General features: G+C 53.6%; 44 protein-coding genes and 3 pseudogenes. 16 read left to right on the plus strand and 31 right to left on the minus strand.

Annotated features, from left to right (window positions below; translation table 11 throughout):
- Window positions 1–4: 4 nt before the first annotated feature.
- On the minus strand, window positions 5–790 hold the full coding sequence (locus BEN30_RS07905) for a helix-turn-helix transcriptional regulator (protein ID WP_069957808.1): 786 nt from the start codon (window positions 788–790) through the stop codon (window positions 5–7).
- A gap of 46 nt (window positions 791–836) precedes the next feature.
- Between BEN30_RS07905 and BEN30_RS07910 the strand changes: the two genes are divergently transcribed.
- On the plus strand, window positions 837–2,018 hold the full coding sequence (locus BEN30_RS07910; protein WP_069957809.1) for an MFS transporter: 1,182 nt from the start codon (window positions 837–839) through the stop codon (window positions 2,016–2,018).
- Between the two features lie 56 nt (window positions 2,019–2,074).
- Here the strand turns inward: BEN30_RS07910 and BEN30_RS07915 are convergent, their stop codons facing one another.
- The 4 genes from BEN30_RS07915 to BEN30_RS07930 all read right to left on the minus strand — a co-directional run bounded on the left by BEN30_RS07915 (window position 2,075) and on the right by BEN30_RS07930 (window position 4,696).
- Window positions 2,075–2,812, minus strand: coding sequence for a LuxR family transcriptional regulator (locus BEN30_RS07915; protein ID WP_069957810.1), 738 nt, complete (start codon window positions 2,810–2,812; stop codon window positions 2,075–2,077).
- A gap of 155 nt (window positions 2,813–2,967) precedes the next feature.
- On the minus strand, window positions 2,968–3,348 hold the full coding sequence (locus tag BEN30_RS07920; protein WP_139134919.1) for a hypothetical protein: 381 nt from the start codon (window positions 3,346–3,348) through the stop codon (window positions 2,968–2,970).
- Between the two features lie 234 nt (window positions 3,349–3,582).
- Entirely contained in the window at window positions 3,583–4,008 is a 426-nt protein-coding gene (locus tag BEN30_RS07925) for a PaaI family thioesterase (protein ID WP_069957847.1), read from the minus strand.
- 61 nt (window positions 4,009–4,069) lie between these two features.
- Window positions 4,070–4,696: a CPBP family intramembrane glutamic endopeptidase gene (locus BEN30_RS07930; protein ID WP_084005237.1), complete on the minus strand. Its 627-nt coding sequence runs from the start codon at window positions 4,694–4,696 to the stop codon at window positions 4,070–4,072.
- A gap of 259 nt (window positions 4,697–4,955) precedes the next feature.
- Between BEN30_RS07930 and BEN30_RS07935 the strand changes: the two genes are divergently transcribed.
- Window positions 4,956–7,001 carry a 4Fe-4S dicluster domain-containing protein gene (locus BEN30_RS07935; RefSeq protein WP_069957813.1) on the plus strand — a complete coding sequence of 682 codons (2,046 nt, stop codon included), beginning with the start codon at window positions 4,956–4,958 and terminating at the stop codon, window positions 6,999–7,001.
- 23 nt (window positions 7,002–7,024) lie between these two features.
- Here the strand turns inward: BEN30_RS07935 and mobB (BEN30_RS07940) are convergent, their stop codons facing one another.
- The 11 genes from mobB (BEN30_RS07940) to fdhD all read right to left on the minus strand — a co-directional run bounded on the left by mobB (BEN30_RS07940) (window position 7,025) and on the right by fdhD (window position 17,515).
- Entirely contained in the window at window positions 7,025–7,561 is a 537-nt protein-coding gene (gene mobB, locus BEN30_RS07940; protein ID WP_069957814.1) for a molybdopterin-guanine dinucleotide biosynthesis protein B, read from the minus strand.
- A 30-nt stretch (window positions 7,562–7,591) separates the two neighbouring features.
- Window positions 7,592–8,845 (minus strand): (Fe-S)-binding protein, encoded by a 1,254-nt coding sequence (locus tag BEN30_RS07945; protein ID WP_069957815.1) that lies wholly within the window; start codon window positions 8,843–8,845, stop codon window positions 7,592–7,594.
- Window positions 8,842–9,486 (minus strand): respiratory nitrate reductase subunit gamma, encoded by a 645-nt coding sequence (locus BEN30_RS07950; RefSeq protein WP_069957816.1) that lies wholly within the window; start codon window positions 9,484–9,486, stop codon window positions 8,842–8,844. Before BEN30_RS07950 ends, BEN30_RS07945 begins: the two co-directional genes overlap by 4 nt.
- Window positions 9,487–9,532: 46 nt before the next feature.
- Complete coding sequence (locus BEN30_RS07955; RefSeq protein WP_069957817.1) at window positions 9,533–10,600, minus strand: formate dehydrogenase subunit gamma; 1,068 nt, start codon at window positions 10,598–10,600, stop codon at window positions 9,533–9,535.
- A gap of 95 nt (window positions 10,601–10,695) precedes the next feature.
- Window positions 10,696–11,289, minus strand: a complete 594-nt coding sequence (gene fdh3B, locus BEN30_RS07960) for a formate dehydrogenase FDH3 subunit beta (RefSeq protein ID WP_069957818.1) — start codon at window positions 11,287–11,289, stop codon at window positions 10,696–10,698.
- Between the two features lie 19 nt (window positions 11,290–11,308).
- On the minus strand, window positions 11,309–14,176 hold the full coding sequence (locus BEN30_RS07965; protein ID WP_069957819.1) for a formate dehydrogenase subunit alpha: 2,868 nt from the start codon (window positions 14,174–14,176) through the stop codon (window positions 11,309–11,311).
- A 15-nt stretch (window positions 14,177–14,191) separates the two neighbouring features.
- Complete coding sequence (locus BEN30_RS07970) at window positions 14,192–14,392, minus strand: twin-arginine translocation signal domain-containing protein (RefSeq protein WP_069957820.1); 201 nt, start codon at window positions 14,390–14,392, stop codon at window positions 14,192–14,194.
- Between the two features lie 53 nt (window positions 14,393–14,445).
- Window positions 14,446–15,024 carry a TorD/DmsD family molecular chaperone gene (locus BEN30_RS07975; RefSeq protein ID WP_170826995.1) on the minus strand — a complete coding sequence of 193 codons (579 nt, stop codon included), beginning with the start codon at window positions 15,022–15,024 and terminating at the stop codon, window positions 14,446–14,448.
- Window positions 15,025–15,384: 360 nt separating this feature from the next.
- Window positions 15,385–16,029: a DUF3306 domain-containing protein gene (locus BEN30_RS07980; protein ID WP_170826996.1), complete on the minus strand. Its 645-nt coding sequence runs from the start codon at window positions 16,027–16,029 to the stop codon at window positions 15,385–15,387.
- 4 nt (window positions 16,030–16,033) lie between these two features.
- The gene (locus BEN30_RS07985) at window positions 16,034–16,567 is read right to left on the minus strand and encodes a DUF3305 domain-containing protein (protein WP_084005243.1); all 534 of its coding nucleotides are present in this window, start codon (window positions 16,565–16,567) and stop codon (window positions 16,034–16,036) included.
- Window positions 16,568–16,633: 66 nt separating this feature from the next.
- A complete protein-coding gene (gene fdhD / locus BEN30_RS07990; protein ID WP_069957823.1) occupies window positions 16,634–17,515 on the minus strand; it encodes a formate dehydrogenase accessory sulfurtransferase FdhD in 882 nt (293 codons plus the stop codon).
- A 207-nt stretch (window positions 17,516–17,722) separates the two neighbouring features.
- Between fdhD and BEN30_RS07995 the strand changes: the two genes are divergently transcribed.
- The 5 genes from BEN30_RS07995 (at window position 17,723) to BEN30_RS08020 (ending at window position 26,699) form a co-directional block, all read left to right on the plus strand.
- On the plus strand, window positions 17,723–18,034 hold the full coding sequence (locus BEN30_RS07995; RefSeq protein ID WP_170826997.1) for a DUF3144 domain-containing protein: 312 nt from the start codon (window positions 17,723–17,725) through the stop codon (window positions 18,032–18,034).
- Window positions 18,035–18,353: 319 nt separating this feature from the next.
- Window positions 18,354–20,495 (plus strand): methyl-accepting chemotaxis protein, encoded by a 2,142-nt coding sequence (locus BEN30_RS08005; RefSeq protein ID WP_069957826.1) that lies wholly within the window; start codon window positions 18,354–18,356, stop codon window positions 20,493–20,495.
- Window positions 20,496–21,177: 682 nt separating this feature from the next.
- Window positions 21,178–22,128, plus strand: a complete 951-nt coding sequence (locus tag BEN30_RS08010; RefSeq protein ID WP_170826998.1) for an efflux RND transporter periplasmic adaptor subunit — start codon at window positions 21,178–21,180, stop codon at window positions 22,126–22,128.
- A gap of 15 nt (window positions 22,129–22,143) precedes the next feature.
- Window positions 22,144–25,266: an efflux RND transporter permease subunit gene (locus BEN30_RS08015; protein WP_069957828.1), complete on the plus strand. Its 3,123-nt coding sequence runs from the start codon at window positions 22,144–22,146 to the stop codon at window positions 25,264–25,266.
- On the plus strand, window positions 25,263–26,699 hold the full coding sequence (locus BEN30_RS08020; protein ID WP_084005245.1) for an efflux transporter outer membrane subunit: 1,437 nt from the start codon (window positions 25,263–25,265) through the stop codon (window positions 26,697–26,699). The genes BEN30_RS08015 and BEN30_RS08020 overlap by 4 nt, the downstream gene beginning before the upstream one ends.
- Before the next feature lie 37 nt (window positions 26,700–26,736).
- Here the strand turns inward: BEN30_RS08020 and BEN30_RS08025 are convergent, their stop codons facing one another.
- The 8 genes from BEN30_RS08025 to mtoX all read right to left on the minus strand — a co-directional run bounded on the left by BEN30_RS08025 (window position 26,737) and on the right by mtoX (window position 34,970).
- Entirely contained in the window at window positions 26,737–27,447 is a 711-nt protein-coding gene (locus tag BEN30_RS08025) for a cupin domain-containing protein (RefSeq protein WP_069957850.1), read from the minus strand.
- Between the two features lie 34 nt (window positions 27,448–27,481).
- Window positions 27,482–28,000, minus strand: a complete 519-nt coding sequence (mobB, locus tag BEN30_RS08030) for a molybdopterin-guanine dinucleotide biosynthesis protein B (RefSeq protein WP_069957829.1) — start codon at window positions 27,998–28,000, stop codon at window positions 27,482–27,484.
- A gap of 34 nt (window positions 28,001–28,034) precedes the next feature.
- Complete coding sequence (gene fghA / locus BEN30_RS08035) at window positions 28,035–28,889, minus strand: S-formylglutathione hydrolase (protein ID WP_069957830.1); 855 nt, start codon at window positions 28,887–28,889, stop codon at window positions 28,035–28,037.
- Window positions 28,890–29,018: 129 nt separating this feature from the next.
- On the minus strand, window positions 29,019–30,125 hold the full coding sequence (locus BEN30_RS08040) for an S-(hydroxymethyl)glutathione dehydrogenase/class III alcohol dehydrogenase (protein WP_069957831.1): 1,107 nt from the start codon (window positions 30,123–30,125) through the stop codon (window positions 29,019–29,021).
- A gap of 257 nt (window positions 30,126–30,382) precedes the next feature.
- A complete protein-coding gene (locus tag BEN30_RS08045) occupies window positions 30,383–31,300 on the minus strand; it encodes a LysR family transcriptional regulator (protein WP_170826999.1) in 918 nt (305 codons plus the stop codon).
- A 27-nt stretch (window positions 31,301–31,327) separates the two neighbouring features.
- On the minus strand, window positions 31,328–32,491 hold the full coding sequence (locus BEN30_RS08050) for a cytochrome-c peroxidase (RefSeq protein WP_069957833.1): 1,164 nt from the start codon (window positions 32,489–32,491) through the stop codon (window positions 31,328–31,330).
- Between the two features lie 53 nt (window positions 32,492–32,544).
- A complete protein-coding gene (locus tag BEN30_RS08055; protein ID WP_084005249.1) occupies window positions 32,545–33,528 on the minus strand; it encodes an SCO family protein in 984 nt (327 codons plus the stop codon).
- 32 nt (window positions 33,529–33,560) lie between these two features.
- Window positions 33,561–34,970, minus strand: a complete 1,410-nt coding sequence (mtoX, locus tag BEN30_RS08060) for a methanethiol oxidase (RefSeq protein WP_084005251.1) — start codon at window positions 34,968–34,970, stop codon at window positions 33,561–33,563.
- Between the two features lie 286 nt (window positions 34,971–35,256).
- On the opposite strand from mtoX, the gene BEN30_RS08065 reads away from it, so the two are divergent.
- The gene (locus BEN30_RS08065; RefSeq protein ID WP_139134922.1) at window positions 35,257–36,939 is read left to right on the plus strand and encodes an NADH-ubiquinone oxidoreductase-F iron-sulfur binding region domain-containing protein; all 1,683 of its coding nucleotides are present in this window, start codon (window positions 35,257–35,259) and stop codon (window positions 36,937–36,939) included.
- Window positions 36,936–39,662 (plus strand): formate dehydrogenase subunit alpha, encoded by a 2,727-nt coding sequence (gene fdhF / locus BEN30_RS08070; RefSeq protein WP_069957836.1) that lies wholly within the window; start codon window positions 36,936–36,938, stop codon window positions 39,660–39,662. Before BEN30_RS08065 ends, fdhF begins: the two co-directional genes overlap by 4 nt.
- Window positions 39,663–39,749: 87 nt before the next feature.
- Here fdhF and gfa read toward each other — a convergent pair whose 3' ends face one another.
- Entirely contained in the window at window positions 39,750–40,307 is a 558-nt protein-coding gene (gene gfa, locus BEN30_RS08075) for an S-(hydroxymethyl)glutathione synthase (protein WP_069957837.1), read from the minus strand.
- Between the two features lie 769 nt (window positions 40,308–41,076).
- On the opposite strand from gfa, the gene BEN30_RS18610 reads away from it, so the two are divergent.
- Window positions 41,077–48,828: a beta strand repeat-containing protein gene (locus tag BEN30_RS18610; protein WP_069957838.1), complete on the plus strand. Its 7,752-nt coding sequence runs from the start codon at window positions 41,077–41,079 to the stop codon at window positions 48,826–48,828.
- Between the two features lie 148 nt (window positions 48,829–48,976).
- Here BEN30_RS18610 and BEN30_RS18970 read toward each other — a convergent pair whose 3' ends face one another.
- From BEN30_RS18970 to BEN30_RS19310, 4 genes and pseudogenes are all read right to left on the minus strand, one after another.
- The gene (locus BEN30_RS18970) at window positions 48,977–49,099 is read right to left on the minus strand and encodes an arsenate reductase/protein-tyrosine-phosphatase family protein (RefSeq protein ID WP_084005253.1); all 123 of its coding nucleotides are present in this window, start codon (window positions 49,097–49,099) and stop codon (window positions 48,977–48,979) included.
- A complete protein-coding gene (arsB, locus tag BEN30_RS08085; RefSeq protein WP_139134923.1) occupies window positions 49,096–50,142 on the minus strand; it encodes an ACR3 family arsenite efflux transporter in 1,047 nt (348 codons plus the stop codon). Before arsB ends, BEN30_RS18970 begins: the two co-directional genes overlap by 4 nt.
- A gap of 172 nt (window positions 50,143–50,314) precedes the next feature.
- Window positions 50,315–50,659, minus strand: a pseudogene (locus tag BEN30_RS08090) (integrase core domain-containing protein); the annotation flags it as partial.
- A complete protein-coding gene (locus BEN30_RS19310) occupies window positions 50,542–50,889 on the minus strand; it encodes a helix-turn-helix domain-containing protein (protein ID WP_084005257.1) in 348 nt (115 codons plus the stop codon). The gene BEN30_RS19310 and the pseudogene BEN30_RS08090, both read right to left, overlap by 118 nt.
- Here BEN30_RS19310 and BEN30_RS08095 point away from each other — a divergent pair.
- The 3 genes from BEN30_RS08095 (at window position 50,831) to BEN30_RS08105 (ending at window position 51,863) form a co-directional block, all read left to right on the plus strand.
- Complete coding sequence (locus tag BEN30_RS08095; RefSeq protein ID WP_170826994.1) at window positions 50,831–51,133, plus strand: hypothetical protein; 303 nt, start codon at window positions 50,831–50,833, stop codon at window positions 51,131–51,133. The genes BEN30_RS19310 and BEN30_RS08095 overlap by 59 nt on opposite strands.
- Window positions 51,126–51,359, plus strand: a complete 234-nt coding sequence (locus BEN30_RS08100) for a hypothetical protein (protein WP_069957842.1) — start codon at window positions 51,126–51,128, stop codon at window positions 51,357–51,359. The genes BEN30_RS08095 and BEN30_RS08100 overlap by 8 nt, the downstream gene beginning before the upstream one ends.
- Window positions 51,360–51,431: 72 nt before the next feature.
- Complete coding sequence (locus tag BEN30_RS08105) at window positions 51,432–51,863, plus strand: hypothetical protein (protein WP_069957843.1); 432 nt, start codon at window positions 51,432–51,434, stop codon at window positions 51,861–51,863.
- A 1,047-nt stretch (window positions 51,864–52,910) separates the two neighbouring features.
- Here BEN30_RS08105 and BEN30_RS08110 read toward each other — a convergent pair.
- Window positions 52,911–53,486 (minus strand): biliverdin-producing heme oxygenase, encoded by a 576-nt coding sequence (locus BEN30_RS08110; RefSeq protein ID WP_069957844.1) that lies wholly within the window; start codon window positions 53,484–53,486, stop codon window positions 52,911–52,913.
- Between the two features lie 76 nt (window positions 53,487–53,562).
- On the opposite strand from BEN30_RS08110, the gene BEN30_RS08115 reads away from it, so the two are divergent.
- Together BEN30_RS08115 and BEN30_RS08120 are read left to right on the plus strand one after the other, a co-directional pair.
- The gene (locus BEN30_RS08115) at window positions 53,563–55,869 is read left to right on the plus strand and encodes an ATP-binding protein (RefSeq protein WP_069957845.1); all 2,307 of its coding nucleotides are present in this window, start codon (window positions 53,563–53,565) and stop codon (window positions 55,867–55,869) included.
- 60 nt (window positions 55,870–55,929) lie between these two features.
- Window positions 55,930–56,067, plus strand: a pseudogene (locus tag BEN30_RS08120) (transposase); the annotation flags it as partial.
- Window positions 56,068–56,107: 40 nt separating this feature from the next.
- On the opposite strand, the pseudogene BEN30_RS17915 reads toward BEN30_RS08120, so the two are convergent.
- Window positions 56,108–56,323 (minus strand): annotated as a pseudogene (locus BEN30_RS17915) (IS30 family transposase); the annotation flags it as partial.
- Between the two features lie 175 nt (window positions 56,324–56,498).
- On the opposite strand from BEN30_RS17915, the gene tnpA reads away from it, so the two are divergent.
- Window positions 56,499–56,870 (plus strand): IS66-like element accessory protein TnpA, encoded by a 372-nt coding sequence (gene tnpA, locus BEN30_RS08125; RefSeq protein WP_069957846.1) that lies wholly within the window; start codon window positions 56,499–56,501, stop codon window positions 56,868–56,870.
- Window positions 56,871–56,928: the final 58 nt, after the last annotated feature.

Raw genomic sequence — 56,928 nt, forward strand, 5'->3', positions numbered from 1 at the left:
CAAATTACAGTCGCAAAATATGCAAACGAATTGCCTCAGCGACCGCTTGTGTGCGCGTGGTTGAAGCCAGCTTCGCCGTGGCGCGGGCGATGTGCTGGTCTACGGCCTTGTCACTCATACCGAGTTTGTCGGCGATCTGCTTTGTTTTTAGGCCTTTTGCCGTCAGGCTCAGCGCCTGTTTTTCTTTCTCCGTCAACAAAAGCGCATTTTTTGCTAAGGGGCGAGATTGTGTGACGGCGTGGAAAACCTGCGCAATCAACCGCAAATAGTCTCGTCGTTCGTCTAAAACGGCACTGAATTCGTCATCGTCCATACGGGTGGACAGACCAAGCCCCCCCCAGTCATTGATATCCGGTCCAGCCCGCAAAGGGAAACTTATGCCATTTTTTATACCTGAACGCTGGGCAAACTCATCAATGGCTTTTTGCTCCGGGGTTAAGTTTTCTCTTGTTTCCGGGGAAAAGAATATTTGATCCTCAGTCGAGGAGATGCAATGCAATGTGTCTATATCGTTTTGCGAACCGCCCAGCTTTTCGTATTCATCCTGCCATTCCTTCGAGTAGTTGGAGAAGTATGTGATTTCCAATTCCTCACTGTCGTTGCGTCTCCTCCCGAACCCATACATGGCCCAGTCGAAGCCGTGACGGCCCACCTCCTCAAGCAGCGCCATCCAACAATCATCAATGCACGACTGTGCTTGAAGGAGCTCAAAAAAGGCCGAGGCTTCCTGAAGAAGGTTGCTACCTTTTGTCGCATCTCCGCTAATTTTCTGTAAAATGCTGGTGTGCACGCTATACTATGTCCTGCCATAATGTGAGCAAGCTGAGGGGGAATGCATGAATAACCGAAATTTAGTGGGAATAACAGCCGCTTTTTCCCTCCTGTTCGTCTATGCCCAGACACTTCAGCAATATATTACAGTCGTGTTTGCTGGCCGTGGCGACGTGAACGACGGATATATTGGTTTAATTTTGATTTATGTTTTTTTCTTCTTAGGGAGTTTTGTTGCTCCGGTCATACTTATACGCATGGGTGCAAAACGAAGTTTCCTACTCATCATGCCACCCTATCTCTTGACCAGAATTTCCTTTATCTACGGGAACATTGCCTTATTTTTTACGGCGTGTGTTCTCTTAGGGTGCGCAGCCTCGTTGCTATGGAACGCTCATTTCGTATATATGGGACGCATCAGTGAGGAGCACTTAAGAGGCAGAAATTCCGGATTTTTTTGGGGTATTTTTTCCGCAACAACGGGTATTGGCTTGGTCGCCTCAGGTCCGCTTCTCACGATTTTGCCGCAAAGCATTGTGTTCCTGATTTATCTGTTTGTCGGCGCACTGGCTTATGTTCCGTTTTGGAAACTTGACGGCAAGCGAGATAACACCCCGAACCGTGAAGGATGGAAAAATCAACTTCCTATATTTAAAAGCCCCACAGCCATTCGGATGACGGGGTGCATATTTACGGCTTATCTGATTTATGGACTGGTTATCGCCTACGTTCCCCTTGAGATCGCCGAAATATCCGGAACACATATGGTCGGCATCCTTTCATCACCCTTCTTTGTCATCCCGGCCCTGACCTCTTTCTATTTTGGTAAAATGGCAGATCGGCTTGGTCGATTTCCGACGATGTCACTAGGGCTTGCCCTCTCCGTTATAGGATTGGGTATTCTCTATTATGCCCATAACACGTTTCTTCTTTTTTGCGGAATTGCTGTGTCTACTTTCGGTTTCTCGGCGCTTTACCCGATGACGACAATCTTACCTGCCGATATCACCCCAAAAGGAATGCTTGAAAGAATGAGCGGGACATTTAACGCCGTTGGCTCATTTGGAATTCTTTGCGGCATCATCATGCCCTTTCTTGTTTCCGGTAAAGCAGCCTATCTGGTCGGCCTGGGCATGACGTTGGCCATTGCAGCCCTAACCTTGTCTCTTGGAAGGGGGGGCTTGGATCACGTCTGCATCAAAATCAGCGACGAACTTGATAAGAGCCTTCAAGCGAACAGAGCGTAAAAATTGCAATTAATGACGATGCTTGCCAGGGGAGGCTATCCACGTTATCAGACGTTTCAAATTTTTAAGATATACAGCCGCATACCCTCTGCAACGGCTTGCGTAAAAGTCGTGCACGACAATTTCACCTTTGTGCGCGCCATACGCTGTTCAACAGTTTTTCTATTGATCCCAAGCTTCTCAGCAATTTGTGGGGTTTTAAATCCGCATGCCGATAACGTCAAAACCTGCTTTTCTTTCTCCGTCAGCAAAGCAATATTTTTCGCCAAGGGACGACTTTGAATAACGGCATGGAACACCTGAGCAATCAGACGAAGATAATCTCCACTTTCAGATAACAAACGGTCAAAGCCAGCATTGTCGAGATTTGATCCGTACCCCACGCCACCCCAATCCTCAATATCTGGGCCACCACGCAAGGGAATCGTAATGCCGCTTGTTGCTCCATGACGTTGCGCCATCTTCTCCATCTCAAGCTGTTCGGGCGGAAGAAGGGCCAGGGCTTTTGGCTCATACCAGCGTAATTCTTCTGATGAATGTATGCAGTGCTGAACATTCACATCATTATCAGGTCCGCCCAGTCGATCATATACTTCCTGCCATTCCGGCGGATAACTGGAGAAGTAAATAAACTGGCTTTGTTCATGTTCACGTACCCGCAAAAAGCCATAAAGCACCCAAGGGATACCTAGGTTTTGTGCTTCCTTCAAAAACACATCCCAACACGCATTTACATCAGAAAGAGTCTGGAGATGTTCCAGAAATTTGGATGCTTTTTGGAGTTGGTGTTGCACGGTCAAGTATCCACTATTAATTTATGGATAATCACATGATGGAAAAACCATTGCAACCAATAGATTATCTCATCATCGGCAAGCCCCTAATTCTCTAGACGTTGCCCGTAGCTTGATCCTTACCAGGTCTACGAAGAAGGTCAATGTTTCTTCGGTCAGGACCGCAGACGGCCTTTGCCGTTTTTACTGGTGCCAACCCATAGTCGACCTGCTTCGACGTTCAGGTCTCCTGCCGTCATGTGGGTGAGCTCCCCATAACGGTATCCGGTGAGGATTGCCCCCCACCAAGGTGGCAAATTCAGAGGAACAAGCCCTGGGTTAGCTCGCCACAGGGCGGGCTTTTTTGTTAGCGCGCAAAATTTTCGGTAAATCCAATCACAAGTGACTGCGAACATTATCAATCTTATTTTAGGCGCGATGATGCGCGAGCACAGCCTTATCTTGTTGAGCGCCATCTTCGCAGCCTTCAATATGATAAGGATATAACGTTGGCTGATGGCTTGATTGTATTGGAAGGTGAATTGATGGCTGAACATTTGACGTGTCCTGAGTGCGGCCAAACGTTCACCTGTGACCCAGATGGCGATTGCTGGTGCAAATCCTATCCGGTCCTGAACATCCCCGAAGCGCTCAAAGGGGAACACTGTTTATGCCGTTGCGTGTTGGATAGATTGATCAAAAAGCAAGCGGGCAGGGCAAGCGCCTAGCGCTGTTCGTCTGTTCAATCAATTACTGCGCTATTGTCCACGCCCGCCGTTCACGCCCGCCGTTCACGCAGGTCGGTCTGGCGGGATTGAGTAAGTGCCCGTTGCATGTGCGACCGGATCATGATCGCTTTCGGAAAAGATTGTCACCTCAAGCACGGCGAGACGCTTGCCGATCTTGATCGCACGTCCCTCGGCGATGAGGTCGTCGCGACCCGGTTTGCGCAGAAAGTTGATGTTGAAGTTTGTGGTCACCGCCAACGTGACATGACCGATTGCCGACAGCACCACCGCATACATAGTCGCATCCGCCAGCAACATCATGGTCGGCCCCGACACCGTGCCGCCCGGGCGCAAAAACGTCTCATCGAAAGGGATGCGGCAGACGGCCTCCCCCTCGCCCATCCGCTCGGCCACCAGTCCAACCTCATGCGCCCAGGGCAACTCAGTCTCAACAATCTGATTGAATGCGTTAACGCTCACACGTGTCATATTGGCAACGCCTGTTTTCATAAGGTTAAATCACTTTTGTCCAAGATCGTAAAACGAGAGGCTATTCAATCCATCCTGCGAACAAGATCAGGTCTATGAGGTAATGTGCCACAATGGGAGCCGCCAGTGTACCTGTGGCCCGATACAGCCCCATCAACAGCAGTCCTGCAAGGCCTGTGATCACGACCCCCGTTACGCCTTGAGGAACATGAATCAAGGCAAAGGCGAAGGTGGATAAAAGGTATTGGGCCGCCACACTGTTTGGGAAAGACCGGACAAACTGGTAACGAAAAACCAGCTCTTCGGACAACGCCACCAAGGCAAGCCCCACCGTCAAATCAAAATAGAAAAAGGAGTCTGATTCAAGATCTGAAAAGGACCAAACTTCACCACCCAGGATTGGAATGACGAAGCCGAGTTGCTCATCGGCATAAAACAAGCCCAGCGCCAATACGACGGTCAATCCCGTTAAGACGGCCATTCGAGCGCTGAAAACAACGCGTCGAAACCGGAAACCGCCAAACACCACGACCATCCCGATGAGGACCACCCGCTCAGCATAATCGATGCCATATTGCATGAGGGTTGGCAGCAAGAATTTAAGCCAGCAGGCCACCATGAACAGCACGCAAACGGCCAAAAGCCCTGATGGCGTTAGGGTTGGTTGTCTGTCGTTCAGTGCGGTCATAGCAGGGATATTCTCTCATGAAATGAGTGGATTAAGCAATCAAACACAAAAAATGACCGGCGCATTTTTGGTCATAAATATGGTGTGCAAAATGACAAGGGTATGCGGAAACATCATCATGCCGACTGAATAGTCCACGTTGATTGTTAATTATGTGCAAACACAAGAAAATTATTGTTGTTTGATACTGCTTTCGGAGAAAACAGTGGTACAATTTGCCCAAGTTCAGCACCTGATGTAACGAAGCGAGCAGCACCCCATGACGAAGACGCAGACCTTATTCTTGTGTACCTGTGACAACAGCCAGAAGATAGACGCGAAGGCCATTGGTAAGGCGCTTGATCTCGACACTTCGCCAAAAATTTACGAGCAGTTGTGCCGCTCGCAGATTGAAGCTCTGAACTCTACGGCGGCGGCAGGGCAACAAGCGACGATTTGCTGCACGCAAGAAATTCCGGTGCTATTGGAGGCCTGGGCCGAGGCCTCGGGTGACGACACCGCGCCTCATTTTGTCAACATCCGCGAGAATGCGGGATGGTCTGAAGACGGCCCAAAATCTTCGGCAAAAATGGCGGCCCTGATTGGTGAAGCACAAGTCAACGTTTCCGGATCAACCAACGTCACCCTGCATTCCGACGGCCGCACGCTGATCTTGGGCAACGACGACACCGCCATCGAGGCCGCCAAACGACTTGCGCAACATTTAGATGTGACCGTCTTGCTGACAAGGGCAGATGAGATCTTGCCCCCCGCCATCGGCAACGTGCCTGTGCTGTTGGGTAAAATCACGACGGCCTCAGGATACCTTGGAAAGTTTGCCGTCAACGTTGACGGTCTGCGCACCCTTGACCCCAGTTCACGCGGCAGCGCCCAATTCGGGAGCGTGGCCAAAGGCCCCACATGCCTTGACGCGGATATCTTGATCGATCTCAGAGGCACGCCCGCGCTGTTCCCGGCACCCGAAAAACGCGATGGTTATTTATATGCCGAACCCGGCAACCCTGCAGCGGTCGAACGCGCCCTTTTCGACGCCCTTAATCTGCTCGGCGAATTTGAAAAACCGCACTATGTTCTACATACGGCCACTCAATGTGCCCATTCGCGCAATTCCATCGTCGCTTGCACACGATGCCTGGACGCCTGCCCCACATCGGCCATTCAGCCTGCGGGCGATCATGTCACCATTGATCCGTATATCTGCGCAGGTTGCGGTGAGTGCTCGGCTGTCTGCCCAACGGGGGCCAACAGTTATCAATATCCCTCGGTAAAAGGCGTCATGGCGCGTGCCCGTGCGCTGTTGAGCACCTTCCAAAAAGGCGGCGGCAGCGCGCCAGTGCTGTTGATCACAAACCCCACCGACGGTGTCGAAACGATTGCCATGATGGCCCGCTATGGCCGGGGCCTCCCCGCCCGAGTGCTGCCCTTTACCCTGAACACCATCACCAGCGTGGGCCTGGATACTTTATTGAGCCTCATCGCTTATGGCGCTAGCCGCATTGTTTTGCTGGCCAACCCGGCCCAGGCCAGTGAGCTTTCCGTTCTGCATCAACAAATCGAATATGCAAACGCCATTTTGCACGCCTTGGGCTACGGCAAAGACCGCATCACCGTCTTGGAAGAGGCCGATCCCAGCATGGTCGAAAACATCCTTTGGTCACTGCCCAAAGATCCGGCAACCCCTGCAAACTATTTCACCTGTGCTGGGGAAAAACGCGAAACCTTGTCCCAAGCGCTGATCCATCTCCATGCCGCTGCCCCCACGCCGCAAGACAGAGTTTCCCTGCCCGTCGGCGCGCCATTTGGCGAGGTCATCGTGGATGGTCACGCGTGCACCTTATGTTTGGCATGCACCAGCGCTTGCCCGACTGGTGCCTTGAAAAGCAACCCGGAGCGACCTGAATTGCGCTTTCGCGAAGCCGCTTGTGTTCAGTGCGGTCTGTGCCTGAAAACCTGTCCTGAAAAGGCGATCACGCTGAGCCCCAGCATCGACTTCACAGGCAAGGCCCGCAACCTCACCACACTCAAGTCGGAACAGCCCTTCGAATGCATCCGTTGCGGCAAACCCTTCGGCACCAAGGCCTCCATCGAGCGCATGGCCGAAAAATTGAAAAACCATTCCATGTTTAGCGGCCCCGGGGGGATGGATCGTTTGCGCATGTGCGAAGACTGCCGCGTTTTCGCCATGGCCGATGCACGCCCCGATCCATTCACGTCGGGCACCCGCCCCATAACCCGCACCACCGATGACTACCTGCGCGAACGCGAAGCCGCCACGTCAAAAAACGATCCGGAAAAGCTCAATTGAAAAATACAAAAAATGTGTGGCGCTTACTCGGCGGCTTCCACCCGTAAGGTGCCAACAGACGGAACGATCCCCGTAAAACGTATGATGAAGTCGGCAATTTGACCGACATCATTGAGATCCAACACGGGCACCTGCACGCCGTCAACAGTCTCATTGCTGGCCACGGCAACAATCGTATCGTCACAGATGGCAAGCATGTCTTCACCCGTCGAAGACGGACGGGTGACTTCCAACTTGGGATGACGGTTGCGTTTGAAGCCTTCGATCAACAGAAGATCCACAGGGGTCATCTGCTCAATCAAGGACTCCATATCGGGTTCGGGTTCTTCGCGCAATTCATGGACCAGGGCCCAACGGCCACCTGATGCAATCAAAACTTCTTCCGCACCCGCTTGACGATGGCGATAAGAGTCCTTGCCCGGCTTATCAATATCGAAGTTGTGGTGGGTGTGTTTCATGGTCGACACCCGAAAGCCACGGCTCTTGAGTTCCGGCAGCAATTTAATCAGCAGCTCCGTTTTACCGCTGCCACTCCATCCAACAATACCGAAAATTTTCATTGCACGTCTGCCCCACATTCAAAAGAAAATTTAGTCTTCTATGTATTCCGCCAACAGTTCGGTGATGCTCAAAACCGGCATCGTCATCTCATACGTATCGATGGCTTCTTCCATGACATTTCGGCAATTGCCACACGCCGTCACCATGGCGTCGGGCTTCACCTCATCCAATTGGCGTTTTTTACTGCCGAACGCGAGAAGGCGTAATTTTTCGGCATTCGAGTTTGAACTGACCCCACCGCCGCCGCCACAGCAAATGTTGGCCTCTTTGTTGGGTGACATTTCAACAAAGTTGTCGGCAATTTGGCCCAAGATATTACGCGGCTCTTCGACAATCCCGCCCCGTCTCACGATCTGGCAGGGGTCATGAAAGGTCAAACGGCGGCTGTCTTTGCCCTTGGTGGGAATACGACCTTCAACACGCAACTGTTCCAACAGTTCCAAAATATGGATCACCTGGAATTTGTAGGAACGTCCCACAAGATTCGGTCCTTCCCAGTTCAAAGCGGAATAGGCGTGACCGCACTCTGGACTGACAACGTACTTCACGCCCAACTCTTCGGCTGCCTCGACAACCCGTGACACCAACGTCTTGGCAACCGCTTTGTCACCCATTTGAATGCCAACGTTGGTGGCCTCGTAAGCTTTGGTGGACATGGTCCACGTGACACCCGCTTTTTTAAAGATCTTGGCCAAGGCCCCAATGACTTCATAGAAATTGAGGATTTCCATCGCCGACAAAATAACCATGTAGTCGACGCCGGGTTTGTCCAACTCGATGGCAATACCGGTTTCTTCAGCCTGCTCTGCGACAATCTTGCGGAAAGTCTCGGGCTTGATGCCCAAAGGACTACCCGTTTCCAGCGCACGTTCTGCGGCGCCCGTGAGGCCTTCAGGCACGACACCCGCAGCCACCATGCCTTCGCGGGTTTTGCGCACCAAGCCGGCAATATCGATGCCCATCGGACACACAATGGTGCAGCGCCCACACAAGGTGCAGCTGTCATAGATCAGCTCCGACCACTCATCGAGATCGGTCTGCGTCAATTCCTTGGGCACCAAACCGACCAGCTTTTTCAGCCCGGCCAACGGGTCCTTGTGACGTTTGTAAACGCGACGCATCAAGTCCAGCTTGTAAACCGGGGCAAACCGCACATCGCCGGTGTTTTCATAAAAATGACACGCTTCCGCACACTGCCCACAGTGCACACAGGCATCCAAATAGCTGGCGGCGGAAGCGTCAATGTTCGAGACCATAGTCTCGATGGCGGCTGATACGTTCATGGCACGATTCCTCTGCGCCCAAAGAAGGCTCCGGTGTAGCCACGGCTAAACATGAACGTGACCGCATGCATCAGACGGCTGAAGGGGAAATAGATCAGCCACATATCCACCAGCAACATATGCGTGGCCCTCAGTGCAACGACACTTTCTTGCAGCGCCATGCACCCCGACAGCATGACCAAAAAAGTCAGCCATGATCCAATGTGATCGTCCTTGTCAGAGATCTTAATCATCACAGGGTCCGAGATACGCCGCACCCACAGCAAAATCAGCCCGGCAAAGGCAACCTGTGCGGCGACGACAAAGCCCCAATAAGGCATGGTTACCCACGGCAAAGCATAAATGTTGTTCTGCGCGAAGATCACATGGGGCGCACCGAACAACAGCACGAGGAACAAGCCGATGTGAAACATGTAGCCCGCCGTCAAATGATAGATCGTGCGGAAGGGGAAGCCCCCGTGAGGGACAAAGTGCAGGAACTGAGACCTCACCGCACCAGCCGTGGCAGATGCGCGCGGAATTGACAAATCGGCCTTGCGGCCCAGGCGCAATATGCCCACCACCTTCCACAACGCGCCGATCAAAAAAACGGCGGCGGCAACATACCAAAGCGGTCCCTCAACGAATTCCAGGAAACTCACGGCCTCATCTCCTTCATGTCAACGCTTGGCAATCGCAAAAGCCCCATCATGTGGATGTCTCTTTTTTGGCCGCAAGAACGGCCTCGGATGCGCTCTTTACGGCGTGATTTTTCTTGATCTCTTCCTCGGCCCACCAACGGTGGTGTTCCAGGCCCCAGGTTTCATCGACATAGCCCAAGGTCATGCCGTCCACCGCACCCTCGACGCCCCACACCCCAAGATAGATGTGACCCAACGACGCCGCGATCAAAACGATGGCGCAAATCGCATGAACGATGTGCGACAACTGCATGCCGCGCACGTCGTCCAAGACGGTGGGGAAAATCAAAAACACCCCGGACACTGCAATCGCCGTTCCGGCGAAAGCAATCAGCCAGTACCAGGATTTTTCACCCAGGTTGTACTTCCATGACGGCGGGTGGTTTTTTGAGAAAAAAGCCCCTTTGAACGCCCACGTGAAGTCGCCTTTTTGATAAAAGTTATCCTTGAAATACATGACCAGCATGATGGTCATGGCAACGATGAAGATCGGTCCCAAAAGGTTGTGCGCCTGTAGCCCCGCATTGGCGATCGCACCCAAGGCATCCGCCCCCAGCACGGGTTTGAGCAAAAAGCGCCCAAACAAAATCACCAAACCCGTCAGCCCCAACAGAATAAACAAGCTGGCGACGAACCAGTGAACCCAGCGTTCGGCTTGAGAGAAGCGGGGGATAACCCGTCCGGTGCGCTGTCCATGCATCTTGAACTTGCCATGCAAGAGGGCAAAGCCCAGGATGCCCACCAGCGAAATGCCAATCAACACACCGCCCCACAACGGCAACGGTCCCATGCGCACCAAACGCCAGTCTTCGCCTGATCGATTGATCATGACAGCTGCCTTTTGATCGGGAATGCTGACCTTGCCGCGTTCTCCTTGAGAAATGGAGCGCCAGAAATCACTATCGCTGGTGGAGCCTTTGGTGTCGCCCGGAACGGAACCCGCTGCGGGGTCTTGGGTCTGAGCGAATGCCGGTGCATTTAGGGCGATGCCCGTCATCCCAAACCACACGCCCAGAACAATTACCCCGGCACATCCAAGCTTTTGAAGAAAACGTGTCAAACCACGTGATGTCATGGACAAAGTTCCCGTCTGCAAGTGTTCACTGCATTAGCCTTGAGCCGACAGGGATGCGCCCGCCCCCAAAGGGATACGGGCGCACGCCGTCAGACCTATTCGCCCTTTTGCCCGTAGGCGGTGCCCCATCCCCAGGCGCCGCTGCCGAAACCGCGCGACACCACACGTTCACGATAGATGTCGGAAACCATGTTCCCGTCACCTGCCAACAGAGCCTTGGTCGAACACATTTCCGCGCATAGCGGCAGCTTGCCTTCGGAAAGACGGTTGCCACCGTATTTCTGGAATTCTGCGGCCGAGCCATCGGCTTCCGGTCCACCGTTGCAGAAGGTGCATTTGTCCATCTTGCCGCGCGAACCGAATGCCCCGTCCTTGGGGAACTGCGGCGCACCGAACGGACAAGCGAAGAAGCAATATCCGCAACCGATGCACAGGTCCTTGGAATGCAGCACAACACCGTCTTCGGTGGAATAGATGCAATCCACCGGACACACGGCCATACACGGCGCATCCGAACAATGCATACACGCCACGGACACAGATCGTTCCCCGGGCATGCCATCGTTGATGGTCACCACCCGGCGACGGTTCACACCCCAGGGGACTTCGTTCTCATTCTTACACGCTGTAACGCAAGCGTTGCATTCGATGCAGCGTTCAGAATCGAGAAGAAATTTCATGCGAGCCATTTTTTATTCCTCCCTTTCTTTACGCGGCTTCGATGCGACAGAGCGTCGCTTTGGTTTCTTGCATCTGCGTGACTGAGTCATAGCCATAGGTTCCGCACATGTTGGACGCTTCACCCAACACAATCGGGTCTGCACCCGGTGGGTACTTATGTCGCAAATCTTGACCTTGCCACACACCACCAAAGTGGAACGGCATGAAGACAACACCGGCGGCAACGCGTTCGGTGACCATGGCTTTCACCAAGACCTTGCCGCCTTCGGGGCTGTAGAGCCACATCATGGCGCCATCGCGAATGCCGTGGTCGTTCGCATCCTTGACGTTGACCTCGCAGAACATGTCTTGCTGCAATTCCGCCAGCCACTTGTTGGAACGGCTTTCGTCGCCGCCGCCTTCGTATTCCACCAAACGTCCGCTGGTGAGGATGGTCGGAAATTCTTTCGAGACATCCTTGGCTTGGATTGATTCATAAAGCGTCGGCACGCGCCAAGCTTTGGTGTCCTTGTAGGTCGGATAATCAGCCACCAGGTCACGACGGGACGTGTACAAAGGTTCGCGATGGATCGGCACCGGATCGGGGAAGGTCCACACCACGGTGCGCGCCTTGGCATTTCCAAACGGGGCGCAGCCATGCTTGATGGCGACGCGCTGGATGCCGCCCGATAGGTCGGTCTTCCAGTTGGTCTTTTCACCCGCAACCTTGTCGATGGCGGCGCGTTCTTCCGCCGTCAGGTCCCCATCCCAGCCCAACTTGATGAGCATCGCCATGGAGAATTCAGGATAGCCGTCTTTAAGCTCGGAACCCTTTGAGTACGAACCTTCGGCCAGCAGATTCTCACCTTCATGTTCAACGCCATAACGCGCGCGGAACGTCAAACCACCGTCTGCCACTGACATGGACTGGTCATACAAGATGGGCGTGCCGGGATGTCCCATCTCCGCCGTCCCCCAACAAGGCCAGGGCAAGCCGTAATATTCGCCGTCGCAAGGTCCACCCTTGGCAAGCAATGTGGTCTTGTCGAAGGTGCGCTTGTATTTCTGCTGCCTTTTCATACGATCCGGTGATTGGCCCGTGTAGCCGATGGTCCACATGCCTTTGTTGTATTCTAAGGTGATGTCTTCGATCTGGGGCTCGGCGCCGTTGACCTTAATCTGCTTGAACATTTCATCCGCAAAACCGAGCTTCTTGGCGAACATGTACATGATTTCATGATCGGGCTTCGATTCATAAAGCGGATCGACGATCTTTTCGCGCCATTGCAAGGAGCGATTGGATGCGGTCACCGAACCAGAGGTCTCAAACTGGGTACAGGCCGGCAACACATAAACGCCGTCAGTACGATCCGGAATGACCGCGGCGAACGTCGGCACCGGGTCGATGATGACCATGGTGTCGAGCTTTTCCATCGCTTTTTTCATTTCCGGCAAGCGGGTCTGCGAGTTCACCGCATGTCCCCAAAGCACCATGACGCGTAAGTTGTCCGGCTGGTCGATATTGGCCTTGTCTTCGAGCACGCCATCGATCCAACGGCTGACGGGAATGCCTTTTGATTCCATCAGCTTTTTGTCTTTGAACCGACTGAGCAAATACTCATAATCGACGCCCCAAACACGCGCCCAATGTTTCCACGATCCTTCCGCCAAGCCATAATAGCCCGGCAGTGAATCGGCCAACACGCACATATCGGTCGCCCCTTGGACATTGTCGTGACCGCGGAAAATATTGGTGCCGCCGCCGGCTTTGCCCATGTTGCCCAACGCCAACTGCAAGATGCAATAAGCACGCGTGTTGTTGTTGCCGTTATGATGCTGGGTCCCCCCCATGCACCACACCACGGTGCCGGGACGATTTTTCGCCAACAAGCGGGCGACGCGCTTCACTTGCTCGCCGGGTATACCGGTAACGCGTTCGGTTTCTTCGGGTGTCCACTTGGCGATTTCGGGACGCACCCGATCCAAACCCCAGACGCGCTGGCTGATGAATTCTTTATCTTCCCAACCGTTTTCAAAAATGTGCCACAAGATGCCCCAGACCAGCGGCACATCCGTACCTGGACGCATTCTGACGAATTCGTCGGCGTGCGCTGCCGTGCGGGTGAAGCGCGGATCACAAACGATTAAGGCCGCATTGTTTTGCTCTTTGGCCTTCAAGATATGCTGCATCGCCACCGGATGGGCTTCGGATGGGTTAGAGCCAATGAGGAAAATAGCCTTGGCGTTGTGCATATCGTTGAACGAGTTTGTCATCGCACCGTAGCCCCAGGTGTTTGCGACACCGGCGACGGTGGTGGAGTGACAAATACGTGCTTGATGGTCGCCGTTGTTGCTCCCCCAGAACGCATACATCTTGCGGAACAGATACGCTTGTTCGTTGGAGAATTTGGCGGAACCCAACCAGTAAACGGAATCTGGACCGGACTGCTCGCGCACCTGCAACATCTTATCGCCGACTTCCTCAATGGCGGTTTCCCATGAAATGCGCTTCCACTTGCCACCTTCCAATTTCATCGGATAGCGCAAGCGGCGTTCATTGTGTGCGTGTTCGCGTACCGATGCGCCCTTGGCACAGTGCGAACCGAGATTGAAGGGGCTGTCAAAGTCCGGTTCCTGGCCCGTCCAAATGCCATTTTTCACTTCTGCCTTAACGCTACAACCGACCGAACAGTGGGTGCAGACGGACGATTTTATTTCGGCCATCCCTGAGGGCTCCGCAGCCTGGGCTTTTTTAACCGCACCCAGCGGGAGCGATCCGGCCAGCGCGAGACTGCCCGCAGCAAGACCGGAATTCTTCAAAAACGCCCGGCGATCAACAGCTGTGCCCATGCTTCTGGACAAGGCCTGCTTCAGCCGTGGGGCTGCAGCGGAACGACTATTTTTCTTAATCAACATGTCTGCATTCTCCCCTTAAAACTTGGCCGCTTCGTAATAGGCGTTAACGTGGTCTGTTTTTTGATATCCGGACTTCGATTCTTCAGCCGCGACCTCACCGGCCTCGGCTTCGCTTTCGGAAAGGACACTCAGGGCCGTTGCAATACTGGCAACACCAGCGCCCTTCAAAAAACCACGCCGTGACTGAACGGCCTTTTTTTCGTCTTGCTCGATCATTGTCATGTTCCTTTCGAAATGGCTTCGATGCGCCCCTCACCGTTGCACCGCGTTTACGCGGCCAGCGTGAAAGCTTTGTTTTCAATCGCCATCAGCAGTTGGCCGATGGTTCCAACGGGGCGATAGAACACAGCGTTTTCGGCCCCTTCTAAATCTTCAAAAAAACGTACAGCCCAAGAACCAATGTGCTGGTCAAAAAAATCTTTTTGTCCGGCGACATCCATCGCTTGGCCATGCACATCCGTGATCAGGTCATGCATCGTGTTGAGCAAAAATGAGATATTGTCTTCGGGTTCACTGATTCCCTCGGCACGGGCAAGACCCAGACGGCTCAAATCTTCGCGCAGATTTGACAGCGGTTTGTCGTAAATGTAGCCGGTCAAATAAAAACTGGCGTAAGGGTGCAACTCGCCCCCGGCACCATGGCCATAGAACAAGCGCGTGAATTCGTCTGTGATGTCATCCGGGGAGGTTTCTTGCGCCAAGCGCGAAAGTTCTGCTACAGCCTGACCAAAGGGCGTTTCATCGCCTTCCATCGCCTTAACCACATTCAACACTGTGGTATCGGGCGGAGATCTTAGAAGCACGGACAGCAGTCCATAAACCTGGGCCCGCATGAGGTCTTCTTCCATGATGTGAGGTAAACCTGACACACTCATATTCTGCGAAGCTTTCTAAAAAAGAACCGTTAGCTCTCAGTCCTGTTTGCCCACTCGACGCGCACAACTGACGCCCAGGATGCACATCAACATCCCTGCCCGCTTTCCGACACTGCAGCAAAACAACTTCGATATAAAAATTCCAAGCTGCTAACCGACGGCATAACGACAAGGATCAATATCATTTGTATGTTAATTGTTGCGCCGCCCGTTTGCTTTTGTCAACGTCGTCAACGCCGTAGACTTAACTGTCTAAGCGTTTGAAATAAAAAATTAATATTAGAAAAATAAGATGTGCGTTGATTTCCTTGGCCTCGCGCCCAGGCAGGCCAATTAGTCCGATTTTATAAATTCCACACTGTGGAAATCCTCATCCTCTGATTCACCTTCAGAAGAGGTGTTAAACGATGAGTTTTCACCATTTTTTGTCAATGTATCTTGTGACTCGTCTTGTGACGGAACCTCTGAACGTGCGCCATCGTCCGCGCCCCCTTCGCCGTCATTCTCGCCTGGAGCGTTAACGTCATCCGCTGCGTCTTTTGTCTCAAGGTCGTCCATCAGGTAGCCCTGACCTATGCGATAGGCTGTCTTCACCACCTCGGAGACCATGCCGATTTTTGAGTAGTCCTCATCGTAATCGTTGAGGCCATCCAGGTTGGACAGGACGGGATCGGAACGCCACAGTTTGCGCAACGCCTGATTGGTCAAATCCTGAGGCACGTTCTTGCCCAAAAACCCGGTATAATCGGAATCTGCGTTTAAGGTTTCCACGTCGGGCAGGTCGGGCGGCGGCAAGTCCTGTGAGGGCGCGTCTTGTGAGGGGGCATCCAGCGATACAAGGTTGGGATCGTCCGCAGCGGGCAGGACCTCCCCGGCCACCGGCACAACAGCCCCGTCAGCTTCGACGCGATCGCGGGCTTTCAACTTCTGTGATGACCACCGCTGAAGAAAACTCCGATCGTCCAGCTTGTCCGTCATTCCCCTATCTCTCCCTCGTGCCGTGTTTGCGCCCCGTGGCGCTATCGTCTGCACGCTTTTGCTTGCGCTTTTTGAAGGGTTCATCAACGTGAAAGGTTTCGACATACGCCACAGCCCAAGCCATCAGCGGTAAGGGCGCAGGCACGCCATCCACAATCATTTCGCCGCTTTCCAAATAGCATTCGGCTTCATAGGGACTGAACGTGGCGAGAAACGGTACGACGTCGCCCTTATCGTCGTCGTTGCCCGGGCGCAGCACGATGTAGACGGCTGGATTTGGCTGGGACAAATTCATCTTGTAGTCTTCGGTTTCACGCTTAAACAGTTCAACCGTCAGGGGACCCGCGTAATAACGGCTCCACCCTTCGCCCTGCTCCAACACTTTCCAGGCATCGTCGTCGGGCGCTCCAACCATCACTTCGGTCGTCCGCCACGTCCCATCCGACCAAGGATTGGCACTTTCGCGCCGTTCGACCACGACGCCAATGCGCCATGTATGAGGCACGTTTGCAGCATCCGCCGTTTCCGTCATATCCATGTCCTCACCAGTCCAACACAGTCCACCACCGCCAACTCCATCGCGACAATAAGTCTATGCAAAACCTTAGTCGTCTTTTGTTTGCTTATGTCCAGCATCCGTTTTGCGCGGTGCATCGAACTTTATATGATCTTCCCCGGACAAGGCGACAAACCGTTCGCCACGGGCCCGACCGATCAAAATCACCCCGGCCTTGCGCGCCAATTCCACGCCCCAGGCGGTAAAGCCGGACCTCGACACCAATACGGGGATACCCATCTGCACCGTTTTGATCACCATTTCAGAGGTTAACCGTCCGGTGGTGTAGAAAATCTTGTCGCCGCCGGATATGCCTTCCATGAACATCCATCCGGCAATTTTATCAACCGCGTTATGCCGCCCGACATCTTCCATATAAACCAACGGCCGGTCTTGTTCGCACAACACACAGCCATGTATCGCCCCCGCCTTGAGATACAAGCTCGGCGCCATATTGATGGCCTTAATGAGCGGATATAAGCGGCTGGTGCGGATTTCCACGTCTTGCGGCAGATTGACCGTATCGAACGTCTCCATCACGTCACCAAAGACGGTGCCCTGAGCACAGCCCGATGTGAGGGTTTTCTTTTGCAGTTTGTCTTCAAAATTGGTGTCTTTGGCCGTGCGCACAACAATCGTATTGATGTCATCGTCATAATCTATGGCGGTGATTTCATCATCGTCGCGCAGCATATTTTGATTGCGCAGGTAACCCACGGCCAAGTAGTCGGGGTAATCGCCGATGGTCATCATGGTGACAATTTCTCGGCTGTTCAAAAACAGTGTCAGCGGCCTTTCCACCGACACCGATGTCGTGACCTGATCACCGTTCTGATCGACCCCAATGACCTCAGCCGTGAGCCGTGGATCGTTCGGGTTCGGCCCAAGCAACAAACCTGAAGCTTCTTTCAATTTTTCCACATCGGCCATGGTCGCTCATACCCCAAAATTCACCCACTCCACTCTCTTCACAAGATTGGGGACACACGGACGAATAGCAACAAATTTATATCTCCAGCTCATGCGGCGGCTAGGCCAAGTCCATTATCGCGCTTGTTATTTCACATGATCAATCCTAACTATAATTCGACTTGATGGTGGTTGTCTCTCAACATGCCGATTATACAAGGGACCAAGATGAACTCCGAGAACCCGGAAACACAGAGCGATTCAGTCGGCGTGCAGATTGCCAACCAGATCATCGACCTTGCCAACACACGCCTTGAAGCCGGTGACAGTGCAGAAGAAGTCGCCTCAGGATTGCGCCACGCGGCGGCAAATTTCTCGGCTTTTGCCTTTTTCCGTTCGGAAAAGCTCCCCAAAGACCCCAACGATACGGTGGATGCCTTTGTTTCGTTCTTTGAGCATTACCTGGGGATCCACAAGCCCAAGACAGCTCCGGGACATGGGTTGTCGCAACTGATCGAACAGGCAAAAAAGGAACTCTAAACGACGTTGTACGTCACCAATCCATAGCACCAAGATTTAGCAGCCCCCCAATTGCCGGGTTTAACATGGTGACGTGGCTGAGGGTACGAGGCTGAAAAGTCGTCGTCAGTTCGGGCGTTTATTTTTAAATACGGAAGCACATCATGGGCTTAGATTCTAGAGTTTATTATAGGTGCCTTGCAGATAATATCATACTATTATCAACTCTTCTGCGGCAACGTATTGCATGGGACGGGGGGCCTACCAACGCGTTGAATACAATGCTCTGTTTCGCTAAGGGCGAAGCACAGTTCAAGATGTTCATTTTGGAGCGTGTACTATGAATTTTAAAATTTCCATCAAACTGCCGATTGTGATTGTTAGTCTAGCCCTAATCGCCCTAGGCATTACCGCTTATTTTGCCGTGAACAGTGCGGAAAATGCGCTTGAGACCGCACAATCGAGTAAGTTGGAGGCGGTGCAAGAATCGCGCATTTCCAATTTGAACAATTACCTGGGATCAATCCAAGAGGACGTTTTGCTCTTGGCGCAAAACCACACGGTTATTGACGCCATCAAGGACTTGGAAGATTCGTTTGCAGAATTCGGCCCGACCAAAATGCAAATTGCTCAGGGCTTGTATATTGAAAACAATGCCAACGCTGCGGGCGAAAAGCACAAATTAGATTACGCCCCTGACGGCTCCACCTACAGCCAAATGCACAAAAAATACCATCCGTGGTTTCGTCAAGTTATGGAAACACGCGGGTATTATGACATCTTTTTGGTCAATGAAGACGGTGATGTGGTCTACAGCGTCTATAAAGAAGCCGACTATGCCACTAACCTGTTGACCGGTAAGTGGAAAGCTTCTGACCTAGCCAAAGTGTTCCGCATGGCGCGAGACAACCAGCGTAAGGACTATGTGGCATTCACCGACTTCGCACCTTATGCACCGTCGGCCGACGTTCCGGCCAGCTTCATCGGTGTGCCGGTGTTTGAATACGATGGCAAATTTCACGGTGCTTTGATCTATCAAATGCCCGTCGGGCGTATCAACAATATCATGCAGAACAAGGCAGGGCTTGGCAAAACGGGTGAATCTTTCCTGGTTGGTCAAGACAAACTGATGCGTTCTGAATCAACCTTTACCAAAACAGAAGACATCCTCAAGACCAAGGTCGACAGCGAAGCGGTTACCAAGTCCTTTGCTAATGAAGATGGCGCCATGGCCGCTCAGGATTATCGTGGCGTCGAAGTGTTGACGGCTTATGGTCCGTTAACGTTCAACGGCGTCACATGGGCTGTGATCGCCAAGATGGACATGGAAGAGGTGGACATTCCTGTCGTTGAAATGCGCAACGGCATTCTGATTGAAGCGGTGATTCTCGCTTTGATCATTACAGCTATCGGCGTGTTCTTTGCCCGTTCCATCACCAATCCGATCGCCAACATGACCGCCGTTATGGGCGTATTGGCCAATGGTGATTTGACGGCGATTGTGCCGTCCACGGAACGCCATGATGAAATCGGCGAAATGGCGGCAGCAGTCGAAGTGTTTAAAGCCAATGGCATCCGCAATAAGGAAATGGAAGCCGAGGCCGAAGCACAAAAAATTCAAACCGAAAAGGAAAAACGTCAGGTCATGCTCAAGATGGCTGACGATTTTGAAGCTTCGGTTGGCGGCGTGGTCAACGCTGTGTCCAGTGCATCTACCGAAATGCAGTCCTCAGCACAGACTTTGTCTGCAACAGCGGAACAAACCAGCCGTCAATCAGCAGCGGTTGCTGCGGCTTCAGAAGAAGCCTCCACGAACGTACAGACTGTGGCATCAGCATCGGAAGAACTGTCCAGTTCGATCTCAGAAATCTCGCGTCAAGTGGCTCAATCCACCCAGATCGCGAGTGCCGCAGTGGCCGAAGTTGAAGGGGCTAACGAAAAGGTCCAAGGCTTGGCAGAGGCTGCCAAGAAAATCGGCGAAGTGGTTGCTTTGATCACCGACATCGCCGATCAGACCAACCTGCTGGCCCTGAATGCCACCATCGAAGCGGCGCGCGCAGGTGAAGCCGGCAAAGGCTTCGCGGTTGTGGCATCGGAAGTTAAAAACCTGGCAAACGCCACGGCTAAGGCAACTGAGGAAATTTCGGCTCAGATCGGCGGCATCCAGGGTGCCACCCAAGACGCCGTGACAACGATTGGTTCCATCGGCGGTACCATTGCGAAGATGAATGAAATTGCTTCCGCCATCGCAGCAGCGGTCGAAGAACAGGGTGCAGCGACCCAGGAAATCGCCCGCAATGTCGAACAGGCGGCGGCGGGCACCAATGAAGTGTCGACAAACATCGATGGCGTCAATCAAGCGGCTGCCGATACCGGCCATTCCGCAGGCGAACTGTTGACGGCTGCGACGGAACTCAGCCAGCAATCCGAAATGCTACGCGGTGAGGTCGACAAGTTCTTGGCTAATATCCGTAAAAACTAGTTTTATGGCTGCTATCTAAGGTTTTCATGAATATCATAACCCTCGTTTGTTGAGATCGTTTTCTCAGCAAGCGGGGGAAACTGCTCACGATATTCAAGAATTTGACAGAAGCTTGAAAATGCAAGCGCTGGGTCGGGAATCAAACGAATCAGCCGTAAGCTCAAAAATGGCCTGAGAAAACGCCTCCAGGGGATTTCGAGCCATCTACCACATACGGGGGGGCACCCCAGATAAGGGCCGTAACGACGCCCTTGGAGGCGGTTTCATACGCCCCGATATCAATCAAATTTTCATGCTCCCCAGAAGCAAGGCGTATGTAAACATGGTTTGTTTTCAATACCTTGTAACGCCGTGAGCGAACAAATTCAATCTTACCGCTTGCCGGTCATTTAAGTTTGCGGCCTAGACGGTTACATACATCCAGTCCTCACGTAATCGGTCTACATTAGCAAATCATTGCTTTTATCTATTTCAACAATGATTATTCAGGAACCATTCAGTTGCTTTAAGGTCATACTCAACGCTATCCACTTTCATAATGGGGGCATCCGTGTCTTTTCGACGTCATACAGCAACTCTTATCGTTATGACGGCTCTTGTGGGGGCAGGGGGTTGGCTGTGGTCGAGTTATGGACCTAACGATACAGAAAGCGAGAGCACAAACGCAACAAAGACGAAGGCCGTGCCCGTCATCGTCGAAACCGTGAATCCCCTTCCGGCTTCGACCACAGTCGAGGCGATCGGTACCGGGTCGGCGCTGCGCTCCATTGACGTATTTTCAGCCGTCACAGGCCGGGTCACCGAAGTGGCTTTTGTCGCGGGGCAAATGGTTGCCCAGGACGATGTTTTGCTCCGCCTCGACAATCAGGCTGAGACTTTGGCCGTGCAACTGGCTGAGGTTGAGGTTCGGCGCGCCCGTCAACTCTTGGACAGATACAAAAAAGCCGCACCCACGGGCGGGATTCCCGCCAGTGAAGTGGACGCGGCGCGAACAGATCTTGATCGCGTACAGATCCAACTTGATCAGGCGCGTGTTGCCGCCGCTGATCGGGTGATCCGCGCACCCTTTCCCGGTACCGTTGGCATGCCTCTGGTTGATCCCGGTGACCGGGTTTCAAGTGCGACACTGATCACCACCCTAGACGACCGTTCGGAAATCCTGGTGAGCTTTAACGTACCGGAAATTCACGCGGGACGCATTGCCCCCAGCATGCCCATCACATTGACCGCTTGGAGTCTGCCCGGTCAAGACTTCACCGGTGCAATTGAATCCGCCGGTAGCCGTCTTGACCCAGAGAGCCGTAGCCTTGCCGTTCGGGCGCGAGTCCGTAATGACGATGATTTGCTGCGCCCTGGCATGTCGTTCGGCGTGCGCTTCAAGGTGCCGGGTCACCCCTATCCTGCCGTCAATGAAGTGGCGGTGATGTGGGGCAAGGGAGGCGCTTATGTTTGGCGCATCAACGCCGACAATACCGCTGAAAAAATTGACGTAACCATCATTCGCCGTGATGGCCCGCGGGTGTTGATTGATGGCCCCGTCGCCAAAGGCGATCGCATTGTGATCGAAGGGGTGCAGAGTCTGCGCCCTGGAGCACTTGTTAAAATTGTCCCGTCAAAACGCGTGAGCGGTTAAGGGGGGCGCTTTTTTATGCCGCATTTATCGGACCTGCCGTCCTTATCGGTTCGCCGCCCCGTGCTTATCATTGTCATCAATTTGTTGATTTTGATTGCGGGGTTGGGGGCGTTGACCGGCATGGAAGTTCGCGAATTGCCCAACGTGGATAAACCGCTTGTGACCGTGCGGATGAATTGGGACGGGGCGTCTCCGGAAACCATGGACGCCGAGGTTACCTCTGTCATCGAAGGGGCCGTCGCGCGTGTGGCCGGGGTGCAATCCATTGATAGTGCCAGCGAAGAAAACAATGCCCGCGTCCGCATCACCTTCTACCCCAATGTGAACCTGGAAACCGCCGCCAACGATATCCGTGAAGCGGTGGCCGCAGCTGAGCGCAATCTCCCCGACGGCGTTGATAACATCACCGTCATCAAGGCCGATGACAATGCCACGCCGATCATGCGCTTGGCGGCATACAGCGACACGCTTAACCAAGAAAACCTGACCCGCCTGATCGAAGACGATATATCCAGCCGCATTGCCGCCGTGCCCGGCGTCGCAGCGGTGCAGCAATCCGGCAATCGCGCCCAGGTCATGCGGGTGATCGTTGACCCTTTGCGTCTGACCGCATACGGTCTCAGCATTGACGATTTGTCGACAACGCTGAAACGCGCCCGTCTTGACATTCCCGCAGGCAGTTTTAAATCCGCCGACCAGTTGCTGTTGGTCCGCGCCAATGCCTCCATCACCACGCCGGACGGTATCGAGGCTTTGGAAATCTCCGACAACATTCGGGTCGGCGACGTGGCGACAGCCATTTATGGACCGCAAGCAGCTGAAACCTATACCCGGCTTGATGGTCGCTCCGTCGTCGGCATGGACATCTTGCGCCAAGCCAAATCCAACACCATCGCCATCGCCGATCGCGTTGATGCCTTGATCCAACGCATCAACGACACCCGCACCGACGTCCACATCGTCAAAACGTCCGACGACGCGTTGTTCATTCGCGGTGCGGTGCGCGAGGTGATCTATAGCCTTGGTTTGGCGATCGTGATCGTGATCGGCGTAATCTATGCCTTTATCGGTGGCTTGCGAGCAACCTTGATTCCGGCGGTGACGATTCCGGTGTCGCTGATTGGCACCTTGGTGGCCATCTGGATGTTGGGCTTTTCCATCAACATGTTGACCTTGTTGGCCCTGGTTCTGGGCACCGGCATGATTGTCGATGATGCCATTGTGGTGCTGGAAAACATTCAACGGCTCCGCGCCCAAGGAATCAAGCCTTTGGCGGCCGCCGTGATGGGAACGCGTCAAGTGTACTTTGCGGTGCTTGCCAGCACCGCGACCTTGATTTCGGTCTTCCTGCCGATTGCGTTTTTACCCGGCACCGCGGGTCGCCTGTTTACCGAATTTAGTTTTGTCCTCGCCATTGCCGTGTCGATTTCCTCGTTTGTGGCCCTCAGCCTCTGTTCCATGCTGTCCTCTCGTTTGCCCGCAGATGCCGGCCATAAGACCGGAGCATTACGCGAACCTTTGGCGGCATTTGGCGAACGCATGATCCAGGTTTATCGCAAATCCCTCGACATCGCGTTGGGGGCACGGTTCAAGGTTTTGCTCGGAGCCTTGCTGATTGCAGGCCTTGCGGGAGGACTTTATTTTGCCATTCAACAAGAATTGATCCCCGAGGAAGACCGCGGACTGTTGCTTACGCGCTTGCGCGGACCTGATGGCGTCGGCCCAGATTATATGGACCGCCAAGCCGCCCAAGCTGAAGAAATCATGAGACCGCTTCGCGAAGCCGGGGAAATCACAGCGATTTACAGCATGGTTGGCCGCTATGATCCAAACTTGGCGATTATCGTTGCCCCCTTGGCCCCGTGGTCCGAACGGTCCCGCGGGCAAAGCGAAATCATAACTGAAATAAACAAAAAATTACGTGATATCCCCGGTGTCAGCACCCGCGTGTATTCTACCAACAGCCTTGGCATTCGCGGCGGCGGTGAAGGTCTTTCATTCGCCGTAACGGGCACCAACTACGAAGCCATTGCGGCGGCAACCGACACCTTAATCAGCGCGATTGAACAAGACATGCCCGGCCTGCGCGACCTGAACATGTCTTACAAACCGACCCAACCCCAGCTCTCAATCAGCATTGACCGCCGTCGTGCCGAAGATTTGGGGGCTCCGGTCGCCGGCATTACCGACACGCTGCGCGCCATGGTCAGTGGCTTTGAGGTTGCCCAACTCAACATCGATGACCGCCAAGTGCCGATCATTTTAGAATCAGCCACGGGTGCCATCAATGATCCGGGCGATCTCTATAACCTGTTCGTTTCGGCGGGGGATAACCGCCTCGTGCCGTTGGCATCCTTCATCACCATGGAAGAAAAAGGGATCGCCGCCCAACTTGACCGAACCGCACAAAAGCGTGCAATCACGATAAGTGCATCGCTTGAGCCCGGCTATACAATTGACCGCGCCATCACCGACCTAACCACCCTGGCGGCAAAAGTTTTGCCACCAGGCAATGAGATCGTGCTGCAAGGAGAAGCCGCAACCCTGACGGAAACAAGCCGAGAGGTCGCCCTGACATTCGTCATTGCGATTGTCGTGGTGTTGCTGGTTCTTGCCGCTCAATTTGAAAGTTTCATGAGTGCTGTGGTGGTGGTTTTGACCGTGCCCTTTGGCTTGGCCGCGGCTATTTTTGCACTGTCCGTTACGGGAACGTCGATCAACATTTACTCACAAATCGGCTTGGTAATGTTGGTAGGCCTGATGGCTAAAAACGGCATCTTGGTGGTTGAGTTTGCTGATCAGTTGCGCGACCAAGGACATGATGTCCTTGAGGCCGTAAGAACGTCGGCCATGATTCGGTTGCGCCCGGTGATGATGACCATGCTGTCCACCGTGATGGGCGGTTTGCCCTTGATTTTAGGGTCTGGCCCGGGGGCAGAAGCCCGCGCTGCGATCGGTTGGGTGATCTTCGGCGGCTTAGGCATTGCGACCGTCTTCACGTTGTTCTTGGTGCCCGTCATCTACAGCCTTTTGGCTCCTTATTCCAAACCCCGCGCCCAAACAGGTGATAAGCTGCGCAATGAATTGGACCATAGTCTTGGGCCAGACAAAGACATTGAAGAAGAGGCCTCCCGATGAGGATCGTTGTGCCTCGCATCGTTCCCATGGCCGCCGTATTTCTGGTGTCGGGGTGCCTCACGACCGTTGGACCGGACTACACCCCGCCAAAAATGGATGCCGGGCAAGATTTTATCGCCCCTCAGCCGCTCGCCGACGCGACGCGGGCGCAAGACATCTGGTGGACAGCCTTTGAGGACCCGATCCTCGTCCGCCTGATCGAAACGGGGCTGACGAATAACTTAGATATTCAACTGGCCGATAGCTTGGTTCGAGAATCTGAGGCCACGCTGGTGTCCACAGGTGCCGCGCGGAGCCCGACCCTTGATGGCTCAGCGACCACCACCACCACCAGCGACCGAAAACTCGGCGCTTCAGCATCAAATGCCGACAGAAACATGTCGCCCAACACCGATACGCTTGTCGGTGGCGTGTTTTCTTGGGCCGCAGATTTGTTCGGTGGCGCTAAGCGCGCTGAAGAGGCTGCGCGTGCCGATGCCGAGCGACAGGCCTGGTTGCGTCGTGATACCATGTTGGCCGTTGTCTCTGACATTGCCCGCACATATGTGGCTTTGCGCGGAGCTGAGCAGCGTTTGGTCTTAACCCAGGAATCTCTTGATCTGCAACGGCGCACGGTTGAGATCGTCACCAGCCGTGTCAATGCCGGTCTGGCCCCAGGTATGGATCTGTCCAGGGCCGAGGCTTCCGTACAAGCCTTGGAAGCTGACCTAAGCCCGATCGAGACCGAAATCCGCCAGGCCCGCGACACCCTATCGACATTGGTAGGACGCCGCCCAGGGGGTATTGATAATATTGCCCCCGTAGACGGACCATCCGCCGTTCCCACGATCTTTGCCACCCCCGTCTTGGGCCAACCGGCTGACATGTTGCGCAGACGTCCCGATCTGCGCGCCGCCGAACGCGACCTGCAAAGCGCCACGGCGGGTATCGGCGTTGCTGAATCCGCACTTTATCCCAGCCTGACAATTCCGGCCAAATTTCAGGTCACGATAAAGGGTTTTGGCACTTCAGAGATTGTCCGCACATTGCTTGCCAGTCTTGGCGCAACGCTCGATATTCCAATTTTTGATGGCGGTGCCGCTCGCGCCGATTTAACCATCGCCGAAGAACAAGCCCGCCAAGCGCTCATCACCTACCGCTCGACCTTGCTCACGGCCCTGTCAGAAGTTGAATCTGCGCTCCATGCCCATGATGGTGCACAGCGGCGTCTAACAGCCCTGAACCGTGCCGTGGCTGCAGATGCCCGCGCTTACGAACAAGCCAGCACACTCTATGCACAAGGTTTGACGAGTTTTCTGAATATTCTCGATGCACAACGGACAATGACCACAACCCGCCTGCGCCAAGTCATCACACGTACCGATCTGGCGACCACGTCCATCGACCTGTTTCAGGCTGTAGGGTTTGCCCCAATGGACACTGTTGCCAAATAAGTCTGTCCTTAAAATTTGGAGCACACACACTGTCGGCTTATCCGATCGCTTTAGAGCTCAGGCCAGCGTAAGCACTGTCGTCACGTACTTCGACGTCTTCAAGATGCCCAACTTTCACGTAAATCAAACAACCTTGATCTGAAAACGGCGTATGTGGACTTGGCTCTGGGTTTCTTGACCATGTCCCGGCGGGATAGTCTCCAAATTCATCCTGAAACATGCCTTCAAGGACGTAAATTTCTTCCCCTCCAAGATGACCGTGGCGTTGAAACTTTGTGCCCGGTTGCCACCGGACCAGAGCCACGCTTTCTTGCTTATAGCGATGCAGCGGCAAGACGCTCAATCCCTCGACAAGACCGGGAGAGAACGGCGTATTCTGGGTGTCGATCCGCACCGTTGTGTTATCTCCCTTTTGAAACTGCCACAACTTGACCAAAATTAACGCGCCATCAGTGGTGAAAGGCGCATGGCTTGAGCCGACAGGATTTCGCACATACGTCCCCGGTCCAAAATCTCCGTCTTGATCTGAAAACGTTCCTTCCAAGACCAGAAACTCTTCTCCACCGTCGTGGGTGTGTTCGGGAAACGAAGCCCCCGGAGCAAATCTCACCAGCGACGTTGCCCGCGCGACTTCATCGCCAATACGATCCAACATCAAGCGGTCCACACCCAAAGTTGGAGATGCAATCCAATCTGCATCACCGGGACGAACGACAACCCGCTTGGTGAAATCGGCATTGATCAACATGGTCATCTCCTTGCGGCAATATTTTCCGGGCATGTTATGCTGCAGTCTTCTTGGGTTTAGACAATCCCGTATGGTTTAAAATGAAATCTGCAATACCGGGAATGTCATTCAAGTCTAGGCTGGGGCGTGCACTGTCTGAGATGGCTTCATCACTGGCCACGGCAACGATGGTGGAATTTCCGGGGGCGAGGAATGTCTTTCCATGACGGGGGCGATAGACTTCCAGTTTGTCATGCCCTTCCCGTTTAAAGCCCTCGACCAGGACCAAATCAACCGGCTTCATGTGTTCCAGCAATTCAGTCAAAGTTGGTTCCGGTTCGCCGCGCAATTCACGCACCAGCGCCCATCGTCCTGCAGACGACACCAGAACCTCATCTGCTCCGGCCTGACGGTGGCGATATGAATCCTTGCCCGGTTTATCAATGTCGAAATTGTGGTGGGTGTGCTTCATCGTCGAAATACGCAGGCCCCGCTGCTTCAATTCGGGAATCAGATGGATGAGCAATTCCGTCTTGCCGCTGCCGCTCATGCCGACGATACCAAACACGCGCATTATCCCTCCCCTTGCATTCAAAAGGGTTGTTGGGTCATGAACAGCCCAGAGCCTCGGCATGATGGGCGATGTGATCTTCCATGAAGGTGTTCATGAAGTAGTAGCTGTGGTCATAGCCCTCCTGAAAACGCAGGGTCAGCGGGAAACCCGTTTCTGCGGCGACTTTTTCCAAAAGATGCGGCTTCAATTGCTCGTTCAAAAACTCATCAGCCAACCCTTGATCCACCAAAACCGGCTTATACTGGCTCTTGTCCATGGCGCGGATCAATTCCACGGCGTCGTGCTGTTTCCAGACGCTGTGATCGGAACCAATGTAACCGGAAAAGGCTTTTGCGCCCCAAGGACAAAAAGTCGGAGAACAGATCGGCGCGAAGGCCGAAATGCTTTTGTAGATTTCAGGATACTTAAAGCCCAGCGTCAGGGCGCCATGCCCCCCCATGGAATGACCAAAAATGCCTTGGCGGTCCATGTCCGCATTCAAGCTGTCCTTGATGACGGCTTGCAGGTCTTGGGTGACGTAGGATTCCATACAGTAGTTTTTTGCCCACGCTCCGCGTGTGGCGTTGATGTAAAACCCTGCACCCGTGCCAAAATCCCAATCGTCGTCTTCGCCCTCGATCCCTGCGCCTCGTGGGCTGGTGTCCGGGGCCACAAGAATAAGGCCGTGTTTTGCCGCATACTGTTGTGCGCCGCCTTTGATCAAGAAGGTTTCCTCATTGCACGTCAACCCGGCCAAATAGGTCAACACGGGCAGCTTTTCGCCGCGATCGGCTTGCGGCGGAAAATACACGCCAAATTTCATTTCACCGTTCACCGCATCCGACCCATGGCTGTAATAGGCCATTCGTCCACTATGGCAACGATGTTCCTTGATTAAGGTTATGCTCATTGAATCACTCACTAATCATCCCAAGAAAACGTCCAGAAGGTATATGGGGGTATAACCTTCCGGACGCTTGGGATAGAGGCCACCGGCCCCCTGGGAAAACCTGAAATTGAAAACCGAAAATTGAGAACCTTAAAATTCGACGACGGTGCGGATGGATTCCCCGCGATGCATCAAATCGAACCCCTTGTTGATGTCTTCAAGAGGCATCTTGTGGGTGATCAGGCTATCGATATCGATTTTGCCGTTCATGTACCAATCGACGATCTTCGGCACATCGGTACGACCGCGCGCCCCGCCGAAGGCTGAACCTTTCCACACCCGGCCCGTGACCAATTGGAACGGGCGGGTGCAAATCTCTTGACCCGCGCCTGCGACACCGATAATCACGCTTTCGCCCCAACCCTTATGACAGCATTCCAGCGACTGGCGCATGGTCGTCGTGTTGCCGATGCATTCGAAACTGTAATCAACACCGCCATCGGTAATGTCGGCGATGGCTTCAACCACGTTGCTGACTTCTTTGGGATTCACGAAGTGGGTCATGCCGAACTGCGTCGCCAGGGGAATCTTACTCGGGTTGATATCAACACCAATGATGATATCCGCTCCGACCATCCGCGCGCCCTGAATGACGTTGAGGCCGATTCCGCCCAAACCGAACACGGCGACGGTTGAGCCCGGCGTCACTTTGGCGGTGTTGATCACCGCGCCGACACCCGTGGTCACACCGCAACCGATGTAACAGACTTTATCAAACGGGGCGTCCTTGCGGATTTTCGCCACCGAGATTTCCGGCATCACCGAATAATTGGCAAAGGTCGAGGTTCCCATGTAGTGGTAGATTGGTTCGCCGTCTATGGAGAAACGGCTGGTGCCGTCGGGCATCACACCGCGGCCCTGGGTGGCGCGGATCGCCTGACACAGGTTGGTTTTACCCGACAGGCAATACTTGCATTGGCGGCACTCAGGGGTGTAGAGTGGAATGACATGGTCGCCTTTTTGTACGGAAGTCACGCCGGGGCCGATATCGACCACAACGCCCGCACCTTCATGTCCCAAAATGGCGGGAAAAATACCTTCGGGGTCATCGCCCGAAAGGGTGAAAGCATCCGTATGGCAAATGCCGGTCGCCTTCATTTCGACCAACACTTCGCCGGCCTTGGGCCCTTCCAGTTGAACCGTTTCGATGCTCAACGGCTGGCCTGCTTTAAACGCGACCGCGGCTTTAACGTCCATGTTCTTCTCCCTGATGCAGTTCGACGTTTCGTCCTCAGACATACGCACATCTGCTTTTGTGATCTCTGTTGCAAAATACCTGTGTCGAACCGGTCTCTGTGGATCGGATCAACGGGACAACATTCTGCGGAACTCAGTTACCTATATCTATCCCGGCAATGAAAATGATTTGTTTTGATCCGTTGATAGTTTTTTTTAATGAATCAAAACATATGGAAAATAGTCTCAGATTTCAATCCCTTCAGGATCTATTCTGTCTACACGCGGGTACAGTCTTCAAAGAACATCGAATCAATATCGAGTTCTTCCGCGGCCTTGAAAAAGCTTTCCGTCACAACCGAGGGATGCTCGATTTCAGCCATCTGCAAACCGATCACGTGAGAAATTTCCGGCTCTACAATTTTGATCATGCGGGTGCCGGGTGGCTCCGAGCAAAATGCGAAGCATTCCCTGGGCACGACTCCGGACCATCCGCCCGAACGGACGTGCGCGGCCAAGTTCATCAGCGAATTGGTCTCGATTTGCGGGCGCACTTCATGGCCCAATTCGCCATAAATTTTGTCGATGATGCGCCGATTTTGCATGGTTTTGTTGAGCAGCACCAACGGCGTGTTTATGGTTTCCGTCCACGTCACGCTGTCGCGTCCGGTGAAGGGGCCGTGGATGGGGGTCAGCAGGGCCAGGTTTTCCGTATAGAGCGGCAGTTCCTTAATTTTGGCCATGCGCGTCTCGTCCAGATAGGAAATTCCCAAATCCAGAGCAAAGCTCTCCAGATCACTCAAGATGCCCTGGGCACTTCGGCTTGTGACCTCAATGAACACACCGGGGTGGTTTTTGCCGAACCGCGACGTCACCCACGCCGCAATGGGCAAAACCGAAGGCACCACACCGATGCGCAACGTGCCCGCCAGACCGTCGCGCATAAGGTTGAGCTCTTCTTTGAGTTTTTCGCTTTCGGACAAGACGCGATTGGCGTGTTCAAGCACCCGCAAGCCTTCTTGGGTAAACCCGGAAAAGCGATGCCCGCGGTGCACAATGGGGATGCCCAGCTCTTCTTCAAGCTGGCGAATGGCGCTGGACAGTGTTGGCTGTGAAACATTGCATTTCTGAGCAGCCCGGCCGAAATGCTTCTCTTCGGCCAGCGCCGAAAGGTATACCAAGCGTCGAACGATCACTTTTTGTCCTCCCACCCTTGCGGATGATCAGTGTGTTGGGTTGCCCACTTTTGTACTGCGTGCATCTGCGATCAAGGCTTCAATGTTATCCCCGGTCAAGCTTTCCAAGAAACGGACCAATGCACGTTGCTCTTGCGTCGTCATCCCCAGGGGTTTGAGCTTTTCATCCAGTCCTGGGTTCTTCAAGCCGCCCTGGTTGTAGAATTTGACCACGTCTTCAAGCGTTCGCAAAGAACCTTCGTGCATATAGGGCGCGGTTTTGGCAACGTTGCGCAGCATCGGCGTTTTGTATTTCCACCGATCATGGGTATCCAAGGTCACTTCATAGCGCCCGATATCCTCCGGTTTTTCCTGCCCGACCGCATTGATCGCTGCCCGCGTCACGGTGCCGCTGACGCCCGGTGCGAGGTACACTTCGACGTCACCCTCCTGGGGGCCGAAGGTGTTGAAGTAACCGACCCCGGTGTTGTGAAAGGCGTTGTCGGTGAAGAGCGCATGATCCCCGTCAATAGTATGACATGCCACACATCCGCCCTTGCTGACGAACAGATTGAAGCCGGCCTTGACCTCTTGCGACACGGCATCCTCTTCATTGCCGAAATACCACCGGTCAAACGGTGAATTGGCGGACAGAACTGTGCGTTCATAAACCGCTATAGCGTCTCCCAGGACATCTAAACTTACCGGCGCGTTGTAGGCCTGTTCGAACAAGCCATCATAGTCTTTTGTATGACGGATGGTTTCAATCACGTAACCCAATGAGGGATTGCTCATTTCCACCCGTGACGTGAGTGGGCCGAACACCTGATGTTCCAGATCGGGGTCTCGCCCATCATGAAACATGGTGGTGTAATAGGCCGCATTGAGTATTGTCGGCGCATTGCGGCGCACGGTGCGCCCCTCCATACCGACGGCTGTGGCGATTTCGTTGACCGTGAAGCCTTGTTCCGGCACGTGGCACATGGCGCACGAAATGGTGCCGTTGTGCGACAGGCGGCGATCAAAAAACAGCTTGCGCCCCAACGATACCTTTTCAGGCGTGATCGCCGCCAGCACCGATTTAGGCAAGGACGGCAAACCCAAGGGTGGATTGTGCGCCCGTTGGACGGCATTTTGGTCGAACGACGTGATGGTCAATTCAGCACCATCAACAGTCCCAAGCGCAGACCCGCAGCCCACAATCGCCAACATCACGCATCCTGTACGAATTACAGCGTGAATTTTCTTATACCATTTGGCCCTCCTCATTTGGCCGCGCTCATGCGTTGTTCCAAAAGCAATGTCTTCAGATCGTTGACCACCAGCTCCGGGTAAAGGAACGAGGTCGAATAGATGTTTCTGACCTTGTGGTTCCGGTCGACCAAATAGACCTTAAGCACGTGCGAAAATGAACCGATCTGATGCCCTTCCTCGTCAATGTCTTTGACGATGTATTGACCGTAACCATCCAAGATCGGATTCAAGTCGGCTTCCGATGCTGTGGTTAAAAAAGTCCAGGTTTGATCCACCGTTCCTTTTTGCACAGACCAACTTCCATCGGTTTGTTTCGCGGCGCCTCTGCAAATGGACTCTGGCCCCAAAAGCGCAACCATCTGTGTGGCCTGCTCGGTTCCGAATTTTGCTTCCAAGGTGTGGAAGTGCAAACTGTGGTCGACGCTATCGTCAGCATGGACATTGGCAAAATCCGCCATCACGTCCGGGGTATCATTGATCGGATCGAAGCTCAAAGTCACCATTTTGATGCTGGATTTCAGCGATGGGTCCGCATTGATCAGGTCTTCAACCTCATAAAAGCTTGAAATCGCCATGGGGCATCCGGTTTCATCACCGCATTGGGTATAGATGAAACTGATCAAACCGACCTTGTCGCCAAGGATATCGAACAGCTTTCGTTTTTGGCCCAATACATCCACGACATCGCCATCAACGCCGCGGCCAATTCTGGCCAATACATACGTTCCGGGTTCGGGCGGGGTAAACTGCACGCCGCCTGGGTTGACGATGACCCGCGCCTGGGTCATGTCGACGGTGGAGCGCTTTGCTTGTGGCCTAGACTGAGTGGCCTTAAGTGGTTCGTTTTGGGTGTCATGCGCCGCAGCGCCATCCCTAAAGTCGCCCCAAGAAAAGAATGCGATGGCGGCACAGGCCGCCATCGCAAACGCGGTGAGGAAAGACGTCTTAGGGGTGACGAATGAGAAATCGCCTTTACGGTTGGGATGATGTCTCATGTGTCTTTCCTTCCTATACGGGTCACTACGGATCAGTTTTGCACTTTGGTCGATTGGACCAAAGACGCGGACTGCTTAGCTTTGTCTTTCTCGATCATGGCCGCCGTTTTGCCGTACAAAGAGTATGCGCCGAACCGCATCTGGTGCGCACGGCCCAGCTTTTCCTTCAAGAAATCGATCGAAAACTGTTCCGTCATAGCCTTGCCGTCCCAGTTGTAAGCCTTGAAGAACTGCTCGCCGTCTTCACCCTTCTTATCCCAGTTCGCCAACAGCGAGGTGGTGTAGTACATGCGCTTGCCATCCCAAGACTGCGAAGCCATGTTCACCTGCTTGCCAACCGTATGTTCGTAGATCTGCTTGGGGTGGTGCGGATCGGAAATGTCGAACAAACGGGATTTGGCGTCCATGAAGGTCTGCACCCACATGTAGTTATCGTCGGCGGAAATGGAGATGTCGACCGGCAGCGGAATCTTCGATGGATCACCAATGTCGGCCACCGCCTCAGCCTGCCATTCGCCCTTGTCATCTTCATAGATCAACCAGATCTTCGATGTCAGGGCCGTGGTGGTGAAGGCATAGTTGTGGGTCGGGCCCCAAGCAAAGCGCAATTCCAACGGCGCGCCCGGAACGTCGAGCACTTTGGTGGGCTTTCGCGAATGCAAATCCCAAACCGTTACCGTGTTGCCGAACCGTTTCATGGCTTCCGGATCTTGCAGCATTTTGCCGAAGTCCATCATGTAGTTGGACCAGCCGGTAAACGACGAGGTCAGCATCACGTTACGGCGCGGCAACACGCGGACATCATAATTGTATCCGTCAGTCATCGAACTCAACTTGGCCCCGCCGCTGTCCTTTTTGGTCGGCACCCAGTGGGTGGAGATATATTCGCCCTCGTTGGTGTATTCCACCAACGCGGTTCGACCGCCATGGTCTTGGTCGTTGGAAAGACCCGTGATCATGATACGACCCGGTAGTGCATAGGTCGTGTGCGGGCCGACAACGCCGCCTGACTTTTCGACGAAGTCATTGATGACTTTGTAAACCGTCGGCTTGGCGGGGTCTGAATGGACATCAAACAACCACAGCTTGGAGGTATCCAGGCCACCTGCCCACAGATACTGACGGTCATCCGTAAAGCCCGAATGGTGAGCTTCGTTGCGTCCGCCAACGGACAGGGAGTTGACGACTTTGCCATAGCTCGGAGAATCCGGGCGGACATCGACGGTGACCAATTTATCGGAACCGTCTCCCAGACCCTCGATACCAAGCGTCCACACGTAAACAAAATCTTCCTGGCCGGTGATTTTCGCCATGTAAGGTGACTGGCACGTTTCATCGGCCAGAACTCCGCTGGGCGCTGACATGGTCGTGGCACCCAATAGCGCCGCAGCAGCAAATGCGTAACGGGCGCTTTTACTACGAACAATATTATAGATATTCATACACTTTCCTCCCGGTTTGACTATAAGACTGACAAAATCCGACGATTATTATTGTTATTTATCAGATAATTGACAGTACAAATTACCTTTTCACTGTTGTGTTTACTTAGGACACGTGATAGAGCAATTGTCATTCATCTTGTAATTTTTATAATTATAAATGAAATTGTTTAATTCAATTGGTTGATAGCTTTTAACTATTAAGCTGAAATTGCTTTCCAAAATGAGGGATTAGCGCTTCGCCGCATATAGCCGATGCAAAACAATCATGAAAAATGGTCCAGAAATGACTGAGCAACCGCGCCGCAAAAACTCCTCCGCCTTCCCCAAGGGGCGCAGTTTGAACGAGCAGAGTGGGACGGATATTCTCGACCTTGTGGCCGATTCGGCCCTTGCTCACGCCAATTTTCCCCGCGATGAATTAATTGAATACCTTCACCTCATCCAAGACCGCTATGGGCACATCTCGCCTGATCGGCTCGCCGCGCTGGCGCATGTGATGAAGCTGTCCCAGGCCGAGGTCTATGAGACCGCAACATTTTATGCGCACTTTCAAGTCACGCGAGACGGTGATGTAGCACCGCCACCGCTCACCATTCGCGTGTGCAATGGTCCAAGCTGCAAGATGCAAGGTGCCGAGGCCTTAGTCCATGAGCTCGGCGACCTGCAAGGCGGCGCCCGCATTGAAGAGGTACCGTGCGTTGGGCGCTGCGATGGCGCTCCGGTCGCCGCCCTAGGCAAAAATATCATCCCCTCGGCCACCGCCCAAACGGTTGCTGCGGCGACAAGGTCCGGTGACAGCAAAGCCAAAATCGGGACCTATGAAAACTTGGATGGTTATTTGGCAGCAGAGGGTTACCAGGCATTCCACGCTCTGATGAGCGGCGTGCTCACCCGCAAAGATGTTTTTCGCGAACTTGAGGTGTCCGGCTTGCGTGGACTTGGTGGTGCGGGATTTCCGGTGGCGCAAAAATGGCGTTTCCTGGACGGTCAGACCAAACCGCGAGTGGTCGCTGTCAACGCCGATGAGGGCGAACCCGGCACTTTCAAAGATCGCCATCTTCTCGAAACGCAGCCTCACCGGGTGCTCGAAGGCGCGTTGATCGCCGCTTTCTCAATCGAAGCCGACGACGTGTACATCTATCTGCGCGACGAGTACCCGCACATCCACACGATCTTAAGTACCGAGATCGAGCAGCTGATGCGCCGCGCACTCACCCACGGTATTCGCCTGCATCTGCGGCGCGGCGCCGGGGCCTATGTGTGCGGCGAAGAAAGCGCCATGCTGGAAAGCCTGGAAGGCAAACGCGGATTGCCGCGCAATCGCCCACCGTTTCCGGCCCAAGCGGGCCTGTTCGGCCGTCCGACCTTGGTCAACAATGTCGAGACCCTGTATTGGGTGACCGATATCTTGAACACTGGGGGCGCAGATTTTCTGGCGCGGGGACGTCGGCATTTTTATTCGGTGTCGGGGCGCGTTAAAACGCCGGGCGTCAAGCTGGCCCCGGCGGGGGTGACGGTCCGCCAGTTGATCGATGACTACGCCGGCGGCATGTCTGAAGGTCATGTGCTGAAAGGCTACCTGCCGGGTGGGGCTTCGGGTGGCCTGTTGCCCGCCAGCCTTGCCGACGTGCCGCTCGATTTTGGCACTTTGGAACCGTACGGATGTTTCGTCGGCTCCAGCGCCGTTGTGGTGCTGTCCGATCACGACGATGTGCCGAACTTGGTCCGCGACCTGATGGACTTTCTCGCCCACGAAAGTTGCGGGCAATGCACGCCGTGCCGTTCCGGAATTCCAAAACTGCAAAGTTTTCTGGACGATCCCCATGCGCACCGGGACATCATCGAAGAGCTATCGCAGGTGATGCGGGACGGATCGATCTGTGGCCTGGGTCAGGCCGCCCCCAATCCGGTCATTAGTGCACTGCGTCACTTTAGCGATGACTTCAAGCCCAAGGACCGCGCATGACAAACCCCATCGCCTTCACCCTCAACGGTCAAGCCGTCACCGCTGAGTCCGGAGAAACCATCTGGCAGGCCGCGAAGCGCCACGGCATCGATATTGAGCATCTCTGTTACAAACCCCGCCAAGGCTATCGCGCGGACGGCAACTGCCGGGCTTGCTTGGTTGAGGTCAAGGGCGAGCGAACCTTGGCCGCGTCGTGTCGCCGCCCTGTGCAGAGCGGCATGGACATTCGCACCGATACGCCGCGTGCCCAAACGGCCCGGCGCATGGTCGTGGAAATGCTGTTGGCGGACCATCCCGGCAACACGGACGCCACCATTTCCGATGTGCGTGCCTGGGCAGACCACATGGGCCTTGCGGAGAGCCGCTTTGCGTCGCCCACCCAAGCAGACGCAGACCAAAGTCATCCCGCCATTCACTTTAAACCGTCGGCATGCATCACCTGCGGGCTGTGCATTCGCGCTTGCCGGGACGTTCAATCCAACGATGTGATCGGTTTCTCAGGAAGGGGAGCGCACACCCGCATCGTTTTTGACCAAGGTGACGACCTGGGCAACAGCACCTGCGTGGCATGCGGCGAATGTGTCGAAGCCTGCCCCACGGGGGCGCTGCGCCCGGCCCATGAAGCCTTCGCCCCCCAGACAGGCGATCAAAAAATTGCCTCCACCTGTCCGTTTTGCGGTGTCGGCTGTCAAATCGAATACACCGAACGTAAAGGCAAAATCGTCCTTGCCGAAGGACTGGACGGTCCGTCTAATCACCACCGCCTGTGCGTCAAGGGGCGCTTTGGGTTTAGCTACACCCACAATGTCGCACGCCTCACCAAACCTCTGATCCGCAAGGGCGGAGCGGCCAAGACCCCCGCAGATATTCCACCGCCCGACAAACGCTTAGACGCCTTTCGCGAAGCCACCTGGGATGAAGCCTTGGCACTGGCTGCAGACGGTTTTAAAACCATCCGGGCCCGCGATGGCGGCGCGGCGCTGTCGGGATTTGGGTCCGCCAAGGGCTCCAACGAAGAAGCCTATCTGTTTCAAAAGTTGATTCGCACTGCGTTTGGCTCCAACAATGTCGACCACTGCACCCGTTTGTGCCACGCCTCCTCAGTTGCGGCACTGCTGGAGGGCGTCGGGTCCGCCGCCGTAACAGCCCCATTCATGGCCGCCGAGGAGGCCGACGTGATCATCCTTATTGGATCACGCCCCGAATGGAATCACCCCGTCGCCGCCGCATGTTTCAAAACCGCCGCCAAACGCGGAGCGAAACTGATCATCTTTGACCCACGCGGACAGGGATTGGCACGCTATGGTCAGCAACTGAACTTCAAATCCGGCACCGATGTGGCGCTGATCAACGCCCTGCTCCACACCATCATTTTTGAAGGACTGACCGACCAGAATTTCATCGCCAAGTTCGTTGACGGTTATGATGAACTGGTTAAGGCCGTAAAGGATTATACCCCGGAACGCATGGCGGACTTGACGGGCATTGACGCGTCCATTCTGCGCCAGGTGGCGCGCCAATATGCGACGGCCAAACGTTCCATCATCTTTTGGGGCATGGGCGTGTCGCAACATGTCCACGGCACCGACAATGCACGCGCCTTGATCGCCCTTGCGCTGATCACCGGACACATCGGTCGTCCCGGCACCGGACTTCATCCCCTGCGCGGCCAGAACAATGTTCAGGGCGCATCTGACGTCGGCTTGATTCCCATGTTCTTGCCCGATTATGCGTCCATTAAGGATGACGCCGTTCGCGCCCGGTTCGAGGCGGCATGGGGTACCAAACTGTCCCCAATTCCGGGTCTTACGGTGGTGGAAACCATGGACGCCGCCAACGCGGGCGTCATCAAGGGCATGTATGTGATGGGGGAAAATCCGGCCATGTCTGACCCCGATGCCAACCATGCCCGCGCGGGTTTGGCCAAGCTGGAACACTTGGTGGTTCAAGATATATTTCTCACCGAAACCGCATGGCTGGCAGACGTGATCCTGCCCGCTTCGACGTTTTACGAAAAAACCGGCACCTACACCAACACCAACCGTCAAGTGCAGATGGGCCGGAAAGTCGTTCACCCGCCTGGCGATGCACGTCAAGATTTTGATTTGATCTGCAATTTGGCCGAACGTCTGGGGTGCGCATGGAACTACGCGGGCCCTGAAGAGGTTTATGCGGAAATGCGCACCCTGATGCCCTCGATATCGGGTATATCGTGGGACCGTCTGCAACGCGACAACAGCGTCGTCTACCCCTGCACGGACGAACACTTGCCCGGCCAAGACATCTTGTTCGGCGATGGCTTCCCCACGGCATCCGGGCGTGCGCGTTTGGTACCCGCCGACTTGACACCGCCCGATGAGATGCCCGATGAGGCGTATCCCTTCCTGCTCACCACCGGACGTGTTCTGGAACACTGGCACACTGGCGCGATGACCCGCCCGGCGGATGTCTTAAACGCGATTGAGCCACACCCCACCGTGTCGCTCCACCCCAAAGCCATCGGCAAGCTGGGCGTGAGCGCAGGGGCGCACGTCAAGGTCGAAAGCCGTCGCGGAGAAGTGGAACTGATGGTTAGGGCTGACCGCGACGTCCCGGAAGGTCTCGCCTTCATCCCGTTTTGTTTTCACGAGGCCGCCGCCAATCTTCTGACCAATCCAAAGCTGGATCCCTACGGCAAAATTCCGGAATTCAAAGTCTGCGCAGTCAAGGTCACCGCCCTTTGAGTGCACGCCTTAAAAAAACCGCCCGCCGTTTGGGATAACGACGAGCGGCCAAGTCACCTCAACGAACGGACGAGGTTGGGGGATAAATCATTTCGCCATATGGGCGGCGATGGCGTCCATCAACGGGGGAGACAGGCAGTCATAAGGCTCCAGGTTCAATTCCTTCAGCCGTGCGCGCACGCCTGACATGTCTTCTGGCTTGGTGCCCGATTCGATGATCGAAGAAACAAATGCGGCAAACTCGGCCCCAGACCAACCGTCACTGTCTGACAACTCGGTGTGGATGAAATCCAGGCCGTAGAATGGATGACCGGTATTTTCAATGCGTCCATACATGTGAGTACCACATTCCGTGCAAGCATGGCGTTGGATCGTGGCACTTTCATCAACGACCTTCAGCTTATGAGCGTTAGCCGTCACGGTCACTTTGTCACGTGGCACAACGGCCACTTGCGAGAACAACGCGCCTGCCGGTTTCCAACATTTTGTGCAGCCACAGACATGGTTATGGGCGCTTTGCGCCGCCACGCGGACAACGACCTTGTCGGTAGCGCAGTTGCAACTCAATTCGCCGCCATTGAAACCATCAGCGCCAGCTTTGACGCCGCCGTCAACAGCCGGATGAATTTTCACAGAATCACTCATTTAAAACCTCCACGAATAGACACCTAGTACTTATACAATACTAGACATATTGTTATAAATTTATGATTTCAAAATAATTTAATCGTTTAATTCCGTAAATTGCATTTATATTTATGAATTGATAGAAATAGCCTATGACAACTTTCCATGAAGCAGCAGACTCATCTGCAAGATTTGCGATGATATACGGGTCATTTTGTATACGCTTCAGATCTGACACGGTTGATGATATGTGCACCGAGGATCTGCTCACAATCCCAGGACAAATGCTGTCGTTCCGCGCCCTCTTTAGGAAGGTTTGTATATTTCGTGTAACTCAAATTTATAGGCGCCGTCCACATGGTCCGTCGTCGAGGAGATTGCATATCGGTCACGGGTTATTCCTGTTGGTAGCTGGAGGCAGCTACCGCCAGTTTCGACCTTTTGTTGAAGTCGTGAGAATTCACATAAAGAAATGAAATATTTCAACGAGTTGTCGATAAGTTATACAAACCAACGCATTCAACAGAGGGCACGGCCTTACGACTACTGCCAGCCTGCAAGCGGCCATTCAGAAAGGTCAGGTCTGCTTTGGGGTGCTTAGCGGACGTTATTTCAGGGATCATCTAATATTGGTTGCGATACGAAGGACATTTGGGAAATGTCGGTTTAGACTATTTTGTTTTGTATTAGTTTTATGCTAACCATGACAATAACCACATATCAATTGTGTGTATAATAAGTCTAATGTGCTCGATGTTTTTTAACCATCTTCCATGAGGGCCTCATTATGGAAGGCTATATTTTTGATGATCTGAGCACACAACATTCGGATCATGTTAAAGTATTGGAACCATCTAACACCCACGGCAATATTGAATTGCCATCCGGTGAAGATTTTGTGCGTGCCTATTTCAACCGTGCTGGCCCTGACCTTTTGATCCAAACAGCCAGCGGCAGCCAGTTTTTAGCCCCCGATTTTTTCATGACGGAAACACCACCCGCACTGATCACGCCTGAGGGTGCCACTCTGTCCGCTCAGCACATTACGGCCCTGGCCGGACCAGTTGCCCCGGGCCAAGTGGCGCAGTTGGGCTTTGGTGCGCCTGCAACGCAACAAGACGCCGGCCTGGGCGTACCCATCGGCCAAGTCAATGAAGCTGAAGGTCAAGTCACCGTCACCCACCCCGACGGCACGCAAGGAACGTTGCTTACCGGTGGTTCTGTGTTTCAAGGCGACGTTTTGCAAACCGCCAGCGGAGCCAGCGTCAGTGTTATTTTTGTCGATGACACGGTGTTTTCCCTGGCCGAAGACGGCCGCATGGTCTTGGACGAAATGGTCTATGACGCCAGCGCGCAAACCGGGGTGTTCAAAGCCGAAGTGGTGCAAGGGGTGTTTTCGTTTGTCAGCGGCCAAGTGGCAAAGACCTCGCCCGATGGCATGGTCGTCAGCACCCCGACCACGACGATTGGTATTCGCGGCTCTACGGTGTTGGGTAACGCGGCGGCGGAGGGGGCGGAAAACAAAGTCACTCTGGTCCCCGACGTGGATGGTAAAGTAGGCGAAATCGTTATCAACACAGGTGGCGGCAGCATCGTATTGAACAGCGCCGGGGCGACGACCACCGTGACCAGCGCCAATGGCGCGCCGTCTAAAGTGGTGGTTTTGTCCCAAGCCGCCATCCAAAAAAGCTTTGGCGCGACGCTGACGAAATTGGTCAAGGTGGTGGCGCAAAAAGCTGCCGCCGATGCCACGCGGGCTGAGGCCCAGGCCCAAGCCAAAGGTGCAGAATCCAAGCAGGCCGCCGCCGAGGCCAAGCAGGCGGGCGAAGCGGCGCAAAAAGCCGACGAAGCGGCGCAAAAGGCCGACGGTGAAGCCACTCAGGCTGAAGCCGATGCTGCTGCTGCCAAAGCCGAAGCCGCTGCCGCCCAAGCGGAAGCCGAAGCCTCGGGCGACCCGGAAGCCATTGCTAAGGCTGCTGCCGCCGAAGCCAAAGCCGCCGAGGCCACCGCCAAGGCCGAAGCCGCCAAAGCCCAGGCCGAAGCCCAAGCTGCAGAAGCCGCCCAAGCCAAAGCCGAAGCCCAAGCCAAAATAGCTGCCGCGGAAACAAAGGCCGCAGAGGCGCAAGTCGCCGTCGCTCAGGCACAACAAGCCCAACAATTCAACACTCTGGCAAAATCAGCTGAGGCGACCCAAACCAAGGCTTTTGAAACCGCCCAAAAGGCCGAGGCTGACACGGCGGCGACCGCGCAAAAAGCCGACACGGCGGACACCGCGCAAAAGTCCAGCACCACCGACGGTCAAAACACCGAAGGAAACAATGGAAATGACGGCACGGGACAAACCGATGCTGCCGCCGCTGCCGCACAAGCCGATGCCCTAGCCGCCGCAGCCGCAGCCGTCGCCGAAGCCCTAGCCCAAGCTGAGGCCGCTGCTGCGGAAGCCGAAGCCCAAGCGGCGGCAGAAGCAGCGGCGACGGCCAAAGCGGAAGCGGCAGCTGCAGCCGAAGCCCAAGCGGCAGCAGATGCTCAAGCGGCTGCCGATGCCGCCGCGGCAAAAGCCGCAGAAGACAACACCCCCGCCGCAAACCAGGCCCCCACGGCCGCAGACACAAACGACACCACCACCGAAGACGATAGAACCCCCATTTCCGGAACCGTCTCCGCCACGGACCCCGAAGGTGGCGCGATCACCTACAGCCTTGGCACATTCAACGCCGCACACGCAACCATCACCATGGACAGCGACGGCACCTATACGTACATCCCGGAAGCCAATTATTTTGGCACCGACACCTTCACCTATATCGCCACCGATAATGGGGGACTGACGGCGACGGGGACCGTCACGGTCGAAGTGACGGGCGTCAACGATGACCCCACAGCCACCGATGAAACGCTGACGGGCGATGAAGACACCGTCATCACCGGAACGGTGAGTGCAAACGATGTTGATAATGATGCCTTGAGCTACACCGTGAGCTCAGCCGCTACGCACGGTACGGTGAACCTCGACAGCTCAACAGGTGTCTATACCTACACCCCTGAGGCCAACTATTTTGGCACGGACACGGTCGTGTTTTCCGCCAGTGATGGTAACAATGGCATCGCGACATCAACGGTCACCTTTACGGTTGCCTCCGTCAATGATGCGCCGGTGATTTCCACCATTTCGGCTTTTGAACCCAGCGGGAGCTTGGCGGCGGTCAACCAATATACGACGGGGTCGCAGGCCGATTCCAACGGCACCACAATGATTGATTCCGCCAAAATGACGAATGGCGACTATGTCGTGACATGGCTTGAAACCAACGGGCTGGACACCAGTTCCTATGGGATCGTCGCGCGGGTATTTGCGCCGGACGGCACGCCACGTGGGAACGAGTTTGTCGTCAACGATTACGTGACCAGTTATCAAAGTGACCCCCATGTTGCGGCCTTAAGTGGCGGTGGTTTTGTTGTCACGTTTGATTCCTCAACCTACACAGGGGACGCGACACAAACCGTTGTTGCGCGTCTTTACGACAATACAGGAGCACACCAGGGGGATTCGTTTGTTGTCCACACAGGTGCGGATCTTAATCAACAGCAAAACGAAGTCACCGCCTTGAGTGATGGTGGCTTTGTTGTGGGGTACTGGACGCAATCTACTTCCCTGGGGGCAAGCGGTTACGATGCGGCCTTTCAGCGCTTCGATGCATCAGGTACCAAGGTAGGGACCGAAACCCTTGCGACGTCAGCAGGAGGCGACCAAGGGCTTGCTGGCCTGTTGGGTTTGTCTGATGGAAAATTCGTTGCTGTTTTGGATAACTCCGGCGCCAAATGGCAGGTCTACAATGCTGACGGCACGACATATGGAAATCAGATCGCAGCCACTGTCCAACCTTTGGTGGCCACGACGGACGGCGGTTGGGTAGGCGTCACTAGAACAACAAGCGAAATTGTCGTCAAAGTTCTGAGTCAATCTGGCGCCCAAGTCGGTTCTGATATCATTGTCGGCACCTCCGGAGGGGCATCCACAACGACCGGATTTGATATGACCAAAACATCCGACGGCGGATATTTGGTCACATGGTTCGATGCCAATACGACTGGTAACAATGTCGCGACCATTGAAGGGTGTTATCTCAATTCCGATTTCACATTGCCCGGCGGGCAGTTCACAATTCAAAGCCCCGCCGATGCGGCAGGCAATGGTGCGACAACCATCGTCGGTCTGGATAATGGCAACGTCGCCATCCATTGGGATTCCAATTCCGATGGCAGCGGTTCCGCTGCACACGGTGGAATTTTACAACCCGTACAGCCGTCCACTACGGAAGACACCGTTTTCAACGGTCAAGTGAGCGCCACGGACGCTGATGGGGACACCCTGTCATACAGCGTCTCCACCCAGGCGACGAATGGCACCGTGTCAATCGACTCCAACACCGGCGCGTACACTTATACTCCGACAGCCAACTATAACGGCTCAGCTAGCTTTACCGTTCAGGTGAGCGATGGGAATGGCGGCATCGCCACCCAAACCGTCAGCATCACTGTCGCCTCCGTCAACGACGCGCCACTGACGGGCGGCACCAACGGCGACACCTTGCTTGTGGGCGGCACCGTTATTTTTCAAACCAGCCACCTCAACGCGACGGACGTAGACAACACGGATTCGGCCCTCATCTACACCCTCGTGTCCGTTCCGACGACGGGGTCCGTAGAGTTGAATAACGTGGCCTTGGTGGCAAACGGAACCTTCACCCAGGCCGATGTCGATGCGGGCAACGTCAAGTATGTGCAAAATGGATCACAGACCTCAACGGACATGTTCGGCTACACCGTAACCGACGGAACCCTCACCACCGCAGAACAAACGTTTACGTTGGCCATCGTTGACGCCCTAACGATTACCGGAACGACCGGGAACGATGTGCTTGTCGGTAACATCGGCAATGATTCCCTGTCCGGTGATTTGGGGTCAGACACACTTACTGGCGGAGCGGGTAACGATGCCATCAACGGCGGCACCGGTGATATGGGCATTGACGTTGCGGTGTTCACAGGCAACTACACCGATTATACCGTCACCGACAATGGCAACAGCACCTATACGGTCGCCGCAACCGCAGCCGCAATTGCGTTGGGCAATACCGACGGCAGCGACATTTTATCAAACATCGAAATCATGCGCTTCGCCGACCAAGATGTGGATCTGCCCTATAACCTGGGCACCAACAGCTCAATCTGGGGGACAACTGCCGACACCGTCACGGGCGGCATTCTGGGCGACACCATGTATGGCGGTTGGGCCGCCGACATCTTAAGCGGTGGCGCAGGCAATGACACGATCGACGGTGGCATTGATGACGATATCATCAACGGCGATGCGGGCAACGATACGCTCCTCGGCAATACTGGCAACGACATCATTAACGGCGGCTTAGGTAACGACAGCATCACTGGCGGTGATGGTATCGACCTCATCACTGGCGATGCCGGTGATGACGCCATCGATGGCGGCACGGACATGAGCATCGACGTTGCGGTGTTCACAGGCAACTACGCCGACTACACCATCACCAATAATGGCAACAGCACCTATACGGTCGCCGCAACCGCAGCTGCAATTGCGCTGGGCAATACCGACGGCAGCGACATTTTATCAAACATCGAAGTCATGCGCTTTGCCGACCAAGATGTGGATCTACCCTATCTCCTGGGCACCAACAGCTCAATCTGGGGCACGACCGCCGACACCGTCACGGGCAGCAGTCTGGGCGACACCATGTATGGCGGTTGGGGAGCCGACAACTTGAGCGGCGGCGCGGGCGACGACTATATCGATGGTGGCTATCATGATGATATCATCAACGGCGATGCGGGCAACGATACGCTCAAGGGCAATGTCGGCAACGACACCATCAACGGCGGCGCGGATACGGACACAGCGATATTTGCTGGCGCGATGGCAAATTACACCATGAGTTTTGCCGAGAACGGCACCTTGACCATGACCGACACGGTAAGCACTGACGGCACCGACACCCTCACCAGCATTGAAACCTTAAGCTTCTCAGATGGCGCCATCACCGTTGCCAACCTGTCGGGAGAACGCTTAATCAACACGACGACGACGGGCAATCAAACGGTTTCAAGATCTACGGATTTGAACGATGGTGGTTCCATCGTTTCATGGTACGACGCCAACACGTCGCAAGTCTTTATGCAACGCTACGATGCCGCAGGGACTTCCGTCGGCGGGGAAACCCAGATCACCTCATCTGCGTTGGCCAACACCTGGTACGATATCGAAGCCTTTGACAACGGCGGCTATGGCGTGTCGTGGACAAACGGGGTGAACGTGTATGCCAACCTTTACGACGCAAACGATACGCAGGTTGGCACGACAATTACACTGAACACCGCAGACGCTGACCATGCCAGCATTGCACAAACCTACAACAGTGGCTTTCTTGCCACCTTTACGTCCATCGATGCGGACGGCACAGGTATCTATGGCCGGTTCTACGATTCCACTGGCACGGCATTGACCAACCCGTTTATGATCAACACCGTGACGACCGCCGATCAGACTTCCCCTCGCTCAACAACATTGAACAACGGCAACGTTGTCGTCTCGTGGATATCGAGCCAAGTCAATGCCCCCGACACGGGCGTGTACGCGCGCATTGTGAAATTCGATGGCACGGCGGTTCAATATTTGTCGGGCGAACTGATGGTCGAAAACAATGGGGCCCTTGTGGAACTCGGCCATAGCTTGACCAGCTTGAACGATGGTGGCTTCGCCATCGCTTGGCTCAGCGGCACCTCTTCAACCGCTTCGCCCACCACCACATTCAACATTTTTGTGCAACGCTATGACGAAACCGGTTCCGTTTTTGGCAGCAAAATCGCGGTCGGCAGCATCGATGCGATCACAGCTTATACCGACACCGCAATTACCGCACTGGAAAATGGCGGTTTCGTAGTCACCTGGACCAACGAGACGACGCCCGGCGATTTCGACATTATGGCTCAAATCTACGATGCAAGCGGCGTTGCCGTAGGCGGCAATATCACCGTCAACACCACGACCACGGGTATTCAAACCCAACCCAGCGTAGTGGCAACGCCCGATGACGGTTTTATCGTCACTTGGAATTCCACCGCCGCTGGAAATGACGACATTTACACGCAGCGTTTCGACGCGGTGGGCACCAAACTGGGCTACACCTCCCTGACCGGTGATGCGGGCTACAACACCTTCAACATCAACCCAGGTAATGCTCTGCTCGACATCAACGGGTTGGGCGGCACGGATGCGGTCATCTTTGGCGGCACGTCCGTAGACACGAACTTTGCCAAAATAAGCCAGGTTGAGACCGTCACCGGCGGTGCAGCCAGGGACATCGTGTTGATGGGCAACACCATCAACAACACCCTGACCGTCGATTTGGGTGCTGGACTTGATACGGTGAAGCTGGCCGATGGCGGCAACACCAACAGCTTTACCAATGTCGAAGACATCATCGGCGGCAGCGGCAATGATATCATCACGCTGCTGACGACATTCACCCTGCCGGATAAGGCGTCGTTCAGTGGCGAACAGGGCGTTGATACGTTGAACCTCGCCAACGGCGGCAATGTCATCACGGAGATCTATGGATTTGAAACCGTCAACGGCGGAACGGGTTCGGACGTTCTCTCCAGCAGCCAGAGTGTAGAACTCAAAGGTGCCACGGTTTCCAGCATCGAAATCATCAATATCGACACCGACGACAATGGTCAGAACGGCCTGTATCTGGACAGCACGACGTCGTTCACCACATCCACCACCGTCAACGGAAGCACCGCTGGAAACGATGTGATCGGGTCCGACGACGGCATGAACTTAACCAACCTCATCGTCGGGTCCGGCATCGCGGCTATCTCGCTCGACTGGGATGTGGACAATACAACGGTGTTAACCATCGATGCCAACACCTTGGCCACTGCCGGTTCCCTCTCCATCTTTGGTAATGGCGCAAACGATTCGATTGCACTGTCTGGTTCTGGCACCTTTGACTTTTCAACCAAGACCCTCTCCTTCATTTCGGCCATCAACGGTGACAACAGCGGGCAGGTCATTGTCGGCAGCGCCGAAGCGAACAATATTATTCTTGGTAACGGCGACAACACCGTCACCGGCGCTGGCGGTCAGGACACATTAACGGGGGGGACTGGGATAGATATTTTTAACTACACGGCCCCCACGGAGTCCGACATAAACACCGGCGACACCATCACCAATTTTGATGCAGGCACATCCTCAACAAGCGTTGACATCATCAACCTGTTTGGCCTTCAAACCGGAACTTGGGGCGGCACGATTGGTGACTTTACGGGTTCTGCAGGGGCAACATTTTCTGCCACCGGCAATACGCAAATCGCCTTCAACGATACGTCAAAATTATTGCAAGTCGATGCCAACGGCGACGGCACTGCAGACATGGACATCACCCTGACCAACGTCTCCATCACAAATTTGGACTCAACAGATTTCAGCTTCGTCTGATGCTTCCAGAGCTTCGCCTGATGCTTCCAGGTCCAGGCCTTAGAGACTGTCATTTTCGTCGGGGCGTTTGTAGAACGTGGTGCGTTTAGGGTGTCCGTCGTCAAAATCTTTGGGCCAATGGATCGTCTGATTTAACGGAGGATCTGGCTCACCTGGGTTCGGACCCGGCGCTACGCACCCGCACGGCAGGGTCTAACAACTGACGGGCCAAACCCTCGGCTATCTGACTGCGAGCCGAATTGGCCACACACAGAAACAAGATGTCTTTCATTTGCGGCCTCCCGAGCGCAATTGCGGCGCGGCGTACCAACCCCGCGTACTGTTGACGATTTTAACCACCGACAGCATGACCGGAACTTCCACCAGCACACCGACCACGGTGGCAAGCGCGGCACCGCTATCGAACCCAAACAGGCTGATGGCTGCCGCCACGGCAAGTTCAAAAAAGTTGCTGGCGCCGATCAAGGCCGAAGGTCCCGCGACGTTGTGGCTTTCCCCTACGGCACGGTTGAGCAGGTAGGCGAGGCCGGAGTTAAAATAAACCTGAAACAAGATTGGCACCACCAGGATGGCGATGATCAGGGGCTGGTTCAGAATTTGCCCCCCCTGAAATCCAAACAACAAAACCAACGTGACCAGCAACGCACTGATGGAGACCGGGTCTAAGGCGTGTAACACGCGCTCCAGACGTTTGGGGCTTCCGGAACTTAAGAGCCGCTTGCGGATGACCTGAGCGATCACGACAGGAACGACGATATAGATCAGCACGGACAGAAATAAGGTGTCCCACGGCACGGTGATGGCCGAAAGCCCCAGAAGAAGGCCTACGATGGGCGCAAAGGCGAACACCATGATGACGTCGTTTAAAGCCACTTGGCTGAGCGTGAAGTGGGGTTCTCCGTTGCACAAATGGCTCCAGACAAAAACCATCGCCGTGCAGGGCGCGGCCGCCAGAATGATCAGGCCCGCGATGTAGGAATCGATCTGATCTGGGGGCAGATACGGTGCGAAGACATGGCGTAGGAACAGCCAACCAAGAAAAGCCATCGAAAAAGGCTTCACAGCCCAATTGACGAATAACGTCACACCGATGCCCCGCCAATGTTCGCGCACGCGGTGCAATGCACCAAAATCGATCTTCAGCAGCATCGGCACGATCATCAGCCAGATGAGCATGGCCACAGGCAAGTTAACCTTGGCGATTTCGATTCCACCGATGGCCTGAAACGGTTCGGGAAAGAACGAGCCCAACGCAATCCCGATCACGACACACAAGGCAACCCATAGGGTCAGGTAGCGACCGAACAGGCCCAGGGCTGCGGTGTTTTTCGAAGAAGACATCTCTGGTTCCTTCCGCGTGAATTAAGCCGATTTGGTGCAACAGTTCGATTTAGGCTCGACAGTGCGGATGCACTGTCCGTCGTCAAAATCTTTGGGCCAATGGATCGTCTGATTTAACGGAGGATCTGGCTCACCTGGGTTGATGTTAAGCGGCTTGCCGCTGATGGTTCAAGCGGCGTTTCTGGATTGTCTGTTTTTTGATGCGTTTTCTCCTTTCCTTAATGGCGGTGTCGCGACCAAAGTAGACGTCGGTGGGCGTGACGTTGCCGAGGCTTTCGTGATAGCGCTGGTGATTGTAGTGTTTGACAAAGGCGTCAATCTGATTTTCCAGATGCCCCGGCAGGTAATAGTTCTCCAGCAGGATGCGGTTCTTCAGGGTCTGGTGCCAACGCTCGATTTTGCCCTGGGTCTGAGGATGGTTGGGCGCTCCCCGCACATGGTCCATTTTTCGGTCTTCCAGCCACTCGGCCAGATCGCCGGAGATATACGACGGGCTCCTGTAGATTTCAGGTCAATCAATCCATCAGGGCCTTTAGCATTGAAACGCAAAACCCAATCCCGAATGCTTTGAACATCAACATTCGCATGTCGAGCGGCATCAGAACGAGACGCCCCATCATAAATTAGAGAAAGGGCCAACAGACGACGGGCTTGCTTGCTGTTGGAAGATAACAAGAAAAAACCGGGGGCATCCATTTCTCTGGCCGAAGACAAAAACATGGCGCAAGCGGGACTCAATCATCCGACAAAATTCTTGTTGGGAAAACGAGCCATCGTTCCTGAGAAAAGTTCTTTTGTTCAGTCAAAACTAGGAACAATCCCAGAGCCTCAAAAGCTTTACCTCAAGGCACACCTCAATAACGAAATGGAACTGGACAGCATGTCTGCACGCCGGTTCGGACGAAAAAAACAAAAACCTTGGACACCTTCGTCCGAACACATAAAGGAATTCCAAAATGCGTAATGAAATGAATGTCACTGACATTTTGCATGCTGTTACGGAGCTTGCCGTTGCAGATATCTCTAGGTCCGGAAGCCCGCAAATCAAGTGCAGTGTCATGGAAGCATGCGAAGCCTTGATTGATGCAGGGCTTATTCCGATAGAAGTTGGCCCAGACATCTGGCGATGTTGTGAAAACCACCAGCACAACTCAATCGCAGCGTTGCGATCATACATCGAAAACAAATGAATTTTTTAACAGCCCCAACAGAGCTATGCGGGGGCTGTTCATTTCAACATAAATATATACGGAGCATTATAAATGATACTCAATGACTTAATAAAACTCACCCTTGAAACATTGATTTCTCAACACCGAGATCGCTTTGATTTGAGCTATTCAAATGATAGGGATTTAGAGGGGTTACTATGCATAGGTTCCAGTCCTGCAGATGGGCGTATTGTTAAAAACATTCTTACGAACTGGGTGTTTATTACTTTTTCCGATAATCAGTTAGTGGAGAGAGAAGTCATTCTTACTGGTGCGGGTCAATCTGGACATTTTGCCACCAGTCCAGTCGTTCATTACAATCGTGAACAGTCATGGGTCGTCACGCGGAATGGTTCTCTCTACTTGCTAAATGGACCTGTAGGCGAAATCCCTTTTGATACGTCAAGAGTCATGTTTGTTGCAGGACTCTTTAATTTCTGGGGAATTGGCCAGACTTTAGGCATGCCTCCTGTCTTCTTTTAACAGGATAGTTGATATCAATACAATTGCCCTTATGCATGATTTGACATGATGGCCAAGCACTCCGCGTTGGTGCGTTTGCAACGTACCAATGCGGAAGGGCCCCAGGATTATTCGTGTTGAGCAGGTGAGGTGTTAATACAAATATTTACGGCGGTGTGTCATCACGCAAAGCAGTTTCATTTCTTTTTAAGGTCCGCATGCAAATCAGACTTACAGAAATTTAAGACTGATGCTGATTACGAACGTCATTAATTCCAGGAACCTCGGCCACGTTCTTGGCATCTCCGCAATCATATTCAGACCTAGAGTTCCTTTCCATGGTTCTTTTGATTGACCATTCAATATCGGTCCATATTTATAAAAATTGACTGTGGTACCCGCGGACTGATCCGTCACATGAATTTTTAGCTAAAGTGACGCTATGCCCCTTTTGATTTTCTAGCGTTGTCCTTAACTTGATAGAACGTGAATTCATTTGAAATGGAAACGACAATGCAAAACAAGAATACAATTCCGCCAGTGCCAAAGTTTGCAACCGGGAAACTAGACCAATATAACATCTGGTTCACTTGTGACGCTTCACCAGCGTTCAAATACAAAACGGAACCTCATAGCCAAGTAGAGGCTGAATGGTTCTGGTGTAGCAGTGCTGTCGGATTTGCCCATTTCATCAACAGCCCTGATCAACCTGCCCCAACTTCAATTGCTGGTCAGTCAATTTGATCATCAGGGAGTTGGGTTAGGGGCTAATATTATGAGGCGTTCTTAGCAGCGGAGCAGCGGCCTATTTTTCTGGCTTCTTAGAAGAGCTGCTGTCCTGGGGTAGGGGTACGGGTTAAAAATTACCGCATGGTCAGCAAGCAAATAACTTCCGCTGTGCACCTGCATACCGGACATTTAATCGAGTGATTTTGAAAAGCTGAGATTCAATGCTTGCACTTTCCCCAAAAGCGGCCATTTTTCTGGGCTTCTAAACACGGTGAAAAACATCCACTTACTGACATGAAGTAGCCCTCCAGAAGGTTTATTGAGGGCGCAATGCGTAGGCTAACTTTGGCACAGCAATATCCAAGTCATTAGGGCTAGGAACGTCTCCCTGGCGCTGGCGCTAGCCGATCTAACGCCAGCTTCAGTTTGAATCGAAAGCTCAATTCCTTTAGTGAATATTTTCCAATCCGAAGACAACGTTTCCGAGGGTGCCGCAAAATATGACATACAGTCATCCGGTATAGAACCCTTAGCTCTGAGCGCTTTATGTATGACCGCACCACCTAAGCGCGATCCGTTTAAGACGTACAACACCCCAAGCCCACCCTCAATGTCTACGGGTTGAGGAATAAATGGGCACTCTGCAATGGTTTTGATTTCTTCAGGCGAGCATCCCAAAGCCTGCAAATCGTTGCGTAAGTTAGGAACGCGAGCCTTCCAATCTATGGGGAGAGACTGTTGAGCCAATCCATGTTCGACTGGCCCCCAAAAACCAATAAAAGCGCTCAATACTCTTTTGTAGCGCTGAGGCGTAATTTGACCACTTGCCAACTCTTGCAATATGGGCACGCTCTCAATCGCTTCATGGAGCTGTTTGGTGCCAGTTCGAAGGTCATGTAAAGCTGTAAAGTGCATAAAAAGAACTATTCACATAGGGTTGCGATAACCATATAATATCAGCCAGAGGCTTTTTGTATCGAGTTTTTTACGCATGGACACCCGCAGTCTTGAAGAAATACTATCTATGCCTCGTTCAACCTGCGAGGCAGAACCTATTCATAGAGCTCCTGGTGTTCACCCAAGTGGGGTCCTTGTCATTTTAGGTTTGTCTAATTTCGAGATCATCGCCTACAGCAAAAATGCCTCCACTCATTTTGATTTCAGTCCCAATCTTCTAGGCCAAAGCCTTCTAGAACTTCTCCCTGACCTCAAAAGCACCGTTGAAGCGGTTACAAATTCCCCCCGGTCGCCATTTTGCGCCACCAATTTGGTCTATAATGGACGCTCTTTTGGCACGGTTGTTCACAGGGATGAAAATAGGCTGTTGGTGGAGCTCTTTCCTCAAGAAGAGCCAACTATCGCAGGCATCCCTCTTAATGAAGTTTCAAGCGGAAGCAGTTTCTTTGGTATTGTTCGGCAGATCCGTGAGGCGAAGGATTTGCGAGAACTGGCCCAGGTCGCCGCTCAAGAAATTCGCAAAGCCACTCATTACGATCGCGTGTTGATATACCGTTTTGATAAAGACGGGCATGGAGAAGTGATCGGGGAAGATATTTCGCCTGACTGGGATCAAAATTTTTTAGGATTCTTTTTTCCGGAATCCGATATTCCGGCACAAGCCCGAGCCCTCTATCGACGTAGCGTTCTCAGATATCTTCCGAGTGTAAACGCCGAACCTGTTCCTCTGGTTTCAGGGGGAGACCCAGCGGAAGCAGAACCTTTTGATATCGGTATCGCGTGGGGACGAAGTCAATCACCCATCCATCTGATGTACCAAAAGAATCTTGGTGTTGATGGGGCTATGTCTATTTCAATCATGCACGAAAATCATCTCTGGGGTATGGTTGTGTGCCATCATCGCACACCTCACTATGTCTCTCTGCCATCCATGTTGCTTGCGGTCAATATTGCCGAAGCCTTCAGCATGCATTTTGGAGATGTTGAACACATCGAAGAACATGTAGCACGCGAAAACCATGCAAAACTTCACGCGAAGCTGCTTGAGCAGATTGCTGGCTCTGACAGTGTGTTTGAAGCCATTTCATCTGGCCCCGTTACCCTGAAAGATTTGTTTTTTGCCAGCAGTAGTGCTGCCATTGTTTACCAAGACGAAACCAATCATGATCGTGTTTTAATCGTTGGAGAGTCTCCCCCAGATTCAGATATTATCCGCTATTCCGAATGGCTACGCGCTAACGTAATCACCCCACTGCAACCGATCTACACAACTGAATGCATTTCGGCAGAATTTCAAGACTTCAAGCAACATGCAGAAATCGCCAGTGGTGCGTTGGTCTGTGCTGTTGGGGAAGACCATCAAAACTTATTGATTTGGTTTCGTCCAGAAATCATCAAAACCATCCATTGGGGTGGCAACCCGTATGAAAAGATAAATAGTTCGGATAGCAAGATTGCATTGCCAAGACGGTCATTCGATCGCTGGACCGAGATAAAACGCAATCATTCGCGGCCTTGGCCCTCATGGAAATTGGTTATTGCAGAAAGCCTTCGCAACGCATTCAACGACTTGATTCTTCGCCAACTTAGGACCATGCGTCTGTTAAACAATGAACTCGCACGCAGCAATCGTGTGAAAACGGACTTTTTGGCAAACATGAGCCATGAACTACGCACGCCACTAAATGCCATTATCGGCTTTTCAAGTTCCATTAGGTCAGAATTGTTTGGCGCACTTGGACACTTTAAATACGGAGAATATGCGAATGACATTGAGGGGGCAGGGCAACACCTTCTGTCACTGATCAATGACATATTGGACATATCCGCGATTGAGGCTGAAAAGATCGAATTGTTTGAAGAGCCTTATAGTGTTCAAGATATTATCGACAACAGTTTGCTTCTTGTGCAAGGGCGTGCACACGACCAAGACATAAAACTTGTCTGCAGCATCAAAAACAGCCCCGTTATTATCAAGATCGATGCACGCAGGATTAAACAGGTTCTTATCAACCTAATGAGTAATGCTATAAAATTTACGCCGAAAATGGGTGCTGTCACAATCTCCGACAAATGCACTGACGACGGTGGATATTGTTTTGTCATTTCAGACACGGGCATTGGGATGTCAGAGGATGAAATAGAGAGAGCTCTGCAGCCTTTTGGTCAGGTTCGAGATGGCATGGAGATTTCACACGAAGGAAGCGGTTTAGGGCTTCCTTTATCAAAGAGATTGGTTGAGCTTCAGGGTGGGGAGTTGATTATCAACAGCGAAAAAGGCAAGGGTACGACAATTAATGTATGCTTCCCTCCGGACAGGGTCGTTGCTGCTAGGCCGTAAACTCATAAAATCTTAATGTGCGATGTGATTCAAGTGTTCCATTACAGCAGGAGGAACACCATGAAACGCCGCTACGAACTGACCGATTTTGAATGGTCTATCATCGAACCGTTGTTACCGAATAAGTCTCGCGGTGTGCCGCGTGTTGACGACCGGAAGGTTTTAAACGGCATCCTTTGGCGGTTTCGCACAGGTGCCCGGTAATACCCCCATTTTTAGGGGCGATGGATTCAATTGGTCACAGCAACACTGTGTCGAGTTTATGAGCTGGCGTTTCGAAGGCCAATGTTTTTCTTGGACGACTGTTGAGTTTTTCAGCAACTCTATTGAGGTCGCTCTGCGAATATCCTGACAAGCAACTTCCCTTGGGAAAATATTGCCGCAGCAATCCGTTCGTATTCTCATTTGTTCCTCGTTGCCAAGGACTGCTGGGGTCGCAAAAATATACGTCCATAACTACATCGCGACGGTTGTTGAACGCCAATCGCGGTTTACAGTTTTGGTGAAAGTAGATGGAAAAGACACAGAGACCGTTGTAGCGTGTCCGTCCGGTGACCCCGCCCTTTTTCTGATCTAAGGATTGCCCTTAGTATCCACTTATCGATGGTGGACACCAAGGGTATATCTCAATGACAGTGAAGCGTCGGATTTGGTCGACTGAAGAGAAGCGTTCCATCTGTTTGCAGGCCTCAGCGCCGGGCGTTTCGGTGGCGCAGGTTGCACAGCGGTATGCGATGAATGCGAACCTGATTTTCAAATGGCTGCGGGACGCACGGTTTGCTCCAGAGATGGGGGCGCATCGCGAGGCTGTCTTCCTGCCCGTGGAGGTCTCCCCGCATGTCTTGACCGATGAGCCCATGGCACCGGGCGCGGTTCCTCCGGCTGGTGGTCCAGTTGGCGGTCTGGTGCGCATCGAGTTGGCGGGCGGTCACCGGATTATTGCCGAGGGTGAATTTGATCCGGATGCCCTGGGACGGTTGTTAAAGGGGTGGCTTTCATGATCCCGGTGCCGAGCAATACGCGGGTGTGGTTGGCGGCGGGTGTTGTCAACGGCGGAGT

This window comes from Magnetovibrio blakemorei (genome assembly GCF_001746755.1).
GTDB classification, from domain to species: Bacteria; Pseudomonadota; Alphaproteobacteria; order Rhodospirillales; family Magnetovibrionaceae; genus Magnetovibrio; species Magnetovibrio blakemorei.

Bases quoted from the DNA above. Each gene is read 5' to 3' on its own strand.
- gfa (WP_069957837.1), bottom strand. From the start codon at position 40,307: ATGAGTGATTCTGTGAAAATTCATCCGGCTGTTGACGGCGGCGTCAAA.
- mtoX (WP_084005251.1), bottom strand. From the start codon at position 34,970: ATGAATATCTATAATATTGTTCGTAGTAAAAGCGCCCGTTACGCATTT.
- BEN30_RS07980 (WP_170826996.1), bottom strand. From the start codon at position 16,029: ATGACGGACAAGCTGGACGATCGGAGTTTTCTTCAGCGGTGGTCATCA.
- fghA (WP_069957830.1), bottom strand. From the start codon at position 28,889: ATGAGCATAACCTTAATCAAGGAACATCGTTGCCATAGTGGACGAATG.
- BEN30_RS08025 (WP_069957850.1), bottom strand. From the start codon at position 27,447: ATGTTGATCAATGCCGATTTCACCAAGCGGGTTGTCGTTCGTCCCGGT.
- BEN30_RS07995 (WP_170826997.1), top strand. From the start codon at position 17,723: ATGAACTCCGAGAACCCGGAAACACAGAGCGATTCAGTCGGCGTGCAG.
- BEN30_RS08105 (WP_069957843.1), top strand. From the start codon at position 51,432: ATGATACTCAATGACTTAATAAAACTCACCCTTGAAACATTGATTTCT.
- BEN30_RS19310 (WP_084005257.1), bottom strand. From the start codon at position 50,889: ATGTTTTTGTCTTCGGCCAGAGAAATGGATGCCCCCGGTTTTTTCTTG.
- BEN30_RS08005 (WP_069957826.1), top strand. From the start codon at position 18,354: ATGAATTTTAAAATTTCCATCAAACTGCCGATTGTGATTGTTAGTCTA.
- mobB (WP_069957829.1), bottom strand. From the start codon at position 28,000: ATGCGCGTGTTTGGTATCGTCGGCATGAGCGGCAGCGGCAAGACGGAA.
- BEN30_RS07920 (WP_139134919.1), bottom strand. From the start codon at position 3,348: ATGTTCAGCCATCAATTCACCTTCCAATACAATCAAGCCATCAGCCAA.
- BEN30_RS18610 (WP_069957838.1), top strand. From the start codon at position 41,077: ATGGAAGGCTATATTTTTGATGATCTGAGCACACAACATTCGGATCAT.
- fdh3B (WP_069957818.1), bottom strand. From the start codon at position 11,289: ATGGCTCGCATGAAATTTCTTCTCGATTCTGAACGCTGCATCGAATGC.
- BEN30_RS07955 (WP_069957817.1), bottom strand. From the start codon at position 10,600: ATGACATCACGTGGTTTGACACGTTTTCTTCAAAAGCTTGGATGTGCC.
- BEN30_RS07985 (WP_084005243.1), bottom strand. From the start codon at position 16,567: ATGGATATGACGGAAACGGCGGATGCTGCAAACGTGCCTCATACATGG.
- BEN30_RS08050 (WP_069957833.1), bottom strand. From the start codon at position 32,491: ATGTTGGCGATTGTGGGCTGCGGGTCTGCGCTTGGGACTGTTGATGGT.
- BEN30_RS07970 (WP_069957820.1), bottom strand. From the start codon at position 14,392: ATGATCGAGCAAGACGAAAAAAAGGCCGTTCAGTCACGGCGTGGTTTT.
- BEN30_RS07965 (WP_069957819.1), bottom strand. From the start codon at position 14,176: ATGTTGATTAAGAAAAATAGTCGTTCCGCTGCAGCCCCACGGCTGAAG.
- BEN30_RS08065 (WP_139134922.1), top strand. From the start codon at position 35,257: ATGACTGAGCAACCGCGCCGCAAAAACTCCTCCGCCTTCCCCAAGGGG.
- BEN30_RS08015 (WP_069957828.1), top strand. From the start codon at position 22,144: ATGCCGCATTTATCGGACCTGCCGTCCTTATCGGTTCGCCGCCCCGTG.
- BEN30_RS08040 (WP_069957831.1), bottom strand. From the start codon at position 30,125: ATGGACGTTAAAGCCGCGGTCGCGTTTAAAGCAGGCCAGCCGTTGAGC.
- BEN30_RS08115 (WP_069957845.1), top strand. From the start codon at position 53,563: ATGGACACCCGCAGTCTTGAAGAAATACTATCTATGCCTCGTTCAACC.
- BEN30_RS08055 (WP_084005249.1), bottom strand. From the start codon at position 33,528: ATGAGACATCATCCCAACCGTAAAGGCGATTTCTCATTCGTCACCCCT.
- BEN30_RS08110 (WP_069957844.1), bottom strand. From the start codon at position 53,486: ATGCACTTTACAGCTTTACATGACCTTCGAACTGGCACCAAACAGCTC.
- BEN30_RS07945 (WP_069957815.1), bottom strand. From the start codon at position 8,845: ATGAACGTATCAGCCGCCATCGAGACTATGGTCTCGAACATTGACGCT.
- BEN30_RS07925 (WP_069957847.1), bottom strand. From the start codon at position 4,008: ATGACACGTGTGAGCGTTAACGCATTCAATCAGATTGTTGAGACTGAG.
- BEN30_RS07930 (WP_084005237.1), bottom strand. From the start codon at position 4,696: ATGACCGCACTGAACGACAGACAACCAACCCTAACGCCATCAGGGCTT.
- fdhF (WP_069957836.1), top strand. From the start codon at position 36,936: ATGACAAACCCCATCGCCTTCACCCTCAACGGTCAAGCCGTCACCGCT.
- mobB (WP_069957814.1), bottom strand. From the start codon at position 7,561: ATGAAAATTTTCGGTATTGTTGGATGGAGTGGCAGCGGTAAAACGGAG.
- BEN30_RS08100 (WP_069957842.1), top strand. From the start codon at position 51,126: ATGCGTAATGAAATGAATGTCACTGACATTTTGCATGCTGTTACGGAG.
- fdhD (WP_069957823.1), bottom strand. From the start codon at position 17,515: ATGGCCGATGTGGAAAAATTGAAAGAAGCTTCAGGTTTGTTGCTTGGG.
- BEN30_RS07910 (WP_069957809.1), top strand. From the start codon at position 837: ATGAATAACCGAAATTTAGTGGGAATAACAGCCGCTTTTTCCCTCCTG.
- BEN30_RS18970 (WP_084005253.1), bottom strand. From the start codon at position 49,099: ATGAAAGACATCTTGTTTCTGTGTGTGGCCAATTCGGCTCGCAGTCAG.
- tnpA (WP_069957846.1), top strand. From the start codon at position 56,499: ATGACAGTGAAGCGTCGGATTTGGTCGACTGAAGAGAAGCGTTCCATC.
- BEN30_RS07975 (WP_170826995.1), bottom strand. From the start codon at position 15,024: ATGGAAGAAGACCTCATGCGGGCCCAGGTTTATGGACTGCTGTCCGTG.
- BEN30_RS07935 (WP_069957813.1), top strand. From the start codon at position 4,956: ATGACGAAGACGCAGACCTTATTCTTGTGTACCTGTGACAACAGCCAG.
- BEN30_RS08020 (WP_084005245.1), top strand. From the start codon at position 25,263: ATGAGGATCGTTGTGCCTCGCATCGTTCCCATGGCCGCCGTATTTCTG.